Here is a 57,671-nt window from a genome sequence, read left to right as displayed (position 1 = left end):
ATCTGTAACCATGACTCCATTTTGCTGTTTTTGCTCATTTCTACGTTTGTCCAGAGGTTCGATCATTTCCATAAGAATTTGATGAATTTCCTCGGGAACAAGAGGTTTGAGCACATACTGATCGACCTGATACCGTATGGCTTGCTTCGCATAATTAAAATCGGAGTATCCTGTAACGATAACAATTTTAGAGGTATAGGCGAGATCTTCTCTCAAGGTATGAATCAAACCGAGACCATCCATAACAGGCATTTGAATATCCGTGACAACAAGATCCGGCTGAACCGAGTTGAATAAAGCAAGTGCTTCCTCCCCGTCCGTTGCCGTTCCGCAGAGTTCGTATCCACAAGTTTGCCAGTCAATCATCGTTCTCCATCCTTCTAGCATAAACGGCTCATCATCCGCGACAATGACCTTGTACATTAGCTCACCTCTCTTTTGTCCGTGATCAGCTGCATGTATTTTATCTATATCTATAGGTAGATTTCAGTTGTTGCGAAAATGCTAAACAGCAGAACAACAGCAGGAATGTTGTCTGCTCGTACAACTTGGAGAACATATTTTCCATCAGTCTTATTTTCATTGATGATCCATTAAAAAGAAAATAGTTTTATCAGACCGTACTCTTAGAACGCTCCGATTGTAGCGAAACGCCAGATAACAATTCAAGTGTAACGCTTACATTTTGGTACAACAACCTGATAAACTATAGGTTTTCACCCGACAAAGTATAGGTTTAGCTCAGAAGTAATCTATTGTCAGGAAAAAGATTTTTCATTCTCCGCGTACTATACGGAATCCTTGATCGGGACCAAAACCATTTGCATCAAATTTGCCACGGAATGCTATTTCATTGTTATTGACACCACCCATCCAGCCTCCGCCTTTCACAACTCGCCAAGTTTGTTTGGGTCCCTCCGGATCGCTGTACCATTCCCAGCACCATTCTCTCACATTCCCGGACATATCATAGATTCCTAACTCATTTGCCTTCTGAGTTCCGACTTTTTGGGTTTGATTACGATTGCTCTCAATAGCGGGCCAGCTCCAGTCACCCGTCAGAATATTGTTGCCAGCATTTTTCCAGTACCAAGCAACTTCATCAGGATTATCACTTCCAGAGTAGGTGTAATTCAAGCTCTTTTGGCCTCCGCTTGCAGCGTATTCCCATTCTGCCTCTGTGGGTAAACGGTAACCGTTGGCATCCTCGTTAATGGTTACATTCCATTTTATATTGTCGTTTTCATTGTGATTATTCGTGTCCTGGTTGTCTTTGTCTATATTGTAATAAGGTTTCAGGTTTTCTTTTATACTTTTTTGATTACAGTATTCCACTGCGTCATACCAACTGACCATTTCAACGGGAAGGTCATCTCCCTTGAAGCCAGACGGGTTTTCCCCCATAATTTCCATCCATTCTTTTTGAGTCACTTCGTATTTACCAATATAGAAAGAATCCAGCGTTTCATTTGTATCATGCTGACTCGACTTACTGCTCTTGAAGGCTCCCCCTTCGACAAATACCAAGCCATCGTTTAATTCTGAATTACTCGCTGAACAAGCACTTAGACTAACAAGTATTGCGATTAAAGTTAACCATATCAGCTTCCTCATTCCATTATTCTCCTTTGCTAAGCATGAATCCGGCAACGTCGAGGTCCGTTAGTCTGGTGAATAACGATCCTCAACGCTTCCGGAAAATTGAATTCAAATGCAGGTGCAGACATTGAACGTCATTACATCATTTTTACCAAACCGTCACGTTTGCGTTACCGCTGCTTTGATAACCCTCTGTTGCCATCACCTGATAGGACCAACTATTTCCAAGGTACATGCCTTTGCTCGCCCATGCATTCACATGATTGCTGAACGTAATGGTAGAATTGACACCAGTCGGTCTCTTGGTCTGTCTAACGCTCCAATACTGAGGGAAAGTCTGCGTACCATCAATGGAAGGTGCATTGTATCTCATCGTTGTATAGATATCATATGTGCCACCATCACTAGTCATCGAGCCCTTATACGTTCCGGTCGGACGATACGTTCCCCAGCTATCCACCACGTAATATTCAATTAGAGCGTTTCTAGTCCAACCATAGAAAGTCAGGTAGCCGTTACCTGAAGGAGCGAACACACCGGCATTGTAATTGACTACCCGATTAGGTGTGCCATATGTCCACCCTTTCCCGACAACAAAGTTCCCGGTATTTTGCCAACTCACGCTGTAATTTCCGCCTGACCCGTTAACCGCGTTGACCGTTCCTCCACCATCTGTCCAATTCTGCCAATAATCTGTTGCAGCGCTGGATGTAGCTGCGAAAACACCAAAACTCATGGAAGCTGCAAGAACAACCGTCATTAATTTTTTACCGAATTTGAACATAGAATAATACCTCCTGATATTTTAATAGATTTGGTTGATGCTACAATCCAATAAGAATGTTCTTCACCACATTTACTTGAATAAACGTTGCGTGAACAGATACAGATCGTTCTTCCACACGGGCCAATCATGTCCCCCACTTTCTTCATGCCAGATGTGAGGTACTCCCTGTTGCACCAAATATCGGTGAACCCCGAGACTAATCTCAATAAGGTTGTCCTTCTCACCGCAAGAGATCCACAACAGCGAGAGCAATGAATGCGCTTTCGTAACATCGGTGACAAGTAGCTCCGGCTCTCTGGTGTTCGGGGCTGCAGAGAAAGCGCCGATCCATGCGAAATGGTCCAGATTACTTAATCCGATATTTAAGGATTGACCTCCGCCCATGGATAAACCAGCAATCGCCCTTTTATCCCGGCTTGTATGAACAGGATAGTTCGACTCCATGTAAGGGATCAAATCGTGAAGCAGATCGGATTCAAATCGTTCAAATGCTTTGATTTTCTCAGGTTCAAACAAGTCTCCTTCGGCCCGGTCATTCAACATTGCGCGACCATTAGGGAAAACAATAACCATTGGCTCAAGTAAGTTATCGTTGTACAGATTATCCAGAATAATTTGTGGAGAACCATGAGTATGCCATTCAGACTCGTCTCCACCGATACCATGCAATAGAAAAAGTACAGGATACATCGTTGTCGAAGAAAAATCTGGTGGGGTGTACACCATCGCTTTACGGGAATTGCCCACTGTCCTGGAAGGATACTCTACCGTCTCCATGACTCCACGTGGTATATTCTCCCGATATTGGTCATATCCCGTTACTGCTGATGAGATCAATTTCATTCTCTTTTCCTCCGAACATATGAATGACTATCCGTTTTCGGTTAATCCACATAGCCAAACCCCAGAATGGTGAAACATTTATGTTCATGACCTTCCGCCATTTCGATCTCGATGGAGTGCTCCCCAACATGCTCTTCGTTAAGCAGAAGTGTGGCATGGCAATGGGTCCAGTTGATTTTACGCGGATCGACTTTTTGGACGAATACCCCATCTACCTTGATATGTGCGGTTCCGAATTCATCGTTACCAGAATCCTTGAAGATCAGAATGAGGCGACTGCACTGCAAACTTATTTTAAAGCTGCTTTGAGCCTCTATTCCCTCTCCTGTACACATCCAGTTGTTGGGGAACTGGGGTGTACCATAGTCATGAGAATCCATCTCAGCCATCTGCAGATCCGTATCCGTTTTGCAAAACGAGCCTGCATCAATACGGGCAATGGTATTGCCATTTTTTCGATCCAACAGCTTCACATGAACAAATTCATTTCCAATTAGCGGTGCCTTTTCAATATCATGATCTTTCTCATCCCACTCCGAACGATTCGTCACGTCGAACAAATATTCCAAACCATCGGCCATAATCCGATGTCCTGTGTTAGTAGGATGATATATATCATGGAAAAATTGCTCTTTGGAAATAATGTTGCCCTCACTTTTTGTCTTCTTGAACTGATCAACGACAGCATCTTTCACACTTACCATGGGCAGATCATAATGCCAGCCAACCGGGGCGAGACGATCCTGTAGATTCCAGTCATTTTCAAATACACTGAATAACAAGATGACTGCTGGCTTGTTATCGGCAGCAAGTGCTTTGAGCACCAGACTCTCGTAACATTTACCTTGGGTTTCATCATCTGCGTCATTGACTGCGAATTCGATTACGACGATATCCGGCTTAACCGTACCTCCCCTTAATACATCACGATCATAACGTACAATCCCCAATTCCGATGGAGTACCTCCCACACCTGCTTTAATCAGATGAATCGGACTATCTTTTGAAAGCGCAAACATAAATTTAAATGACTCATACGATCGATAAGCGTAACTTTGGTTATGAATAGGTATTGCACCAGCACCTTGAGTAATGGAGCCTCCAATATAAGCAATAACAACTGGTTCGCCGTTTTTTGCCTTCTCAATGGCTCGTTTTAATCTGACATTGTTCCCTTTGTTCAGAAGAGACCGGCCAATCATATCGCGATATCCATGTGATTCAAAGTCAATTGCGGGTTTGACTGCTGACGCTGTCACTCCGACTGGATCGCGCGGTGCAGTGAATTCGGTGTTTTCACCTGCATCTTCTGAATCCTGGAGCATAAATCACCATCACATCCTTTCGGTTAAATTCTGACCATTCTCAAGCAACATTTAAAGAGTAAAGGGTCACAACTTGTATTATTATTAGATCAAGTGTGATCCTTCCCCCAAAGTGTATCCCTTACATAATTTTACAACAACCTGACAAATTATAGGATTTCCACCACTATATCATTTTAATTCGACTACAATCACATGCAAATTAGAACACCTATAATTTTTCATGTAAACGCTTTAATTTGTATACTATTTCCATGTTATAATTTTGAAAAACCGCATTGATGAAGGAGGACACACATGAATATTACGGGTCAAGGCGCGTTGGATACGGGCACTTATCAGAATCTGTTTCTGAAGCTAGGCTACGATGAGAATGAGATTACGACCAGATTGGAAGAAACATGGAACGAACTGTTCTATGGCGATGAAAATACTCGAATATATTACCCCATGGGTGAGGACAAGGGATATATGCTGGACACCGGTAATCACGATGTTCGTTCCGAGGGCATGTCCTATGGCATGATGATGGCTGTTCAGATGGATAAAAAGGAAGAATTTGATCGACTCTGGAATTTCTCCTACACGTTTATGCAGCATACCGAAGGTCGATACAAAGATTACTTCGCTTGGCATTGCAAGCCTGACGGAACCCGACTCTCGCAAGGACCTGCTCCTGACGGTGAAGAGTTTTTTGCCATGGCGCTTTTTTTTGCCTCCAACCGCTGGGGCGATGGCGCTGAACCTTATGATTACAAAGCACAAGCCCGCAAGATCCTTCGTGCATGTATACATCAGGGCGAAGACGGCGAAGGTGATCCCATGTGGGACCCGGAAACAAAACTGATCAAATTCATACCAGAAACACCGTTTAGCGACCCATCCTACCATCTGCCTCATTTTTATGAACTATTCGCAAAATATGCGGATGAAGAAGATCAGAGCTTCTGGAAAGAAGCGGCGGCCGCTAGTCGGGCTTACCTTCATACAGCCTGCCATCCCGTAACCGGACTATCACCTGAATATGCGAACTATGACGGCTCTCCGGCTCCAATACAGCCGCATGGTGATTTCAGACATTTTTACAGTGATGCCTACCGTGTTGCTGCGAATATAGCGCTGGACTGGGAATGGTTCCGCAAGGATCACTGGCAGATCGAACAATCCAATCGGATTCAATCCTTCTTCAGTGATATTGAAATGTCCGATTATCGTCGTTATACCATAGATGGAGAAGCTTTTGACGAATCTGCGCTGCATCCTGTAGGTTTACTGGCTACCAATGCCATGGCTTCACTGGCTGCGGACGGTCCACATGCTGACACATTCGTTCGTAAGTTCTGGAGCACACCTCTGCGTCAGGGAGAGCGACGTTATTACGACAATTGCCTGTATTTTTTCAGTATGCTGGCTCTAAGCGGAAGATATCGCATGTACTAAACTAAGAGAAAATGCACGAGCCGTTGTACCTGTCCAGTGAACGTTTGGCTTGCAGGACAGGTGCAAACATAGCATGAAGCTGATTTTTGGGCATCTGAATTAAAAAAATGTTCCCGGCTCGCATATACTGATTGCGAACCGAGAACATTTGCATGTGCAAATACATTCAACAACATCTAATTTATTTGGTAACTGAAGAAGTATCGTAGGAGGATTGCATAATCTCCAGATAACGATTAATGTTCAGTCCTTCCAGACCTTTTACATATTCATCCCAATCCTTATCCAGACTTTTGGCGCCAGTAATAAATTGCAGGGAGTTCTGATCGATGTAATCTTTGAGATTGGTCTGCATCATACTGGCTTCATCGGCAAGGGATGGATCAACCCACAATGCCCAATGAGGGAAAACGTCTTTTGGTTCCTTGCCTTCCATTAACAATGTCGCCTCATAGAGTCTTCGCTCATACCCATCATTGGCATAGATGTCTGTTCCCTGCACTTCAGCGTCCCGATATGCCCTGTGATGATTGTACTGACTCAGTGCAGCCCAGCTATCGTTACGAGGTTCTTCTCCAGAAGGAAGCGGAATGGCTTTATAGAGCGGCTCTATCTGATCATTGAGCGCCACTTCGCCTTCCTGTGGTTTACGCCAGCTTGTGCCCTCCTCTCCCAGATAAGATGCCATGGTACCTTCCTGGGTGTAGAAATAATCAAGCAACTTTATAGCTGCGATCTGCGTTTCCTCGCTTGCCTTGTTCGTCAGTACAAAAGATGCTCCAGGATCAATCGGATAGTTATACGTAGCATAAGTGGCATTCGGTCCCTTCAGTGGAGGGATGGGATTGTAATCATTCCCGTAAGGCGAACCTTCCGAAGTGGTTACAAATAACGATGGATGCATCGCTGCTCCTGCACCCAGAAGCTGCGCATCAGCGTTATCACCGATTTTTTTGAAAGCACCCACGTTTTGAGTAAAGGCACCCGGATCAATCAGTCCTTCATCATAGAGCGATTTGATATAAGTAAGTCCTTCTTTCCACTCCGGTTTATTCACTACCGTCTCCACTTTCCCCTGATTGACAATTAAGTAATTTCGATCGTCGTCATAGATAAAACCATTCATCAAATACGGGATAATGTGCACGCCGAAATTTTCAGTCGAACCGCTTAGCGGTACTTCGTCGGCTTTACCGTTTCCATTCGGGTCCTTCGTTTTAAATGCGCGAAGCATCTCCTTAAACTCCTCTGTCGTAGCAGGTTCGTTCAATCCGAGTTGTTCCAACCATTTGGTGTTGACCCACATCTTGTTCGGGTATGAACAGTGGAAACATTCATTCAGTCCCGTCAGACCGTAGATATTTCCGTCCGGAGCGGTGTTCATGGCCCGATAATAATCATTGCTTTCAAGCACTTTTTTAATATTGGGAGCATACTGATCAATCAGATCATTCAGTGGTAAAATAACCCCCTGTTGACCAAACTTCAACAAGTCTGTCTGGGAGAAACGGTCTACCCAAGGGATCAGCAGATACAGGTCCGGATAATCACCGGAAGCAAGTGAAATCTGTCTTTTCTCCGCTGCGCCGTCGAATGGAACCGTGGTCCAGTTGAACTTAATATCAAACTTCTCTTCCATTTTCTTCGTGAATTTGTTAGTGGACAGATTGGTATCCGAACCCTGGTGAGCAAACACATTAATGGCTGTCTTGCCTGACGGATCGCTGCCTTCCCCGTTACCCTTATCAGAACTTGAACATCCGGCAAGTACCAACGAAGTAAACAGCATACAGGCAAGAATGATGAATCCCGCTTTTTTCAATACAATCCTCTCCCTCATGAATAATAGAAAAAAATGAACTTATCCTTTGACTGAGCCAATCAACATGCCTTGCACGAAATACCTTTGAACAAAAGGATAAATGATTAGCACCGGCAAGCTGGCCATGACAATTAACGAGTATTTCATGAGTTCAGCCATCTGCTGCTGTTTGATCATTTCCGATGCATCCATGTTCCCCGTACTGCTGTTCAGAATAAGAATACTGCGCAATATCAGCTGCAGCGGATAGAGTGACTGTGATTTCAGGTAGATGAGGGCGTCAAAATATGCATTCCACTGACCCACAGCATACATCAGCGACAGCACGGCAATAATCGGTTTGGCGAGTGGCAGGATAATACTGAAGATAAACCGGATGTCACTGCAGCCATCGATGTCTGCTGCTTCGGACAATTCTTCCGGTATCGAATTCTGAAAAAAGGTGCGGGCAATGATGACTTGCCATACCCAGACGGCATTGGGAATCAGCAACGCCCAGCGGGTATCAATCAGTCCCATGGTTTTGACCACCAGATAGGTAGGAATCAAACCGCCCGAGAACAGCATGGTGAAGGTAATAAACATCATTAACGAGCTGCGACCAACAAACGTTTTTTTGGATAATGGATAAGCAATCATAATGGTCAGTGCCACGCTGATGAAGGTGCCGCAGGCTGTATAGAAAAGGGAATTGGCATAACCGGTAAGGACTTGATCATTCCGCAATACAGACTTGTAACCGTCAAACGTCAGTTCAATGGGCCACAACCAGACTTTTCCCGAGGAGACGGCAGCAGGGCTGCTGAGCGAAGAACTCACAATATATATCAAGGGATACAGCACGGCAATCAGCACCACAGTCAGCATGAAGTAAACAACCGTTATAAATACGCGGTCTCCCCAGGATTCACGGATCGTACTACTGCTCTTGATTCGCGAACGACCTGCATTTGTCTGTGTGTTAGGCATGAATTGGTTCTCCTCCTTTCGCTCCCGTCACCATAAGCTTGTATTGGACAGTCGTTTGGCGACCGCGTTCACGATTAATAGCAGAATCAGGTTAATCACCGAGTTGAACAGGCCAACCGCAGTAGCGAAGCTGTAATTGGCATTCAGCAACCCTATTTTATAGACATACGTGGAGATGATCTCCGAAGCAGACAGGTTGAGCGGATTTTGCAGCAAATATATTTTCTCGAACCCGACAGCCATGATATTCCCTACACTCAGAATCAGAATGATGACGGCTGCCGGAAGCAGTCCGGGCAGATCAACATTGAGGATTTTCTGTATTCGATTGGCTCCATCGACTTTGGCGGCTTCATACAAGGATGGATCAACACCAGCCAGGGCAGCCAGATAGATGACTGCGGAGTACCCCATTCCCTGCCACACATCGGAGAATACGTAGATGGATCGAAATAGTCCGGGCTCACCGAGAAAATTCACCGATTCGAAACCAAGGGCGCCTGCAATCGTGTTGACAATACCCAGCCTAGGTGACAGAAACAGCATAATGATGGAGACCATTACAACGGTAGAGATGAAATATGGAGCATACGTCACCATTTGTACTGTTTTTTTGAATCGGATGTTTTTGATTTCGTTCAGCGCGAGCGCCAGTAATATAGGAATCGGGAAACCAACGATCAGGCTGTAAAACGAAATGTAGAGCGTGTTCTTGATCAGCATGACAAACGCCGGATTTTTAAAAAGTAATTCGAAATACTTGGTTCCGGCCCACGGACTGCCCCAGATCCCCTTGATGACGTTGTAATCTTTAAATGCCAGGACCGCATTCACCATGGGTACATACTTGAAAATAATAAAGTAAGCAATTGGTGGCAAAATCAGCAGGTATAGCTGCCAATGTCGCCTCCAGCTTCTGGCTAAAGCTTCCTTCAAGACAGATGGTTTACTTCTTTTCTCCACGGACTTGGATTCACTGGTCATTGTTGTTCTCAGAATCATCCCCCCATTCTTGGCTCCCAATCGTGCTGAATTTCAGCTCAATTTGGTAGCGCTTACTTTTTGAGTAATCATAAGATTGGGCTGGGGATTGCGTAAAGGTACAGTTACGCCGGGAAAGTACAAAAAGCGAATGTATATCATCAGAAACACCCTACATTAACCGCTATGAACGTCCATTTTCCGAAACACACTCGGGGAAATGCCTCGTACCCGCTTGAATGCTCGACGGAATGAATGTGCACTGTTATACCCGGTGGCCTCCGCTATTTCGTCAATGGTCTGACCGGTGGATTGCAACAGGTTTGAGGCAGCATCAATGCGTACCCGTTCTACATAATCGGAAAGATTCTCTCCTGTATGCTCTTTGAACAGTTGGGATATAAACTTCTCGGACTTGCTCATATGCTCGGCAATCCGATAGATCGTCAAGTTTGCATCCCCATAATTTTGCTGGATAAAACGAATCATTTCACTTACCGTATCTGCATGCGCTCCTGTTCTTCTCCTCTGAAAATCACCGCAGATGTCTTCTGTTAACTGTTTGAATTTTTCACGCAGCGAAGCGATCGTTTCTGTCATCTGAATGGATGTCACCCGAGTTTTATATTCCTCCAGCAGGGCGGAATCCAGCTTGAATTTTGGTTCGTCCAGCTTCAGAAAAGTCCCCTTTAGCTCCATGATGAACTGTTGCGCCATCTCGTAGGAGAGTTCCCGCTCTTCAAAATTACGAAGAAACAATTGCTCCAGAATGCGTATTGCCTCTTCAGGATCGCCGACTTTGATTGTGTTCAGCAGGCGCTGTTCGGACTCAATCGGATAATAGAACATTTCATTTTCCTTCATCGTATCTTCAAATCTCACCAGATGATCTGTTCCCATATGAATGGCATAATCCAGAGCTTGTTTGGCTTCGTCAAAGGAGCGACCTGCATCATTCCAGACCTCGTAAGCTGCACCTGTTCCAATTGTTGTGGATATCCGATGCTCCCGGTAGATCACTTCCATTAGGGTGTTCAGCTCTTTTTCACACCTCCCTATAGCTTCATTCAGTGGGTTATTTTCATCCAATGGACAGGCAAAAGCGATCTGGTCGGTTCCCCAATCCGTGATCAGCAGTTGCGCATTCCACTCTGTAAGCACCTGTTTGATGAGCAACCTTGCGACGCCCAGTTCATGAATGGTTTCTTCACTGTCCGGATTGGCATATCCGTTTACCTTCACTAAGCCTGCCAAGCCCTTGCTGCTATGAAGAGAAATGTGCGCCTGGGATGATATAACCTCCAACTCTAGTGAGGTATAGACTTCCCCGGTTAACAGACGTTTGATAAAACCGTCTCTCAACAATGGAATCTGCCCATTCATGGCGTTTTTAAGTGAGTCATTATTTGCAATTAGATTGTTAATATGGCTTGCCAAAAAATCATATTCATTGCCCCGTTTGCCAGGGAATTCGGTGAGTTGTTCCCGAAAAGAGGCCAACAGTTTGTAAACGGGTGCACTATTTCGATAGGCCAAAACCAGCCCAAACAGCAGGCCCAAGGCAATGGTTGCCAACGTAAAGGCCAGCGTGACTTGCTTGATTTGATCGGCCTTTGTCATGAGTGACTTCTCCGGAATACCTGCCATGTAATTCCATCCATTTTGACTGGACTGTATCGATATCAACAGCCGACCATCGCTTCCAGGCTGTACGTTCTGCCCGTTCCGCTCCGTTTCTGCAGCGTTACTTTCACTCCGACGTTTCTGTGCCATTCGTTCGGCTTCGGATTGTTCAATGCCAAGGGAGAAAATGATCTGCCCTTCCGCATCGGTGACAAGAGTCCAACCACCATATTGATCCACAATATTTTGAGTAAGGCTGGCCATCTGATCCTGATCAATCATGATACCAATCGTCGCTTGCGGCTTATTGAAGCTGTTCAAAGGCAGAGATTGCAAAAACGTAATGGCGGGAACGTCTGCAAGCACTGTGCCGAGTATTTCACGCTTATAGTTCCGAAGCGGTATGATTTCGTTAAAGTGCGGTTGTTTCAGAATTTGGTCATGCCACTGTTCAAACGATATACCCTCCAACTGATTGGCCGCATAATAATGCTCCGGACGATAATACACGGTTCTTGGTGTGATAATGGCATTGTAGTTCGGAATGTGAATGAAGAAATGAGACAAGTAATCATTGGTACTGCTGTACATGGAGAGACTCCGTTGCATGCGGTTCATACCGTAGACGTTGTAGAGATCCTGCGGCTTCGGGCCAGCAATTAAATTTTGCAAATCAGGATTGATAGCAAGCTGCCTGGTAAAGGCTTCGACTTGAAGAAGGTTACGTTCAATGATCTCTTTGCCGAGACTCAGCGACTTCAAGCTGTTCTCAATGGAGCTGGAACGAGCCGCTTCAATGGAAGCTCGGTAAGAGGCATATCCCGCAATTTGAGGAATCATCAGAATGATGAGATACGAAATGAGGAATCGGCGGAACACGGGTGAGAATTTGGACCATAGGAGCTGCATATGTACCCTCCCTTTTTATCAAGCGCTTTCGTTTCTGTATGATAAGGTAGCTGTTCAATGATACACCGGGCATTTCTTCCTGGTGAAGGTACAACTTCTTCCTTATGGTACATTTACTTACTACAGCGTACAATGCTTGTATGAAAATAAATGTCTGTCTGCTGTTTGGTGCACAAATATAGTCGTATCTTACATTGCACGGCCTTCATGGCAAAGTATCAAAAATAAACGCAAAAGAACCTCCCCAAGCAACGAATGGCTTGGGGAGGTTCTTGTTTCACGTTGTATTTTTTAATTGCTTACGGCAACAAATTTCCATTGTTGGTTTGTTGCACCCGTGTAGGTGTTCTGTTGCAACTTCGCACCATCCGAAGTGGAAGCGTTGGCGACTTCAATCGCTTTGTTGCTGTTCACGTTGATGATACTCCAGTATCCGTTTCCAAGGTCATTCACTTTGAAATGCTGAGCGGTTGTGTTCAGATTGCTCATGAGCTGGACCACTTCCCCATTGGTGTTGGTACCGTTGCGAATGTCGATGACTTTGTCCGGTGAGTTCACACTTGTCAACGTATAGTTACCGTTGCCGATCGAGGTCAGAACCCACTTCTGAGGGTTGCCGCCCAGATCACTCCACTGCTGGAGCTGAAGATTGTTTTCGTTTAGACCACCTGGGACATCAATAACCTTGTTGGAATGCCGGGCAACAATTTTATAGGTTGCACCGGATACAAGACCCGTTGTTGGTCCGCCTGATCCACTGCCCGGGTAAGTCAGAGCACGTTCATGGTACCAGTTAAACAGGAATCGTCCCATGGCACTCCGTGAAGCATCCCCGTCCCACTTCAGGCCTGCCGTAGGATCGGCAAAGGAGCTTCGTGGTCCTTCACTTAGAATGAATCCGTTCATATGAGCTGCAATGCTGACATTGCCTGCTGCGTTGAAGATTGTTTTGGTATTCGTGCCGAAACCTTCATTGCTGCCATTAAACAAGTTCCAATAGGCCGAATCACCAGGTTTGTTTTTGAACCAGGTTACCTCGGTAATGTTAATCGGATATTTGTCAGCGGCTGCCTTCACGTTGGTATTCCACTGGTCTTGCAGAATGGAGAAGTTGTCATATGCGCCATAACCAGGGTACCAGTGAACCGCATACCCATAGTTATTGAGCGGGTCAGTCAATGGATGGCTTGCTGTCAAGCTGTAGAATTGGTTGTAGCCCAGCCCTGCAGCCCAGATCACGTTGTCCGCACCTTGGCTGCGAATCGTTGAAATCATGGAATTTTGGAAATTGCGCAAGTCATTCCAGTGATCCACAAAATCATTTTCCCCGTTGTACCCACCCCAATGTCCATTGGCATAGGATTTCACCGGTTCGTTGATCAGTTCGAAGTGAACGTTGTCTGCACTTTTGATCTCCGGGCGTGAAGCGAGATAACCCCAGATTTGATTGAACTTTTGCAGGTTGGCAGGTGTTGTTGCCTGATCATCCTTCAATGTGAAGTCTAGTCCCAGCACAACATAGACACCTTTTGTTTTGGCATATTGAATGTACGGAATAATTACATTTTGCGTAACAGTCTGCACACCGGCAAAGTTATATGTACCAGCAGCCACATCTCCCATGTCCTGACGATCGATGAACAGACGAACCTGATTCATATTCCAGCCATGATTGCTTCCGTATTTCGGGCTGGTGTCCGCAAAGGTATCCGTAATGTCTTTCAGATAAGCCAGTGTAGCTGCATGACGGTTATTGCCGTGCAGATTGAGATAATAATTGCTGTCCTGATATGTCCAGTAGGCGCCTGAAGGTTGATGCCAACCGTTCAGAAGCACAGGCTGGTTGTTGCTGTTCACCAGGTTTTTGCCGTTTACGTGAAGCTTGCCCATCGGCATGCCCACCCATGCTTCGGCGCGGCTGCCTCCCCATGGAGCAATGGTGATCAATAAAGCCAGAATGAGTACAAGTTTACAAGATGTCATGAACTTCTTCACTATAATTCCTCCTGATCTGATATATTGTCTTGCAATATTGTGAGGTAAGCTCCGTCAGAGTATCTCTGATCAAACAGATCGCTCAGGTCGGCGCCCGCTCCCGCAGCCCGTTCCACACCAGCAGGGGGATCCTGCGCAGGTAAGGATCGCGGTTCTGCTGTGAGCAGACGTTCATGAGAGTGTTACATGCCCCCTTTTCACAGATGGAATGTTGCATGAAGTTCCTCCTTCCTCTCACAGTCTGATCCCACTCCACACGTACAGGAAAACTTAACTTAACCGACGATTCCCGTACGCTCTACACTCTCTACGAAATATCGTTGCACAAACAAATAGATGACAATCAAAGGCAGTATGGCAAGAAGAATTCCTGTATCCTGGATCATGCTCAGATAGAACGGATCGGCCTGGGAAGCTGCACCGTCAGTAACCTGCTGGGCCAGATTATACGGAAGGGACGATAACTGGGTCGACATGACTTTACTTGAAGTCAGATAAGTCGTCGTATAGAAGCTGTCGTTCCACTGCCATACGAAGGAAAACAGCATGACTGTTACCATGGACGGAATGGCATTGGGCAGCATGATTCTTGAAAATGTTCGTCCGATGCCCGCGCCGTCCACATAGGCCGCCTCCTCCACTTCCTTCGGAATACCTCTGAAGAATTGCCGGAAAATAAAGATGTACAAGCCGGCCTTAAGTGAATTGGCCGTAATCGCCGTCAGAATAAACGGCCAATAGGTGTTCAGCAAATTAACAGGTTTGCCGGCTATTAGCGTCATAAGCCCCATCAGGTCAAAGCTTTTCAGATTCAGGTATACCGGAATGAGAATGGTCGTTGGCGGTACAAGAATCGTCAGAATGACACCGGCAAACAGCCAGTTGCTCCCCCTGAATTTCAGTCTGGCGAATCCGTATCCTGCAAGTGCACAGGATGCTGTAGTCAGCAGTGTAGTCGTTGCAGACAGGGCAAACGTATTAAACAGTGTTGCCCAGTAATCCATTACGCGTATCGCCTGCTTGAAATTGTCGATGGAGAAGTTCTGTGGAATCCACACCACCACTGCCGAATACAGATCACCTTTTGCTTTGATGGATGTGGAAACCTTCTGAAATATGGGAAACAGGATAACGAAGGAAAGCCCGGTAATCAGAACGAATCGGATCATGGCCCACAGCCAGCCTTTCCAATGCTCCAGCGATAATAATCGTGATGTTGTCACGTGGGACACCCTCCTTTCTAATCTTGATAGAAGACTCGCTTCGAGAAGATGATGGATACGATAACCAGAATGATGGCAATGGCCAGAAAGTAGACCCATGCCATGGCAGAACTTAATCCAAAGTCAAACTTGACGAAGCCGGTATCCCGGATCAGTTCCGTCATGGCGTTATTGGCAAACGAATCAATGATGGTGTAGATCGCATTGACAAAAATAAGCGGGCTGACCATCGGGAATGTAATTTTCCAGAAGGCTTCATACCCCGTCGCGCCCTCCATCTTCGAAGCCTCATACAGTTGAGGAGAGATTGTCTGGATCCCTGCCAAAAAGATCAAAATCTGTACGCCGGATTGACTGACGATCTGATAGATCCGATCTACGGCGCTACTCAGATAGGTGACGATCCAATCGCTCACTCCGGCATTCACCATCAGATTTTCGAGTTCAAATGTCCCGAGTGAACTTCCACCGGTGCTGCTCTGATTAACCGCTTCAATCAGGCTGGTGCTCTCCAGCGTCATAATCACTCCCGATGCCAGAATAACGGGCAGGAAAAAGATCGACCGCGCTACAGCCCGGCCTCTGAACTTCTGATTCAGGATGACGGCAAGGAACAGACTGAATATTACAATAAGCGGTACGTTGATGAGCACATCTGTGATCGCTTCAATTAATGCACGGTTAAAGCTTGTATTAACGGTCAGTGCCTGAATGTAATTGGCGACACCGGTGAACTGAATTGCTATGCCTTCTGCGTTGGCTTGAATTGTACTCATGCTGTATCGCAGAGAGGCTAACAGCGGAATGAAGAAAAACAATACAAAACCAATGAGCCAGGGAAGCACGTAGATTACGCCCCACATGGCTTTCTGCTGAGCATACGTACGACTTCCCCATTTCCATTTCAGGAGCGTCTTCAGAGCTGCTCACCACCAGTCACATAGCTTTGGGCTTCCACTGTATTGTTGTCAACTTTCACAGGGAAGTCGTTATAATTGACGATTACGAACCCGCCACCTTTATATGTTGTCCGGAAGACGCCCTCTTCCAGGGATTCATGTGATATCATGGAACGTCCTCCAAACGGAAGGTTCACCTGGTTCACCTCGTTGTAGATCTCGGCAGCCAGATCGATCCACTGTTCATAATTCGCTGCGTAGAGATCATCATAATCCGTTTCTTTCACAACATGGTTTGGCGCATTGAACCATGCAAAGTAAGGGCTGGCTCCATATTCAATCAACTTCAGCACATATTGCCTTGCGTTCGTATATGTGGAGAGATTGTATGGAGTACCTGTATAGCTGATGCTGCCGTGTACAACGAGCTGATAGAACGGAATCTCTTCATCCTCCAGCTTGAATCGGCTGCTGGTCATCGGCGCATCTGTCAGACCGGTTACATACGGCAGGGCATAAGCGTTCCCACCTTCAGCAACAAGCGAGCCAGCCTGCTCGCGAATCTGTTCAAGTGCCTTTTTTACGGAGTCGAGGGCTTGTGTTCGGTCCACCAGCTTTTTCGGATTCATATCGCTGTTTAACTGCCCTGCCAAGTCATTCAGGCTCAGCGACAGTCCATCCTTTTGCAGGGAACTGAGCTCATCTAACATGTCTTCCGTCACGTCTTCCAGCAAGTTGGGCGATAGCACATAGGAAGGTGAACGATCCCGATCCCGCCGCTGGATGGCCTGATTCATCGGATACATAACCGCCGGTTCCTGAGTTAATGTGCGTGAAGCTTCTTTGGACGGTTTAAACCCTTTCTTGGATTGCACATTCAGCAGAGCGATATCGGGATATAAGCCGATGCCCGCTTCTTGTGTGTATGCGATGAATTCCCGTAATCCCTTTTTCCCGCCTACGGCGCCGTCGACTTGAATGTTATCCGGCAGGCGATGATGAAGTCCGCCGTTAAGCCATCCCGCATAACGAACCTGAATATTGGATACTTTCTTCTCCGTCAAGGCAGCGAGAATGTTTTTGGCTTCATCAAACGTGGTCAAAGCCTCCGTCGAATCATACGGTATGCCCAGCATATGTTTTCTTGTTGTCATGCCACCGAACAGTTGCAGGTAAAAGGGAACGTTGCTCTGCTCCTTGCTGGCATTCAGCTCGGGAAGTCCGCCATTCTGCAACAGATAATCCCGATAGAGAGAGGCGAGCCCCGAGTAAGAGGCCTTATCTTCCCCAACAAAAGCATATCGAACGACAAAATCAGACACGGTTGGTTTCTTCTGGAACTTGGGAAGTGTACGAACCATATCGCTTGCCTGAAGCGTCACATCGCTCTTGTTCACGACATAGAAGCTTGGATATACGTTGTTGTAGCTGTTCAGCTTGCCGCTGATATCGGCATTCACAACTGCAACGGCATCCCCTTCTTCAATAATGCCCAGGAAAGCTCCCTCTTTCCGAATCAGTCCAAATACCGGCAACCTGGCTCTGGCTTCATTCGAACTTGCTTCCCGCAGTTTCATGGTCATATCCGGTCCGTATATGTCTTGTTGATAGGCAGGATACTGCAGCTTGCCATTGTTAAAATGGATCAGCGCTCCCGAACCGTCCGGGACCAGTATGGAGCCCTCTTCATCTGAACCCCCGGCCCCGAAATAATCCAGCACAGATATGCTGTTGATCGGATACTCCTCCGGAAAATGAATGCCTGATGACGGAACACGTACGAGAAGATCCTCTCCATCCAGCTCATATTCCATCGTAAGCATAAACAGCCGTGGTCCACTTCGTTCCTCTTCAATGCCAAACTCGGCATGATCCTGAGCCAGATCCTCCGGTGTGTAACCGGCTGTGTCAAAAGCCTTCAAAGCCCGGGACAGTTGCAATCCTTGCATCGCCTTATCAATCCGGACGTAAGCGCCTTCATCCTTGTCTTCCGCATAGCCGACCTTCAAGGCCCGCTGCCCTGCCTTGTCTAGCTGTGCAAGCAGCTTTTGTTCAAATCGCTCCTTGCTGATCTTCATCGGCAAGTCTTCAATGGATCGCTCAGTGCTTCCAAACTGGTAGTGAACCCGTACGCCAGCTGGCAACACCTCGTAGCTTATCTGCTTGTGTGCAACACTATCCGTGAAGGAATTCACAGTGCTGCTCTGTCCAAGGCTATTAAAGAAGCTGAGCTTCGTTTGTGATGACAAAAGGTCTTTATTTATCCCGGCTGCAACCCCATCCTGCTCACGATCTGCTGGATTACTGCGCCAGATTTGCCCGCTCTGCGTGTGAATCACAGCAGTCTCGGCTGTCTCTTCGTGAATGAACAACTGCAGCGCAGCATTCTGCGCAATGCCTACCATACCCGGAAGGCGGACATCGCTGAACGATGATTTCAGTTTCTCTCCGGGAGGCAGGGAGGGAAAGTCCGTCGGATCTGCGGCAGTCACTGTCTCGTGAGCAAGCGGTGTTGGCGAGAATTGACAACCGCCAAGAAGCAGACTGCTCGCGAGCAGCATTCCTGTTATTTTTTTGGCTACGGCATATTTCATAACAATTTCCTCCTCCCTTAGCCCCGAAGCACTAATTCCTGATAGATAGTTACGACAAACGATACAATCTGCTGTACAAGGCTGAAGAATAACAGGCACAGAAATGCCATAAACGCCATCGCTACAAGTGTCAGCAGCATCGTGAGCACCGTTTTGGCTGGTGAATACTGATGAACTGTCATATTTCCCACAAATAACAGATATACCGTCCATGCGACGGCGAGTGCATTGGAGAAATAATAAAAAGCAGTTTCCTGCGCAGAGATCACAAGACTCAGCCAGATCCATGGGAAATGAATGAGGAACAACGGTACCAGTGCAAAACACGTTGACATGAAAATTTCGGAGAACTTGCCTTCCCCGTCCATCAAGGTGGTTAACGACCAGTTGGCTACACACCAAAACAACACCGGTATAATGACATATACCATCTCAAGCAGACTGTTCAGGTACTTTGGATTACTGAGGTTAATGAGAAAACCGCTGTACTGGGCATGCAAAATTTTGGTGATGACCAGAAGCACCAGAATCATGAAGGCAATCAGCAGTGAGTTTCTCTGGTTCCGTTCATATTTCAATTCCCAGTATCCGTCAAACGGATGAAAAATCAGATGAAGCGGGTACTGGTATAGTTGCTTACTTGATGCCTGCATTCGTAGTCCTCCTTTTCTGCCTGCGAACGATGATGACGGTGACAATCGCAGCGACAGCCAGGAATAGTCCGGACATCATCCATGAAAAATGCTCACGCATCAGCTCTTTGCGGTACAAAAGAAAAGCTTTGGAATAGCCTTTGGGTTCCATGCTGCGCTTGAAATATTTCGCAGACTCGGCGTATTCCTTCTGACGAAGCAATGCTTTGCCAATTCCCGCATACGCATATTCCAGATTAGCGTTCATCTCGGCAGCTTGGGCAAACAGCACAGAAGATTGATCTTCATCACCGTTATAGTAGCTGCGCACCGCTTCATGGAGCGTACGTCCGTATTCAGTTGTTTGAAACACGGTGATTTCACCCAGCGCTTTATCCAGAACCAACATCCGGTCTCCCGCACGTTCCAGGGCAACAGGTGTATTGAATTGGCCCAGTCGGTTCCCAATGCCGCCATAAATATGGAGCAGATATCCGTCTCCATTGTAGGTGAAGATTCGGCCCTTGCTGGAATCCAGTACGGAATACATGTCACTGTCACCCACATCTACATCAATCAGGCGGGATGGCCCGGCTTCCTGGGTATACAGCAAATCCCCCTGCGGAGTCTGATAGCCTTCTCTACGCAAGATGTCTGTCCCCTGGGCATTCAGCTTCTTGACCGGATCTTTGCCGCGATCCCCGCTAGTGGCGTAAATAAAGCCCTCTTCATCCATATCCAGATTGGTAAATTCCGTTGGAGTGAACATCACCATCTGGCTGCGCTGCTCCCGTGTTGCAAACCTTTTCCACAGATATTCCACCGGGTCCACCTGAACTCTGTTCGCTCCAATGAAGGATGAGAACGTACCGTCGGCGCTGAACTCCATGAATCCATCAAATACGCCTTCGGCCATAACATAGATGCGTTCCCCCTTGTCCATAACAATCCGCATCGGTTTAAACTGGAAGTCTGCTTTTAGCAGATCTGATTTCGGTTCAGACACAATCTTGACCAGCTTCCCCTGTTCATCCAGATGCACCACCCGGTGATTATCCGAATCAGCGACCAGCAGATGGCCTTTTTCCGTGACGTACAATCCCTGTGGATTCTTAAAATGATCTTCCTTGCCTTCCTGCACAAACGAATCAATCGTTCTTACCAGCTTGAAGTTGCGATCCATCTCAATGATGCGGCCATTGCCCGAATCGAGCACAAAGACGTGCTGATTGGCGGTAACATGCATGTCACTTGGCTCTTTCATAGGAGTTGTGTTCAGCTTCTTGCCGGTGATAATGGTTGTTGCCTCATATGCCGCAGGTGAAGGAACTGCGTCACCCCAGAAGGAATAATGATACGCTTCCGTTTTACCGTCTGCACTCACGTAGGGCGCCTCTTGAACGAACAACAGGAGGCAGATCATGCCCATGATGATCGATTTACGTTTTTTCCATGTGCTTCTCCGCACCTCGCTGCCTCCTTTCTACTCTTTCATGCCCGAAGTGGCCATCGTCTGCATAACACTGCTCTGAGAGATGATAAACAGGGTGATTGGTACGATCATCAGCAGCAAGGCAACAGCCGCACCTACACCGGCTCTTGCAATCCCTCCCTGCACAATCTGACTGAGCGCATAATGCAGCGTTTTGAGATTTTCACTGTAAATGAAGCTCCCGCCATCCGTTCCCCATAACGCTGGAAACTGCAGGATCATGAGCGTGAGCCATGCCGGCTTCACATTGGGCATCACGATGCTCCAGAATATCCGATATTCATTGGCTCCGTCGATTTTGGCTGCCTCCAGCAAAGCATCGGGAATCTGCTCCATGAACTGTTTCATGAGGAAAAGTCCCAATGAGAACGCGAGTGATGGCACAATAATGGACGCATGAGTGTTAATCCAACCAAGCCAGGACATGACCATGTAGTTCGGAATCGCCGTAACATGCGGCGAGAACATCAGGGATAGAATGACAATGGTGAACAACACTTTGGAACCCGGAAAACGATATTTCGCCAGTGGATAAGCCGCGGCGGATGCAAGAAGGATATGTCCTGCTGTGCCAAGTATCGTTATGAGCAAAGTGTTGGCAATATAGCGGGATAACGGCACCCACGAATTGCCCATGAGGTTGATCAGATCGGCAAAATTCTCCGTTGTCGGATTGTTCACCCAGAAGCGCGGCGGAAAAATAAACAGCTCATCCAGCGGTTTGAATGCATTGTTGACTGCATAGATGAGCGGAAGCACCATAAAGGATCCGAACACAGCCAACAATGCAAATAACATCAGGCTGACGGTAAATGACCGATTAAGCCTTTTTGGCATGCCAAACACGGCACGTACTTTGCTGGTCATCGTCATTCACCTATCTTTCTAAGCATTTTTTGCGTGAAAACGTTTGTGCCCAGCATCAGGGCAAACAGGACCGTTGCGATGGCCGAGGCATACCCCATCTCGAAACGAATCGTTCCGAAGTCCATCAGATGTGTGACAACTGTGTGTGCCGCATAGTTAACGCTCGGGAAGCCTGCCAGCGCGATCGAGATCTCAGCTACGGCGAAGGAAGCGGTAATCTGCATTACCGCACCAAACATCAACTGCGGTCTCATCGAAGGCAAAGTGATGTACCAGAGCTCCTGCCAGCGGTTTTTGATCCCGTCTACGGTTCCTGCTTCAACCAGAGAACGATCAATGGTTTGCAGTCCTGCAATAAAGGCCAGGAAGCTGGTTCCCAAGCTCAGCCACAGCTGTACAATAATGACGATTGCAAGTACATACTTCTCGTCTGCGAGCCATTGGATCGGTTCCAGTACGACGCCAAGGCGCATCAGAAAGCCGTTCATATACCCATAGCTGTCACCCGAGAAGATAATCAGCCAGATGAAGAAAACGTTACCCGATATGGATGGGGCATAGAAAACCAGCGTCATGACCGCCCGAATTTTAGGAGACAGCTCATTGATGATCCACGCAAACAAAAAGCAGGCAATATAACTGACAGGGCCTGTAATTACGGCAAAAAGCAGCGTGTTTTTGAGCGCGATCAGAAATACGTCATCGTTTAGGAACAGCCGGGAATAGTTCTGCCAGCCGACAAATCGCGGCAGCTCCAGCATATTGAAGTGAAAAAAGCTGAGACCGAGTGAAATGCCGACCGGAATGACAGTAAACATGAAAAAAATCAGCATGAACGGTGCCATCAATACATAATAATGCCTGCTGAGATACAGATCCCGCTTCAATAGGGACCACCGGCCGACCTGGCGGGTATGGACGGCAGGAGCGGCGGCTGTCTTGGTAGTTTTAGCTTGCAACCGTTACCCTCCCTTTCCTCTATTTCAGATTAAATTCTTTGCGTTTCAACTCTATTTCATCATCGATGTACAACACATAGTCCGATAAAGCTTCACGCGGATTTTCATTCGCATTGACCACCTTGCGGAAGGCGTTGTCCAGATGTCGTCCCGTGAAATAACCTCCAGGAAGCTGCGGAATTCCCTGCACCCATTCCCATTGTTTCTCGAGATTTTGATAATCCTTCACAGGCCAAGGCAATTGCTTCAAGGCTTCGATATTGGCCGTCGGGTAACGGGCAGCCGCTCCCATAAGGCCTTCCATTTCTCGTCCGTATTCAATCTGGGTCTGCTCATCAGTCCACCACTTCATGAACTTCCACGCCGCTTCCTTGTTGTCGGCATTTTCGAGCATCATCACCGCGCTCGTAGCGCTGGCCACTTCATGCCGTATGGACCCATCCGGAAGCTGTGTACCCGGAACAATCGTAAAGTCCCAGAGATTTCGGATTTCCGGAGCCATAACCGTCAGCATGTTATACGTGGTGTAATCAGCAATCCCGATTGGCATTTCCCCGGTACGGAAGCGGTTCGGAAAGTCGGCTTTGAGCGGAAACTTGTAATTGGTATAAAATTGTGTCCAGCGTTTGAACGCGTCCATTGAAATCTCCGAATCCAGCGCACTTTTCTTCTGGTCTTCGGTATAGAACGTTCCATCATTCTGGTATAACAGCATCGCAAAGGTTGAATTCGGAACCAGGTTGGCATTGTTCAGCGTATCCTCGATCGGCAGATAAAACTCCATGTTATGCTTCTGTAGCACGGCTATGGCGTTATATACGTCCTGCCACGTTTTTGGCGGTTCGAGGCCCAGCTCATTCAGAATATCTTTGCGGTAAAAAAGCATTGGAAAATGCTGCTGCTCCGGCAGGGCATATACCCCGTCGTTGTAGCGGTACGGCGTCAACCCGCTTTCGCGGAACCTGCGGGAAACTTCCTCAAAATCGGGGAACTGGCTCAGATCCGCTGTTGCATTCCTCATCGCATAGTTCACCGGAATGTCTTCGCCCATCTGCATGGCTACATCCGGTCCTTCCCCCGAGAGTGTAGCAGGCAGCAAAATATTAGGCGGTACGAGACGTAACTGCACAGACACATCGGTATCCGGGGTAAACGAATCGTCGATCATGCCCTTCAGTACTTGGGCCTGATCCCGTCCAGTCGTGATCCATACGGTGATGGCATCTTTCTTTTGTTCCACGTTGCCAATGCTGTCGTAATCTTCGGTATACGAGGCAACATATGCGCCCAGTTCGTGCTTCACCTGCTGGACGGTGCTCGCTTCCGCATCTGGCAACGACTCACCTGGCGGAGATACGACAAGGTAGTCCAGCGTAATCGGTTGTTCACGCACCGATAGAATCCATGTGCCGAGACCGCCTACGTTAATTTTGAACGTATCCAGCCGTTTGGGAACGGTCTCCGGTCTGGCCGCCATATCTTCCAGCTGCAAAACCATGGCGTGCAGTACGGCCACTTTATCACTTTGCTCACCCGTCGCTTTTTCCAGGTAATCTGCAACGGAGCGCAAGGTGTCAGCCTGTCGCTCAAACACCTCCGTCATCTCCGGAATACGCTGTTCCAGCTGGTAATCCCGCAGTGGGTCCGGACTGTTGGAGGTGATCATTAATATTTTGCGATACATCTCATTCAGTTCCAGAACGCTGGATTCCACGGTCCGAAGTAGCGGAGCGATATCGCCGAGTGTAACCGTCATTCGGATTCGGTGTTTCCCTTTTTCCAGATGAAACTGATATGGCTGATCTTCCCCTGATCCCAACACCTGAGTTTGCCAGGCCGGGCTGTAGTTAAATCGAATGCGTTTCATTTCCTTAAATGGTACCTCGCCGTTGATCGTCAGACTGCGGGTGGCATAGATGCCACGCAATTGATCCTGCTTCACCTTAAGCGCGATTTGATACAGTCCGTCTTCAGGTACGTCGATCTCCCACTCAATCCATTCGCCCGGCAGCTTCCAGTTAATGCCTCCGATGGCATTCATCCGAATTTTGGATACATTATAAGGCTCCAGTGAAGGGCTTGAGCGGTCAGAGATCGGTGCCAGTGTAGGAGATGACTTGCTGACAGCCTCCTCCCCCTGTACTTTCAGCATGACAGGAGCGGCTTGTTTCAAGCCGAGTGAGGCATAGGTCTGCTCCAGCTCTGCATAGGACAGGACTTCACCTTCCTGGTACAACTCGATGTAATCGATCGCCATGCTCTCTCTTAATGAAGTGAGCGATAACTGCTGATTGCCTTTGTCAAAATAAAACTGAAACGGTTCCTCGAAGTACCCTGCGCTGTCCTTGAACGAAGTCAGTTGCCATTCGGGCTGTTCCACTTGTCTTGGTCTGAGGTCATTGCCACGATCGTCCTGTCGGACGTTATCCTCGCGATTCCCCCATACCCTGTCAAACAGAAGAATATCGGCCCCTCTGAACGGGACCTTACCGTTAAGCTCAAGTCTGCGTTCGATTCCGGAGCTTTTGCCTTCTACGGGATAATAGTGAATGCGAATATTGTACAAACCGCTCACTTGAACGGGAACATCCCAGCGAATGGTTCCGGTTTCCGGCGTAATTACGGCACTTCCGTCTAATCCGGCGTACCCTTGCACAACCTCAAATTCCCCATTCTCTGCCTGAACATATGATTCCCCTTCGATGCGCACCGTTTCATCGGGTTTGGCCGTATTGTCATGAGCAGTCAGATAATGCTCATAACTGAATGAATCCTCGGTTCCCGATACCGCTTCAAAGTCCTCAAGCGCATGTACCGTTCCCGGATTACGATCCCGCGATGGATATAGTGTCCATATGGAGAGCACCAAGGCCAGGACAAGCACCAGGATTAGTCCCTTTTTCTTACGTGACCGCATGTTTGAATGTATCCCCTTTCCTCTAAATGTTGCGAAAACTGGACGATTGACTAACCCGGACAGACCGCACCTTCACTGGTGCGTTCTGCCCGTGTAATGTGATACTTATTTGTATACCTCATCAATCGCAGCCTGGAAAGGAGCCTTGTATTTCTCGATCAGCGTAGATACGGATACCCCTTCTTTAAGCTCCCCATCAAAGTCCCAGAAAGGCAAAGACGGGAATGTGTTATGGTCGAGAACCAGCATACCTTCCGCGACCTCTCTGGCGTTGTTAATATCTGCTTCATCGGTCAGATGTGTCTCCAGTGTGGATTGCCCCGGATACTCATAGATCGAATCAATCTCGTTAATTTTCTCCCAGATGTACATCAGTTGTTCCGGATTCTCTACCGCTTTAGGAATCGTTATAGCCTGGTAACGTGACTCACCGGAGTGATAAGCCGATGCACTTGGACCTTTGGGAAACGGTACAAAACCGATGTCGTAATCCTTCATATCCGTCATAATGCCTTCAACTTCGTACATTGCTCCTGAATACATCAAGGTGTTACCTTGACGGAAGAACGTGGATGGCTCTGTCCAGTCGCCGCCCTCAGAAGCCCTTCCGACCTTCTCGGTAGCCAGTTTGGACAGGAAGTTCAATGCTTCTTTCGTTTTTGGATCTTCCAGGTTCTGCTTATCCTCTTTGGTCAGAGAAGCCTCGTTGGAATACAGAATCGGTTCCAGCAAGCCTGTTTGAGCGAGTCCCCAAGTGTCCAGCTTGCCATCATTGTTTCGATCCTTGTTCGCTTGCTTGGCAACGCTGATGAACGTATCCCAGTTCCATTCATCGGCATCCACATATTCCTGCAGCGGCTTCAAGCCGAGTTCTTGCATGAGTGTGCGATTATAGAAAATTCCGTTGATAAACGAGGACTGGTCCTCGGTAAAGCCGTAACCTTTGCCTTCATACTGCATGTATTCCTTGGTTGTTTTCTGGTTGAATACCTTGTCATTTTTAATATAATCATCCACCGGCCATAACAGATCCTGTTTGGTCAATGCCGGGATGGCGTAGTTTTTGCCCAGTCTCACAAGATCGCCAAGCGGTTCACCGGCCATCAGGGAAGCAACTACTTTTTCCTGATATTCACCAAAATCGATTGAAACGTATTCAATATTAAAGTTGTGTTTTTTCTTCAGCGCTTCGAGATTCTCAAGGCGTTGAATGTTGTCGGGGTTGTTCCCCTGTATTTCCATGTCCCACCAAGCAACAACTTTGATCGTTCTGCCGCCCATGTCAAAATCCATTTCTGGCGTGGAGTTTTCATTCTTTGGCTCGGTTTCCGCGGGTGTTTGTTCCTCCTGTGGTGTTGTCTTTTCCGGCTCGGGTTGAGCGGTAGGTGCAGAACTGCATGCAGCAATCACCAACAAGACCGCAAATACCAGGCTCAGTAGCATGAACTTGTTTTTTCTCATCGTCTTCCCCCCTGATTGTCGTTTGCTATCACAGTGTATCGTCCAAATGAAAGCGCAAACAACCTGCCAGAATACAGATGTTTACCCGGGCTGAATATAGATTCGCGTAATTTTGTGCGAGCAAAGTGCATTATAGGTTTTAATTGGTAAAGAAATGCACTGTCTACAAAAATATGCACATTGTATGCGCTTTCTTTTATTACCATAATGAAATTAAGTCAAAATTCCAGTTAATCTTGCGCATTACAATTCAGCAGAAGGTGAGGTATTGCTTCATGTATGATATTTTACTTGTGGATTTCAGCCGTCGTTTGTGCGGAGAGTTGCAACAGATGTTGCTACGGAGCAAAGCTCAATATACTATCGCATATTGTGTGTTCTCATCGGCCGAGGCTTTGACCGCATTGTCAGAACGAGACTTTTCCCTTGTTATGGTACATACAGAGAGGTTTGATACCGCGGGGCTCTGGTTATGCAACGACATTCGAAAAAAAAGTCAGATACCCATCCTCCTGATGGGTGGAAGAGATCACTTCAGGTTCGTACGCAAAGCCTTGACGTATCAGGTGAATGATTATCTCCCGTATCCTGTTAGTCCCTCTTCCTTACTTAACAGTCTGCATGGACTTAGATCGCACCTTGAAACCGACCCGGCACATAAAACGTCGTCGTTCTTCAAAACGCCAGTTCAAATGAATGGTAAGCCCATGCACTCCAGTCATGTTATTCGAATCGTCAAAGCATATGTGCGGGATCATCTGAGTGATGAAATCACGCTGAAGAAGATCTCTGACATGCTTCATTTTAACTGTGCATACCTTGGACAGAAGTTCAAACTGGAAGAGAAGATGTCTTTCAATGATTATATGCTCCAGCAACGTATGGAAAAAGCCCAGCAGTTGTTGTCTTCCACAAATCTGAGAATATATGAGATTGCTATTGAGGTAGGCTATAAGGATATTGATTGGTTCTATAAAAAGTTCAAAGCATATGCCGGATCGAGTCCCAATGCTTATAGAAGGCAAAAGATCCATACGGCCTAAAGATGGATCGCCCGATCACTTTGTTTTCAATTGAATAATAACCACAAAAAACGTAGGATGTACTCTACTTCCTGCGTTTTTTGTGGTTATTTGGGTTTGGTCAATTTCAAAGGAGGCACCTTTAACGAACCAAAAGGGATTCCCGGTATTCTTGGGGTGTCATTCCCGTTATTTTCTTAAAAAGTCGGGTAAACGAATGTGCTGCCTCGTACCCTACTTGAACTGCGACCTCACGTACCATGAGATTTGTGTTCTGAAGCAATTCTTTGGCTCTTTTTATTCGGCAGTCATCAATGAACTCTGACAGGTTAATTCCCATTTCCTGCTTAAAGAATCGGGACAGATAGGATGGATTAAAATGATGAAGTTCTGCGAGTCTCACCAGAGAAAGGTCTTTCTCAAGGTTCTCCTTGACGTAACTGCATAAGGAATGAATGACAACGTTAGCGCGTTCCTGTTCATTTGATCTTTTGTAGCGGACTAATTCATCGGCAGCACGATATAAAAATTGTACTGCATCCTTCATGCAAGTATACTCCCCTAAATGCAGCAAGTTTCGTTGTTCCGGAATCTTCTGTTGAAGACCCCAACGATTGATTGTTGAATGCAATAATAGAGCCAGATTGTAGTAGGTTTCCATGGCACGTTCCATCGTAATATCCTGTTGCAGCAATTCGCCTGCAAGCTCCTCAAAACTATCGTAAAATGGCTGAATTCGACCTGTTTCCAAATATCCTGACATCATCTCGATCCGGTTTGAGATCCGCATGGATTCTTTGGGTACATCCGATGAGAGATCATTACGATGATCCGTGAGTACCATGGATACACCATCCCCAATTTTCATCCACTGGAGTAATCTCAGACGTTCATATTGTTTGGTTAACTCGGACCAATTGCAGCTTCGACTACTTAATGAAAAAGCAATGGATACGCCAAGTGATACCATGCAAGCCTCTTGTACCAATTCTAGTGTGCCTTCTAGGAATCGTACAAGTTTATCATTGGTCATCTCTTCCTCCTGCTTCGGTTGAAGCAGCCAGATCGTATCCCCGTAATGGTCGGTTACACTTGCGCACACCGTACGCTCATGCATTAAAGAAGAGCCAATAATACGAACGGATTCCTGGACTTGTGTGAGGTCCGAACCTTTTTCTGGCGGATGATTGAACCGACCCAGTATGAGATAAACTGGCGAGTTGATCTGTAATCTGATATCTTTTTTGAACAATTCATCCTGCATATCCATAGTTGAAGCCATAACTGCTGTACAATCTTGAAGCAGCTTCCGCAAATACTCTTTCTGTTGAATCAGTGCAAGCTGCGAGTTGACTTTATGAGAATGCTCCAACAACTCAAGCATGCTGTGACTACGCCGAATCTCTTCCATCACATCTTCGACCACAGACATCACCTTGTCATAGCCTTCCGTTTTGAGCAAGTAACGCACATTGGACATCTGAAAAGCTTGATAAGCATAATCAAAATCGCTATGTCCTGTCAGAAAAATGACGCGGCAATTCGGCCAACTGGCTTGAATCCGCTCTGTCAATTCCAAGCCACTCATGCCCGGCATGCGGATGTCCGTTAGAACAATGTCAATTCTCGAACGTTGCATCCAGGACAATGCTTCTGTTGCAGAGTAGGCCTTACATACGTCAAGCTGGTCGGGTATATGTCTGGCAAACGTTTCATAGAGACTATCTGTAATAATTTCCTCGTCATCTACTATCAAAAGTCGATACATTCGTTTTCTCCCTCTTTCCACTGGATTCGAATTGTGACTTTTAATCCTTGCAGTTCACTTCTGGATAGGAAAAGGCCACTTCCTTCGCCATACGTCAGGATCAGACGTCGATGAATATTTATTAACGCAGTCATTTCGTCTGTACCTCCGTCCTTATGCAAGCGTTGCTGAAGAGTTTGAATGTGTTGCTCTTCCAACTCAGTTCCATTATCCTCTACGGTAATCTCGGCATATGAACTTTCCATATTAAACCCAATAATTAGAAGACCGGAGTCCGTATTCTTTTCAAGGCTGTGTTCGTAGGCATTCTCAATAATGGGTTGAATAATGAGTCTGGGAACATGAATATGTTCCATCTCAGCAGGTAGTGACCCAAAATCGACCTTGATTCGTCTGGAGAATCGTAATTGTTGAATCTCTGTATAGATCCGTGAATGCTCAACTTCCACTTTCAACTTCACATGATCTGTTTCATTCCGGGTAATGAACCTGAAATACTCTCCAAGCATGTTCGTGAATTGCTCAATACGTTCTGTTTCCCCTGTTCTTGCAAGTGAATTCAGAATAAAGAAACTATTGTACAGAAAATGAGGATTAATCTGGGATTGAAGCTGTTTCAACTCGGCCCGCTGCATCATCAGTGTTTTCTTGAAATCTCGGTCAATCAGGGATTGAAGATTTTCAATCATTAGGTTGAAACGGGTGTAAAGGAAGCCAAATTCATCCTTTCGGTTATGCGCAATGGGGACATCAAGCATGCCTCCCTCCATTTTTTTGAATCTTTTCACTAACAACAGTAACGGAATATGAATCAACTTGTAGCTTGAATAGAGATACGCCGTGATGGCAACAAATGATGTAATTGCAAACAGCCAAGCCCAATGATAGAACTTGCTAAGTGGCTTGGTAACAATGGCCTCGGGTAGATATGTGGCTACGGATAAGCCCAGGGAGTCCATGTGCAACTGACTAACATGGTACATGGTGTCCTCCACCTTCATCCGAAAGCCATCAAGTGTACCCTTCACACTGTTCTCACGATAATTTGCGAGAATAACACTAGCTTGATGCTTATCTGTGATGGCATGCCCCGTTTTGTCCTCAATCAGAAAAGTTGAACTCTCCGGGTACAAATTAAGCCTTGTGAGTTCATTCTGAAAATGGTATGTATCCAACTCCACTTGAATGACAAAAAGCGGGGGTTCTCCTCTCGTGCCTGTGAGCCTGACGGCACTTAAGTTCAAGGCGTCCTCTTTCACAGTGAAACGTGTACCTTTTCCTTGCATTCCTGAACTGAAATATAGATATGAACTTTTATCGAAATCATCGATGCCTTGGATCGCGGATATACTCTTGCCAACCGAAGGGATATGTACATGAACGTTTTTGATATAAGCCGTGCTATTCTTGAATGAAGCGAGTCGTTCAGTCAGGTAATTTAATGTATCCCGTCGCTCAACCTGATCCATCATATCCCAGAGAATAGCCAGACGATTGAGTTTTCGATCCTCAACGATATCAAACTGCTGTAATTCCATCCATTCCATCTCTCTGTTCAATTCCACCACGTATTGGTTCAACCGTCTCTCTGTTGACAATGATACTTCCTGGCTTGCATTGTCATAACTCCAATGATACAGATACACGCCAAGGAGAATCAGGGGGAGCACAAATACCAGATAGGTGATTATTAATCGCGCAAATATACTATTAAACCATGATTTAGCAGGGATCTTGATCAATGCATTCACCTCCAATGCCAAAGGCTGAGTGGGTTCCTTGTATGAATAAAGTGAACATTAGTGCTCCTTTGGCTTGCTGGTGCGAAACCACGCGTTAACTTCCGATGTGATCTGATCTCCCCCCAGCTTGCGCCAATTCTCTACGAATTGATCAAACTCTTCTATCGGCCTGCCTAAAATAATGTTCATATAGGCTTCAAGCTGAAGATCTCGAAGAATAATTTGTCGATCAACCATTGTGTCTGTAATGCCGCCAGTGAACTCATCATAGAGAAGTTGACCGTTCTTCTCGTAAGAATCTGCAATGCTAAAAGCACCCGAAGGCCCATAGGTTTGTTTCCATCCCCAGCCGTTCTCTACATGTTCCGTTTCATAGGCCACAATGCGTTTGTGAATGGCGAGGGCTTCATTCTGCAGAGCCGAGAAGTCTCCTGTACTTCTGGCATCACGAATTTGTTTGTATGCATCTATGTTTTTGTTACCGGGAAATGGAGTCACCGGTGAAAGCATCCATACAGCTCGGGAGTCGTCATTATAGTATGTTTCATACTGTGCCTGATCGCCCCAGTTGATGTCCAGATGCAGATTCATGAGCTTTACAACCACCTCAGGGTGAGCGAATCCCTTTTTTACAGCAAAGTATTGCCCGGTATTGGAACGTAGCGGTACGAACAGACTCTGGTCCGACTTGGCAACAATGGGATATGCCTGCCATTCTACATCTGCATCTGTGTCACGGGTGGTCTGGAGCATAAAGGGTGTCCACTGTTCTCCGTAGAGCATCCCTATTTTTTCGTCCTGAATCAGACGGAACGCCTTGCTTCCACTTTTATAGCCGAAATCTGGATCAAGTTGGCCTTCACGATACAATGTTTGCAGTGCTTTCAGAGCGTCGCGAACTTCAGGCTGTATACCTCCATAAGTGAGATTTCCTTCTGCATCTTTAACCCATATATTAGGGTAGGCACCGTAGCCAGACATCAATCCCGCAGCTCCCATAACTGGATCCCATAGATGGTTCGTTAGCGCAATTCCGTACGTATCATGCTCTCCGTTCCCGTCGGGGTCCTCCTCTGTAAACGCTTTCGAAATCTGGAGAAGCTCTTCCATCGTTTCAGGTGGTCGTAGCCCCAGTTGCTCCAACCAATCGGTTCTAATCCATAGATACTGCGCTGTCTCGATGGAGGAAGATGATTCCGGAATAGCCATGAGTTTACCGTCAATGGTTGCCGCATCAAATGCTCCTCTGCCCTCTGCCTCTAATATACTCTTTGTAAGTGGTGAAGCATGCTCTTGGTACACATGGGTTAAATCTTCGATCATTCCAGCGTTGCTCAGTTGTCTAAGTTGATATGGATTTACTTTTACCACATCCGGGAAACGTCCTGCAGCAAGAGATACACCCAGCTTCTGATTGTATACATCTCCATTAGCAATCCAGTCATAGTGAATTTGAATACCTAGCTCTTTCTCGTACAAACGAGTCCAGCGATTATCCAGCATCGTCTCACCAGGCAACTGGTTAATCATGCGCTCGAGGTCATCTCCGGTTTCCCTGACAAAAGAGACCACTATAGGAGGAGAATACTTCTCAAACGTAGCGGGAAGTTGCATCTGCTGCCCATCTGGCTGCGGATGTTGTTGTTTGGAATTTCCTTCGGTATGACCTGCTGGTATCGACACAGCAAGGATCAAAATAAAGGTCCATTTGGTTATGTCCAGACATCTCTTATACATGACGACATGCCCCCAGTTCGGTTTGAACAACTGTCTTCTCTCTGTCCATTATGAATCCATATCATTGTACAACAACTTGTAATCATTGAATACGAAAAGCCGCCGTTGGGCGGCTTTTACCTATTTCATTGTTTCTCATCAGGATTAATCACACGATATTCGAAATTCGAAAAGTCAGCTGTTCCGCCAACCACTTGGGTTGAATATACAAATAACCCCGTTCGACAACCCATAAAATGATCCAGTTTATATACCATTTTATGGATAATACCTATATCTCTCCATTCAATCCCATCGAAATAGGCAAAAGAGCATTCATCCAGATTGTTCTCAAAATTTCCGAATGCTTTTAATTTAACGACTGGATCTGATACCGGGATACGTTCATGTTCAGTGGCTGGCTTCTGGTCAATCAGATTGCCAAATATGGTTGAATCCTCACTATCTCTAGCATGCATGACCAAGTAAAACTTGCTATCCTGCTTCGTAAGAGAGATCATACCGTACGAACCGATCAGAAAGCACAACCCGGCATAATCCCCATCATTCAGACGACTGCCGTCAAGCGTAACCATTGCTTCGCAAGCAGGCCCCATTGAACGCTGGGTTAGTGTATTTACCGCGAACGTCAGATTTGGGCTGATCTGTCCAGTTCGAACACGATAAACTCCCGGTTTCTCTGTGACGGACCAGAGTTCATCATTAGGTGTATGATTCCATTGCCAGAAATCACGGAGGCGTATTCTTCCGCCTTCTTGGGCTGCATATTCGAAATTGTCGCTACCTATTAACGGTTTATAACGGTGCTCAGGTCTAGTGCTCGGGATATCAATCTGTTTCGGGGCTTTACTTGCAAACACGGGTGTATCCTGATCAAAATGTACCGGAACCAAAACAGGAATGCGGCCAACAGCCCCATGATCCTGAAACAGCATTGCGTACCAGTCCCCATCCGGCGTATCCACGATGCCACCCTGAGCAACACCAGAATTAAAATAATCCATATCGTCGTTAAATACTTCTCCACCAGTGAAGACATCTTCCAGAGAGTCGGCCGTATAACACGCCTGTGTTCTCCGTCCAGAAGCTTTCGTTATATGAATCAGGAATACAATATATTTCCCATTGATCTTGTAGAAATGTGCACCTTCATAACCAAGGTGATGAGGTTGCTCGTCTTTTACAATCAAGCGATGCACTCCACCAGGTTTGGGCCCCGACAGATCAGGGCTTAATTCGGTCAGATAGATCTCGGTATTCCCGTATACAAGATATGCTCGTTCATCATCGTCGAAAAATAAGGAGCAATCATGGTAAAACCCTTCAACTACTTGTTTCTTCCACACTCCCGAGATGGTGGGTGACGTGTACAAGTATGTTTTTCGGGTATCATTCGCCACAAAGATCACATAGAACATCCCTTGATGATGGCGGAGGGATGCAGCCCACATGCCCTTGCTATAAATCTGCTGACCATCCACCAGCCGTTGGGCAGGTGTATCGTCCAATGTCTCGTATACATATGTGGCTACTTCCCAATGGATCAGGTCATATGAACGCAGGATGACACATCCTGGCATCATGTGCATGGTCGTACTCACCATATAATATGTGTCCTCTACACGAATAACGTCTGGATCCGGGTAATCAGCCCAAATAATCGGATTCGGATACATGCTTCAATTACACCTCATTTTTTCTGTTAAAATTCCATTCTCTTAAAAGGATGATGGAGCTGTCTGTTGAATTTTTAAGCTTAATATACAAATCTTGCACACCTTTTGCACCCGTAACCTTCGTGGTTAGTTCCATCCATTGAAGAGATCCGGTCGCAGGTGGAACAATGATTTCTCCAATTAACGGTCCGTCTGCACGATTAAGACGAAGTTCCAACGTACCTTCGGTTCCTTGATTTCCAATAGTAGCTGTAAAGGTTGTAGGTCCTTCACTTTCAAAGTCCACCTTGGATATGGCTATCCAGCTGTCATTTTGCAGCTTAGCGGACATGATATTCGAATCGGATGCAGAACTCTCAGCAGAGTCAAGATATTGCTCTGTTGTTACTCTGCTGCTCCATCCAATCGTCGAACCGCTTACCCGCTCATAGGGATTGAAGCACTTGATTTGATCTACGCCCTGATAATCTGCATGTACCTTCTGGATCTTACCCGTGGCCTCATCATGCTCGACTCGATTCAGATGTGTTGAACGGTAACCATCGGGAATATTCATGGCCTGGCTTAATGTCTGAGCATGATAGGCAATGTACCACTGATCGGCCAGTTGGAATATAGCATGATGGTTATTGCCGCCAACATCAAAAAAGTGGCCCGGATTCTGGAGCAACGTTCCCTGATATGTCCATGGCCCCATTGGCTGAACACTGGTCATATATGCAATTTCACCAGGTGGTGGGCTGCCCTCTGGCCGATCACCCTCAACAAAATTGGAACAATACGTAAAGTAGTAACTATTATTATATTTATGTATCCCTGAATCTTCAAACATATAAGGCGCCTGAATAACCTTCGCGATGCCAACCACGCTGGTCATATCATCTCCCAATCGCATCACTCTTGCTGTATCCGGTCTTTCTGGTTTCCCCTGCGGAATACCACCACCGAAGTATATGTAGGCCTGATGATCATCATCTACGATTACAGCCGGATCGAACAACCAAGTTACTTCCTCCACTCCCGGAGTCTCTCTTGTAATAAGTGCTTTTCCTATAGGGTCTATCCATGGACCTACAGGTGTTGGTGCAGACAATACACCAATTCCACTGGCATTGTTGGCGAAATAAAGAAAGAAACAGTCCTTGCCATCCAAGGTTCGATGAGCAGCTGCCGGAGCCCAGGATTGCGAAGCCCATGTTGCTGCGCCTTGAGGTCCAGCAACTCTAATCTCCCCATGATCGGTCCAGTTGACTAGATCATCCGAAGAAATGACCGTAATCCGGTTGATTGAACTGTAGCTGTTTTTCTGAGGAAGACCGTGCTGATCATATTCCAGCTTATCACTAGTCATATATAAGTAGACTCGATTGTTAAATACCAAAGCATAGGGATCGGCTCCGAATTTGTGGGCCACCAGAGGGTTACCATTGGGACGAAGCTTTCCAATCTCCCCTGGAATACTCTCCAGATTGGCGGCTTGGTCTTGCTTTTGCTCACCAGCATGTGGTGTAGAATGATGATTCATCGAAAGAATCCCCCTATAATCGTTTTTAGTTGTGCTTTATAAATAGAAAGCGTTTGCAATACAAAAGGTATCATGATAGGATGATTACATTTTAAGGTAAGCTGAGTACAATTTCATTGCGTTAACCGCTCTATTTATTGCGTGAAATGACGGGAGGTACTTCATGAGTGGATCCTCTGAATGTTTTTATGATCCCATCCAGCCTGAGCTCTTATATCTGCACCGCGTAACAACGTATAAGCTGGAAACGATCTATCATCGCCATAATGCATATGAGATTTACCTGTTTCTTCGTGGCAACGTACACTTTTATATTGAAAATCGATGCTACCATGTACAGCCTGGCGATTTGCTTGTGATGTCACCCGAGGAGATGCACCGCGCCTTTATTCTGGATGAATCTGAGTATGAGCGAATTACAATCAATCTCAAAAAAACTTATCTATTTCAGCTTTCTACACCAACAACCAATCTATCTTCATGTTTTGATCATCGCCCCAAAGGAACAGGCAATATCATACATTTGGATGATCATCGGTTGAACCTGATGATGCAATGGACAAACGAACTGGAAGGATTGCTTGCTTCCGATGCTTATGGTACGGACATCAAAATTAATGCAGCGGTAGCCCAATTGTTGGTCATGATTAACGTCTGGTTTCACAACAATTCTTTTGTCCCCAATGACATCATGCCTGAGCTGGTTCGTGAAACGATGGATTATATTGAATTACATCTAAATCAAGATATTACGCTTCGCAAACTTGCTGAAGCTTTTTATATGAACAGCACTTATATCAGTAGACAATTTAAAAAGCATACCGGATTGACGATCCGTTCCTACATTCTTGGTCGTCGGATTGAACGGGCCAAATTCCACCTTTCTGAAGGAATGAGTATTACGGATGCCTGCTTTCAATCGGGCTTTAGTGACTATGCCAATTTTATTCGCAGTTTTACCAAAAAGGTCGGCATCTCCCCCGGTAAATATATCAAACTAAGACGTGATGCAATTGAAACATGATCATGATAAAGACAAGATCATTCGACGAAGACAAAAAAACATCCAGCCATGCAGGATGGCTCGATGTTTTTCTTGTTCTTTATTTGCTTGGAATGCGTATTTGATCTGTATTTAATCTGTTAACGAGATCAAGTTCAACTGTTATTTGATCTCTTTTCCAGACCACAGACTAACACGTTCTTTAATCCACTTTGTATACTGCTCTTCCATGGCTACAGCGCCCGCAGCATCAAGCTCTGCAATCATATTGTCATATATGTCTTCAAAGGCATCTGGAGAGGACGTAATTGCTTCCGCGATCCGTTTCTGAATAATATCCTGTGTCTTCTGATACACCACGTTATAGTCTCCGCTATCCGTAGGAATCGGCATATTATAAGCTGCGCCCCACTCTTTCACCGGGAACTCATCTCCATTAGGGAATAGCTCCTTCCACGTTGTAATACCGTACCCTTTCAGCGTTTCTTTTTCTATATCAGAATAACCTTCCTGGATCTGCTCAGGATAGTTGGTTGTATAATAGTTGTCCGTTGAATCTTTGACACCATCTCCATAATGAGCGCCAAAAATAGTGTATAAGTTTATACCGGTTTCTTTGCTGAATGTGCTATTGTCTTTGTTTTTACGCTCCTGAATATCTGCCGGTATTTTGCGAACTCCGTCTTCCACAACGTAATGTTCTCCTTCAATACCCCAATTTCTCAACACTTGACCTTCCTCAGAAGAAAGCCAATCCAGGAATTTAATGGCCCGAACAGGGTCTTCAGCATCAACGGTTATGCCGATACCATATCCATCAAAGCCGATATCCTGAAAATCTTTGCGCTGGAAGTTGTCGTTCAGCGTTACCGGATAGAATCCGTAAGTCATATCGTCCTTGCCTGCACTTTTCAAAGCATTTTCCGCATCGCTAAATCCCCAAAGTGGATCAAGCACGGATAGAACACGTCCACTGGCGATTTTGGACTTATACTGATCATCCTTTTGTACAAAACTGTCTTTATCCACTAGACCTTCATTATACATTTTGTTCAACCAACGGAAATATTCCTTCTCCTCAGGACGCTTGTAATGAAGAACAGCTTCATATGTGTCAGGGTTAATGTAATATTCACCATCCCCAGGTCCTCCAGTAGCCATGACTGCCGGATCAGTTACGGTAATCATACGGCGCCATCCATCTGCACTGAGTGTCAGCGGGATTGTCGGTTGGCCATCATCTGTCGTTGGATTTTTCTTATAAAACTCTCGGAGGACATTTTCATAATCTTCCAAGGTTTTGATCTCAGGATACCCAAGCTCTTTGACTACACGATGCTGAATAGCAGCACCATTCGTCGCATCAAAGCTTTCTTGATCGATCGCACCATTCGTTGGAATCCAATATATGGATGGGTCTTCATTGCTATATTTCAAGCGATTAAAATGCTCACCGTATATCTTTTTCAAATTGGGTGCATGTTCTTCGATCAGATCCGTCAGATCAATCATTGCACCAGCATCAACAAGTCGGCTTAAGTTGCCTTTGGGAAAGATCAGATCCGGGTAATCACCGCTGGCGGCCATAAGGGATATACGGTCGTTTCCTCCTCCGCTTGAGATATCGAATTCTGCATTAATGGTTACACCCGTTTCTTCCGTAATTTTCTTCCCTACAGCATCCTGCATATTGTTCCAGTTGGGACTTGCATCCGCACCGAAGAAGGTAAAAGTGATTGGGCTGTTAGGGTCGCTGGTATTCGATTCTGAATTCTCTGAAGCGTTTCCGCAACCGGCGGAAACCAGTACAACACTTGTTACGAGACATGCTCCTAGCATTTTCGAAACGGCTCTCATTATTTTTCTGCCCCCTAAATGGTGTTTGTCGTAATAACCAATCCAGACATTACGATGGTTCGCATTGGAGTGGTATGCGCTTACATATTTAACCGTTAGTGTACGATTACACTCCTGCCTAACCTATTCCTTGCTTAAAGTATATGGAAGTCTAATAAGACTAACCTTGATTATTAAGCCATGACAATAGCATGATCTAGACATGAGTCTCCGTAAAATGTGAAGACCAAAAAAGCGATGGTTGCCCATCGCCTCATAACACCAAACATACTTTTCAGTAATATAATTCCAACGTAAATCCTTGGATCTCCGCTTCCACATCCCGCAACAATTCGATGACTTGGTCAGCGTAATCTCCAAGGATTTCTTTGCTTTTCTCGAATCCAAGCCATTGAACCGTAAGCGGCATGCTTACAGCCCCAGTTAATACATCCCACAGCGCGTCCAAATTGCCTCCGTAGTTCTCGTCTAACTCAAGCTGGTTCTGAAGCACTTGATGCAACTCTTCCTTACTGTGAATGTTGTATCCGTCAATCTGAATATTGCTCATATCATGACCTCCTTTTATTTTAACTGTTCAAATGACTTGTAATGATCTGTCGTCTGGTAGATTAAACCATCATTCGAGTATAGAATTCGGTCGCTTCCGCGCCGTCCTCCTGTGTAATTGATATCAGCTTCATACCATATCCGGCCTTTTTTGTTTGGGAGTAGTCCTTCCCGGTTTCTGAACACGTCGCCGCCGATGCTTTTGCCTGGAGCGACTTCATGCAGATTCCCTTCATTTGGTTCCCAGCCCAATTCCTTGGCCTCTTTCTTGGTAATATAATTCGGTGGGAGTTCATGATGCTCCGAGATATAATTGGCAACCTCATCAAATCCCATATCCTCTGATACTTGAGGTGATCCGATATCAAGCACAGACTCTGATACTTGAGGTGATCCGATATCAAGCACAGACTCTGATGCACAACCCGGGAACAATAATGCAGCGAGGATGATCATTAGCGTGTAAGCAAATTTTCTGAAAAACATAATTTTTCTCCTTTTGATGTTCTTGCTCTTGCTGTCTTCCTTTGCCGCTAAAATAGCGACTTTAATCGTACCACGAATCATTATCATTCGACACTTGTATTAATTATTTTAATTTATCCATCCAGTTCTCCAACGCTTGGACAACCTCTTCCAACTGCTCTTCTTCCGGAATAGCTGGCTGATTGTCTCCTTTTTGCATGCCGTATGAGCCAAATTGACCGTGATTTCCACCTTCAATACTCACATAAGTCGTGTCTTCTGGAAGATTTGCTTTGGCGCTCTCCCAGGATTCCCGGTTAAGCACTCCGTCATCGGAACCTGTAATCTGTAAAGTAGATACATCCGTATTATTCAAGCTACAGCCTTCATCGGCATAGGATGCCAAGAAAAAGATGCCTTTTAACTTTTCATTGTGTTCCGCAGCATATCGTGATGCAAATGATCCTCCCAATGAATGGCCTCCAATAACAAATGATTCATCGGGATGTTCCTCGATAAAGGAATCAGCCTTGTTTTGACCGAAAATCGCCAAGTTCATTGGCATGTTCGCGATATATACGCGGTGCCCCTGTTCTGCCATTTGTCTGGCAAGTGGAGAATAACTTTCAGGTTCAACCAGACCGCCCGGATAAAAAATAATATTCGGTTCGGTTACCTTAGTACCCGCGGGTTCAAACCGGTAACCATCCTTGATCTTGGTGACATTAACCTGAGCATCACTTGTCATTGCTGCTTCAGCTCGTTCAGAAGGACTATACGTAACCGAATTAAGATATACGAAAGCTCCGGCCACGATGATAACGATGGACAAGATTGTCCAAATGATTATCTTTTTCCATTTGTTTGTACGTTGTGCTGTCTTCAACCCTAAAACCACCTTGTCATGAGGATAATGTATTTTATTTAACTCATTATAAATTATACTTACCGGTAAGTATAATTACAAGATGATTTTGCTAACCATCGTTATTTGTCATAAACTATTCATGGAGGGAAGTCCAATGACCAAAAAATCACACAAACGATTGCCTGGAAGACCCAAGCATGGCGATGACGATATCTCAATTCAGCAAACCATCATTCAAACAGCTTCAAAGCTGTTCATGGAGTATGGCTACGAAGCAGTCACACTTCAACAAATTGGCAAAACATGTAACGTGTCAAAACCAACCATTTATTATCATTTCACCAGCAAACCAGAGCTGTTTAAAGTTGCCTTTACAACGATGCTTCAGAATGTGAGCCGGTTAACCTCGCATATGCTCGATCAAGCCGAGAATCTGGAGTCGGGGCTTGTGCGACTGGCAGAGGCCAGACTGGGTAATCCGCATGCGGAGATTGAAACCATGCTCAGAGAAGCTGAGCCTTTTCTTGAACCAGCTCAAATTCAGGATATACGCAACGCGGAGCATCAGATTCACGACGTGTTAGCCACTCATTTTCAGCGAGCAATGGATGAAAACAGACTGCGGATGGACGATCCGTTTTTCCTGGCAGAGACCTTCTCGACGATGATGTTAATGGGTAACCGCGAAGATAACCTGCATAAATATGGTTCTAAATTTTCACTGGGCCAAAGATTAGTAGATATTTTCATTCGCGGAGCGCAGTAAAAATTTGCAACAAGGAGACTTGATATGAATATCCCTAGAGGAACGTATGGGTTTCGCTTCGCCGAAGACAAGGAACTCCAACTGTGTGTACTGTATGCGGCAGGAAGTGATTCAATAACAGATCCGGCTTATCATTGGGATGGACTCGAACGTTCGGACGGCCCTCTCCTTTTATTCCAATATACAATCTCGGGTGAAGGTGTATTTGAGTCGAATAATCGCATTCATCAGGTTACTGCAGGACAAGCTTTTTTAGCGGAAATTCCAGGGCCACATCGCTATTACTATCATTCAGCATCCAAGGAACCTTGGGCGTTTCTGTTCCTGCTGTTCAGGCCCACTCTTATTCTGCCCCATTGGCGAAAATTCCTTCGGGAAGCTGGGGAAGTTCCCTATTTACCCGCTGATTGTACACCCATCCGACTGTTGCGTATGATCGTGACTGATGCGGCGGCAGGCAGAATCACTGATCCTCTGATCGCATCATCGAGCGTATATCAGTTCATGACAGAATTGACTCGATTACAGAAAACAACATTGCGCAACAGGGAAAATTGGTCTGAAAGCATTCAAATAGCCGTTGAATACATAGAAAACAACTACTCCAAGATGATCAGTATGGATCAGCTCGCGGAGCATGTTTCCCTTTCCAAATATCACTTTATACGTCGCTTTTCCTCCAGTACGGGCTTGACGCCAGGTGCTTATCTAACCCGCCTACGCACAGAGAAAGCAATGGAATTGTTGCGCGGAACTACGCTTAGCATAGAAGTCATCGCTGAGCAAGTCGGGTATTCCAGCGGAAGTTATTTTATCAAAGCTTTTCGCGGCATAACTGGGGTTACGCCAGGTGAATTTCGTAGTGGGGGAGAAAGCCTTGTGTACCGTAAATTGTTCTTCGACTAACCGCAATATTTTGCTATTTCACACTCAACATTACTGTAGATATTAATAAAATCCTTTATTATGATGAATTGAGCGAGAGCAATAATTAATCCATAAAGGAGCATTCCCATGAATCATACGCTTGCAGCATCAACTCCACCGCTTGGCTGGAACAGCTGGGATTGTTACGGCGCGGCCGTTACGGAAGACGAAATTCGTGGCAACGCCGAGTACATGGCAGAACATCTTAAAGACTTCGGCTGGAGCTATATTACAGTCGACATTCAATGGTACGAGCCTTTGGCCAATTCTTCGCAATATCGTCCGTTCGTTCCACTAATCATGGATGAATATTCGCGGCTTTTGCCTGCCGAGAATCGGTTTCCCTCCGCTGCGAATGGACTGGGATTTAAGCCTTTAGCGGATTACGTCCATAGTCTTGGGCTGCAATTTGGCATTCACATCATGCGTGGTATTCCACGTCAAGCTGCACATGCGGGTACTCCGATTCTGGGTACAACCGCCACTGCGCGTGATATTGCTCATCCAAACTCCATATGCCCCTGGAATACAGATATGTATGGTGTCGATAGCTCGAAAGAAGGAGCACAGGCGTATTACGATTCGCTTTTTGAACTGTATGCACAATGGGGCGTTGACTTGGTGAAGGTTGACGATATTGCCGCTTCCCGGCTGTATGATACCCATCAGCCCGAGATCGAAATGATATCCAAAGCGATTGAGCGCTCCGGCCGACCGATGGTACTGAGTCTCTCTCCTGGGCCTGCTCCGGTGGAATACTCGGAATTCTTAGCCGAACATGCGAACATGTGGCGTGTCACGGATGATTTCTGGGACCTTTGGCCGCTATTATTGGATATGTTCGACCGCTGCCGGACGTGGCAAGGTGTTCCCCAAGCAGGCTGCTGGCCAGACTGTGATATGTTACCTTTGGGTCATATCGGTATCCGTTCTGTAGACGGTGGTGGAGCAGATCGCTGGACTCGGTTCACGCCTGACGAGCAGTTGACCATGATGTCGCTGTGGAGCATCTTCCGTTCCCCGCTCATTTTTGGTGGTGAACTGCGAGATAACGATGACTGGACGCTGTCCCTGCTAACCAATCGTGAGGTTCTGCGAATGCATCGCGAGAGTTATGGAGCCAGAGAAGCCTTACGCCAAGAAGATCTTATTGTGTGGACTGCCCAACATGCGAATGGTTCCGCTTACGTCGCTGTATTTAACACAGGAGCGAACCCCCTTCCCGTGGATCTGTCTTTTGATAAGATCGGACTGTCCAGTATTACCGAAGGTACTGAATTGTGGAGCGGGGAAGCAGCTGAAATTACACTGAATTCTTTAACTACAACTGTGCCAACACACGGTGTACGTCTCTATCGGTTTTCTTAAGCTTCAATAAGAAAAAGAGAGGTCTGTCATTCATTAGGCAGACCTCCTCCACCTTTGCGTCCGAGAAGTGCAGCTACGAGCGCAGAAGGCAACATAATGACACCTGTCAATGCTGGAGATAGACCATGTACTTCCGAGAGCAATTGTGGCGTAGTAAATGGAATGGCAGGACTGATAGCGACCAGAAGGAATGCAATTCCCATTCCAGCTGAATATGCTTTATTTTGAAAAATGGCGGGTTTCACAAACGGCACTTCCGCATATCGAATGCGCATGATAAACCGTATTAATAAGACCATCCCAATTAATAGGAACCATGCATTAGATTGGGTTAATGAGAGCAACAGTGCAGCAACTGTTCCTGCTAAACTACCTTCATGATGTCCTTCTATTCATAAATCCATTTTCTTGATGGAGACGACGGCTTTTCCTTTCACACGACCTTCTCCAATATCCCGAATGGCTTGAGCCGCTTCGCTTAATGCATATTCCCGATAAACAATCGGCGCGACTTGTCCTGATTCAACAAGTTGTCTCCATACCTCTTGATCCCCATGATTCGGTTTATGGATGAGAAGCATTATTTTCTTATGTTCAAGTCTGGCAATGAACGGTGCACATATCAGATTGAGAAGAATACGCGGCATTGGGCCTCCGATCATCACGTACCTGCCTCCGCTAACTAGTGCACGTTTCAAAGCAAACGCCGAATGCTTTCCGATGACATCCAGAATCAGGTCGTATTGTACACCTACTGCAGTGAAATCCACTTTCCTATAATCCAACACATAGTCAGCTCCCACAGCGAGTAACATATCGAGCTTTTCAGCACTGTCAACGCCAGTCACCTCAGCCCCAAGCAATTTGGCATATTGGATGGCAAATGTTCCGACTCCGCCACCGGCGCCATTAATCAGAACACGATGCCCCTTTTGCAGCTCTCCCCGATCACGTAGACCTTGCAAAGCCAGAACGGCTGCCTGAGGAATAGCTGCTGCCTGCATATAGTTGACACCCGCAGGTTTTAATGTCAAGGCATTCTCAGCCGCACATACATATTCCGCGAATCCACCCCAACCGCAACCGGAAAGATCTCCGAACACCTCGTCACCTGGTTTGAACCTTGTAGCAGAAGCTCCAACCGCAATTACACGGCCTGCCACATCTGCCCCAAGAATTCGATAACGAGGCTGCCTTGCCGCACCGATGCGGTTAACGAATGGCTTCCCACGAAGGAGATCCCAATCCCAGGAGTTTACCGAAGTCGCATGGACCTCAATTAACACTTCATGATCCTCCGGCATAGGGATAGGTACTTTTTCTATTCGCAGGACTTCTGGTGTTCCGTAGGTATCATATACCAATGCATTCATGGAGTTATTTCCCCGTTCTTGAGGTAATCCAGCATCATTCGTTTTTTCGCCCATGATCAGTCTCCATTCGATAGACATATGTGTATGGCTTGAACAGCTAGACGGAATGCTTTTATTCTTCTTTCCAGTAGAGTCTTTTGAGGGCTACCTTCTTTGGACTTGGCATACATGTTCTCAAGGGATGGGAACAATCCAATCAAGACAAGACGGGCTTCTGTCATATCTTCCTTGGTGTATGAATGAGCTTTTTGATTCCAGTGTTTATCCAACAGTGCTAGACCGATGTAAAAAGCTTGGAGGCGTTTCTGTAACAATGTCGTGTTATTACTTTTCTGAGTCATATTCACTAAGGCATTTTCCGATTTGAGGATAGTGGATTGAAAGGCTTTAATGGATTCCAATTGTTCCTCTTGGGAAACGTTTTCCACGGATTACTAACCTCTCTTTCTTCGCTTAGTTGGTTGGTCTTTCAAGAAAGGAGCGCTACCTATTAAATCACCTAATAAATATAACAAAAAAAGCCGCTTAAATAGCGACCTTTTTTGTATTACTTGTATCCATTGTTTGATTCAGTTCTAGAGTACCTTTTCCAAAAAGCTGATCGTCCGTTCATTTTTTGGATTTCCAAATATCTCTTCAGGGGTCCCCTGCTCGACAATGTAACCACCGTCCATGAAGATCACACGATCAGCCACTTCACGCGCAAAACCCATCTCATGAGTAACAATAATCATCGTCATGCCCTCGCTCGCAAGATCTTTCATAACCCCAAGGACTTCTCCTACCATTTCAGGGTCAAGCGCCGAGGTCGGTTCATCAAATAACATCACATCCGGATTCATGGCAAGTGCACGAGCGATAGCAACCCGTTGTTTTTGCCCCCCCGAGAGTTGACTAGGGAAACTATCCGCTTTATCAGACAACCCGACACGATCCAGAAGGCTAAGGCCTGTTTTTCGAGCCTCCTCTGCGTTTAAAACCCCTAACTCTCTTGGCGCAAACATTATATTTTTCAAGACACTAAAATGAGGAAATAAGTTAAAATGTTGAAATACCATGCCGATATTTTCACGCGCTTTGTTAATGTTGGTTTTAGGATCATTGAGATCCTGATCATCTACAATAACTCGACCAGCTGTAATCTCTTCCAGTTGGTTGATGCAACGCAAGAAGGTACTTTTTCCTGAACCGGAAGGCCCGATGACACAAACGACTTCTCCTTCGTTGACCGCCACATCAATGCCCTTCAGGACCTGATTCGTGCCGAAACTCTTCTGCAAACCTTCAACTTTAATTTTAGCCACGACGAACCTTCACCTCCAGATAATCAGCAATTTTGGTCAGTGTGATGATAACAATCAGGTACATAACCGCAACCGTTAACCAAATGTCAAAAGAGGAGAACGTTCTTGCAATAACAATTTTACCCGATTGTGTCAACTCTACGAGACCAATAACGGACAAGATTGACGTATCTTTCAACGTGATAACCATCTGGTTAATGAAGGACGGAATCATAACCCGCACTGCCTGCGGAATGACAATCTTTATCATCGCTTTGCGATAAGGAAGTCCCAATGAACGGGCAGCTTCCATCTGACCACGATCGATCGATTGAATCCCGCCTCGGATAATTTCGGTTACGTACGCCCCTGCATTCAGACTAAGTGTCAGAATAGCCGCCAGGAACAATGGCATCGTGAAGCCCATCGCCTGTGGAATCCCGAAATAGATAAAGAATGCCAGGACAATCAGCGGAATGCCTCGGAAGATATCCACAAATACGGTGGCAACACCACGAAGGAATTTGTTCTGTCCCACCTTCATGAATCCGAATATCAAACCAATGATAAACGCGAAGAACAGGGACACAATCGTATATATAAGTGTGTTCCCCAGACCTTTAAATAAGGCAGGAAGAGATTTCTGAATGAGCTCCCAGCGACTCTGATTAGCAACAGTCGGAGCGTTCTCACCAAGATATGTCTCGGTAATGCGCTTATATTCACCATTAGCTTTGATATTGGCGAGACCTGTATTAAACATCTCCAGAAGCTCCTGGTTTTTCCCTTTGCTTACTGCAAATCCATAAGGAGCCCCTTCTTCTTTTTTTGTAACAATTTTCAATCCGTTATTCTGATTGACGCCATAAGCCAGCACAGGATAATCTTCAAAGCAGGCTACGGAATTACCAGTTTTTACATCTTCATACATTTGATAGGACTCATCAAACGGAACGATCGTAAATCCATACTCCGAAGCAATGGACTCTGCAAAACTATACCCTTCTGTTCCGGTTTTTACAGCTACCTTTTGTCCACGAAGGTCTTCATAACTTTTGATTGTGTCATTGTTGGCACTAACACCCATAACGACACCTGATTCAAAATAAGTATCAGAAAAATCAAATTTTGCTTTTCTTTCATCCGTAATACTCATTCCTGCAATGACACCATCAACCTGATTGGCTTCAAGTGCCTGTACAGCTGCATTGAACCCCAGAGCTTTGATTTGATACTTGAAATTTTGGTCTTTGGCGATGGCATCCAGCAAGTCCATATCGATACCAACAAAATCACCATTCTCATCTTCATATTCGAATGGAGCAAATGTGACATCAGTTCCAATAATATAGGTTTTACCTGAATCGGGTGCTGCAGCAGCGTTCCCAACCCACCCTGATAGACCGCTCACCAGGAGCAGCATCAGTGAAAGTATAAAAAATGAGATCTTCGTTTTTTTCATGTGTCCTCCCCGTCTCGGTTGTCCGAATAATCATTATTTTCTGTAGAATCGGTATTGCTGTTAACCTTTTTGTCGATCTTCTGCCCATTTGATTGTTATTATTTACTGTATATTAACAATCAATGCTTGGCCTTTCCACTTGCAACATTTTCCTCCATCATTTTTTTCCAAACAGTAAAAAGCCCTCTTCATACTTACCCTTTAGGTAAGCTTTACGAAACCCAATATTACATCGCGAATCTGAAAAAGGTACATTTACTTTAAAACGTATTATTTAAAATTTAAAACTCAAAAAAGCCGCGATATCCGCGACTTTTTGTTGTACAGTTTTTTATCATCTATTAATTTTCTTTGGTTGTCAATACAATCTCGAACTTCGAACCAGCCTCACCCGCAAATACGATGGTTCCATTCTCAGGCAATACCATTTCATTTTGTCCACTGACCACCGTATGATTTATGCCTACGCCAGATTGGTCGTATACAGCAAACCCGCTGTTTGAAGACATCTTGACTGACATTATTTTGCCGGCGGCTGATGCCGGAATCGAAAACCATGTGGCACGCCCATTCGCTTGAATCGTTGTCTTCGAATGTCTTCCTGCATAGATCGGTTTAATAATTTCTTGAGCAGCATATACGTTGCCTCCAGCTGTAACGTATTCCACGCCATTTTCCTCATAGAAATTGAACTCCATCGTGTCACGTCCCGCTAATCCAGGAATTTGCAATTGATTCACGGCTTGGTTAGCTCTAATAATTTTATTGGTGTAGATATAACCAGGAAGCTCATTAAAAGTATGGATGGGAATCATCGGCATCGCTGTGTTGTACAGTGTTGATGTGTATTTTTCATTAACCAACACGTATGCTTTGCCTTCCCGTTTTTGCCATGCGGCCTTTGCTTCTGCAGATAATTCATTGGTTTCAAGCTTTTCTGCCTTATATTCCGAAGAAGCAACTTGACCAAGTCCAGGAACCGACTGATACGAGTGAGACCACAAGTATGTGTTTCCGTTGACTTCCCGAACGAATTTCAACTTTTCCGTTCCCGCGTCATTAACAAATGAGCCATCAGCGGTGTACGTATAGGTCTGTTCAGGACTGTTAGGAGACGACAGATTAGATATTGTCAATTGTCCGTCATTCTTCACTTCCAAGTTCAATAACATGTTTGCACCACCGCCATACATACCTGTATGCTGTGAAAGTTCATTTGGCATGATTGCTTTCACTGGTGTACCATGTGACTTCTCCGGCATACGCTCTGGAATAATATTTTTCTCCTCAAGCGCGCCAAGCAACAGTTCCGTTGCCAGCAATTGATCCGTTGAGCTGTGACCGCCCGAAGAGGTTACGGCAGCAGCCATATTGTATTCCGGTAACACAATTAATGAGGAATGATAGGTTATCGTATTGCCGCCTTTGCTTACGGCCTGGATGCCATAATCATTAAAAGGAAACAGGTTCACGCTGTCCCAGCCCAGGCCATAACCAATAGACGAATCGCCCTCTTCCGGCCACATGCCTCTCTTGTATTCTGCTTGCTCCATGGCCTCTACGGATTCCTCCGAAAGAACACCTTCAACCTCACCTGTAAAGATTTTCGAGAACTGAACCAGATCTTCAGCGGTGGAATAAATGCCTCCCGAGGCAATCATATTTGTAGTCTCTAATGGAAGCTGCTCCTCATGCGATGACGAATATGTTGCTGCCATCTGGCTAAGGTCCACAATATCCTGCGGTGTTTTGGTATGCTCCATACCAAGGGGTTCGGTTATATACTGGTGCATGAAAGCGGTGAAGCTCATGCCGCTGACCCGCTCAACCAGAATTTCAGCTAATGTAAAACCGTCATTACTATACACCGAGTATGCGCCAGGATCGGCCTTCAGATGTTGCGTCGCCAATTGTTCCAGTAACGTATCGTGTGCATACGTATCATTATCTCCAAACAGTATTGCACTGTTACTTGACGTTCCGAGAAGTCCGGATGAATGATTCAGTAACATGCGTGGTGTAATCTGTTGGTAACGCTTGTCTTTCATTTTAAAGTCTGAAATATACTTCACGACAGGTTCATCGAGATCGATCTTACATTGGTCAACGAGCTTCATTACGGCGGTTGTGAGCACCATTTTGCTGGTTGACCCAATGCCATACATGGTATCTGAAGAAAGCGGAATGTTGTTTTTCAGATCATTTTTGCCTGCCTGACCGGAGATCACAATCTTGCCCTCATCCATCAGTGCGTACTGCACACTTGTCGTAGCGTATGATTCAGTGAGTACCTCTGCCTTAGCGCTTACTGTCTTTTTAGTCAGATCATAAGTAGAATTACCACCATCACTGGTAGCGGGTGTGGCCATGGCCGACATTGGGGACATCATCGCAAACACCAAGGTTATGGCCGCGATCGTTGTTCGTTTCTTCCTTGTCAATCTCATCTTCTCCTGTCTAGTCTATGAATTGGGAATCTCTGTGGTAGTACACCCGTAGTGTAACCGAAGAAGATGAACTATCTGTGGCTTGAATATGAATCGAGTATGAACCAGACAATAGCGACCGAAATAGTTTCGACACACGGGAATAAAGGCTTTAATTTCGCTTGATATGGTTTGCAGATTGGACTTTTGCCGTGATATTATATCAATCAGTGGATTGCTAATAACACCCAAACTTACATAGGTAGATGCAATCCATAATTCAGCATGAGTAATGGAGTTGAATCAATGCTAAAAGTGAATCGAAATGACCCTCGCCCGATCTGGCAGCAACTTCTGGATCAAGCGATTCATAATATTACATCCGGGAAATGGCAACCAGGTGAATTGTTGCTACCATCACGTGAACTCGCTCAATTAATCGGTGTTTCACGGTCAACCATACAGATTGTGTACGAGGAACTATTCAGCCGGGGGTATACGGTAACTTCACGTCGGGCCGGGACAAGGGTAAGTGATTGGACATATGCACCTCGTTCATCAGAAGAAACCACGATCCAAGGACCAATTCCTCCCGAACTACCTGCACTAACCGAATCGATTGGTCATCTGCATAGTTGGTTCGGCAATAGAGACCGTCGCAAGATCGAGATTGATTTTAATCCCCACGAGCCTTATCTGGATGAACATTTCACAAAATCCTGGAGACAATCTTTTTTACAAGCTTCCACTGAACCCAATCTGGATCTTTGGGCTTACGGTGATGCCAGAGGGTTACTGGCGTTAAGAGAGCAGATTCAGCGTTATTTGTCACTTGAACGAGGCATTCATATCGATGTGGATCAAATCTTGTTAACCTCAGGTGCACAACATAGTATTGATTTAATTGCCCAGGCACTCTTGAGTGAGGGAGATAGAGTTACCGTAGAAGATCCCGGCTTCCCTGCCGCTTGGATGGCGATGAAGTATCGCCGGATGCATGTCGACTCCGTTCCAGTCGATGAGTATGGATTATGTGTAGATCGAATTCACCCACAGACGAAACTCGTATATGTCACACCTTCTCATCAATGTGCAGCTGGTGTTATTATGTCAGAGCCACGCAGGCAACAATTAATGCACATGGCAGCTCATCATCGATATTGGATTGTTGAGGATGACTACGATAGCGAATTTAGGTACCGCGGAGATCCACTGCCGACCATATTCAGTCAGCAACCTCAGAATACGCTTTATATGATGAGTTTTTCCAAAATGGTCGCACCTGGCATTCGCCTATCCGCTATTATCGGCCCCAAAATAGCCATCGATCGCCTTACCCAAGTTCATGAATTAACCTATCGCCATCTGCCGATTATGGAACAATTAACGCTAACTTATTTTATTGAGCGTGGTCATTTTATGCGCCATATGAGAAGAGTTCGGAACATCTATCGACGCAGACACGAAGTCATGACCAAAGCCATTGTTGCTTCTGGGCTAGGCTCACGATTTACATTAAGTGGTGTGGAGACGGGATTACATATGCTTCTGGAATCTGAAACGTCATTTGACGAAGAAGCGCTGACGAATGCTGTTCTTGATCAAGGTGTGCGTGTGTATCCGCTTAGTAGATATTGCTTGGAGAGTCAGCGAAAAGGATGGATATTAGGTTTTGCCAAAGTGGATGAGGATCAGATTGAGGAAGGCATACATCGATTTGCAAAGATTGTACGATGAAGGAGAACATGCTCTCCAATCGTATTGAAAGGATGTTTTTTTGTAATGAAAATTTTAGTGTTAGGAGCCACAGGACGGGTTGGAAGTCATTTCGTCTCTAATGCCCTGCGTTCCAATCATCATGTAACTGCACTGGTTAGAAGCCCGGAAAAGGTACAAATCAACGATGATAATTTTCGTTCTGCATCAAGGAAACGCATTAGCGAAAGAAGATATTCATCATGCCATTCAGGGTGCTGATCTCGTTGTTAGTGCCCTGGGCACAGATGGAACAACTACATTATCGCAATCCACGAGATTGATTGTTGAGGCCATGACTCAGGAGCATATCAAAAGAATCATTACCATCGGTACAGCTGGCATATTGGAAAGTCGTACTGATCCTGGCTTGTTTCGTTTTCAATCCTCCGAATCCAGACGTAAGTCAACACGCGCAGCTGAAGAGCATCTGGAGATGTACAACATTCTCAAGGTCTCAGAGCTAGAATGGACGATCGTGTGCCCTACCTACTTATATGATGGAGAATCTCTTGGTAAGTATCGGGTTGAGCGCGACTACTTGCCTGACGGTGGAACTTCAATTTCTGTAATTGATACGGCGGAGTGTGCTTATCAGCAAGTAATGTCTGATGAGTATGTACACTCTCGTGTTGGGATAGCCTACTAGGGCGTGTCTTAAACCACTAATGGTATATCTCTTCTATTCCAAAAAAATAAGTTTTCAATCTAAGCAAGTAACATTAAAAGCCTGCAATTGTAATCCATCAGGATCAATTGCAGGCTACATATGTGTCTGCTCGTAAACTATTCAAGCCCTTCATATAAAGGGAATTGCGAAGCGATTTCGCGAACACTTCCTAATATTTGTTTTTTGACATCCGAGTTCTTTGGATTCTTGAAGGCAAGCCCGATAAGATGAGCAATCTCTTTCATTTCTCTGGCTCCAAGACCTCTGGTCGTCATAGCCGGTGTTCCAAAACGGATACCACTCGTAACCAAAGGACTTGCCGTATCGTGAGGGATTGCATTTTTATTCGCCGTAATCCCTACTTCATCAAGTAAAGCTTCGGCTTCTTTGCCTGTGAGGCCCATAGTTCGTAAGTCAACCAACACGATATGATTATCTGTCCCACCCGATACAAGGTTGAGTCCTTCATTGCTTAAAGTTTCTGCCAGTACGTTGGCGTTATTCAGAACTCGTTCAATATATGTGGTGAAATCGGATTGCAACGCCTCACCTAAGGCCACCGCCTTTCCTGCTATCACATGCATGAATGGCCCGCCCTGGGTTCCTGGGAATACAGCTTTGTCAATCGCCTGTGCCCACGACTCCCGGCACAAAATGGCTCCCCCTCGGGGTCCTCGCAAAGTCTTGTGCGTGGTGGTTGAGACAAAATGAGCATGCGGTATCGGATTAGGATGTAAACCTGCTGCGACTATTCCGGCTATATGCGCCATATCTACAAAGAAAAGTGCTCCCACTTCGGCGGCAATTTGGGCGAATAATTCAAACTCGATGGTTCTTGGGTAGGCACTTCCACCTGCAACAATCATGCGTGGACGATACTTATAAGCCAGTTTGCGTACTTCATCAAAGTCAATTCGGCCTGTTTGTGCATCAACACCATATGAAACAAAATTATAAAATCTCCCCGAAAAATTAACGAGACTTCCGTGTGTTAGATGACCACCCTGGGATAAATTCATGCCAAGGATCGTGTCACCAATCTCAACCGAGGCAAAATATACAGCCATGTTGGCCTGAGAACCGGAGTGAGGTTGCACATTTGCATGTTCAGCTCCAAAAAGTGCTTTAAGGCGACGATTCGCTATCTCTTCGACGGTATCGACATGCTCACACCCGCCATAATATCTTCTGCCCGGATACCCCTCCGCATATTTATTGGTCAATACGGAACCCGTTGCTTCCATCACAGCTTGACTTACAAAATTCTCTGATGCAATCAGCTCTATCGTATCCTTCTCCCTTGCAAGCTCTTGCTGGACAGCATTTCCTATGACTTGATCTTGCTTCTCCAAATGTTTCATGTACATCTTCCTCTCCATATAGAAATTATCTATTCGTTCCTAATTTTTTTTTGGAAATTCCACTATTCATCACTAGATGGGCCATCATTCCTGCAACTAGTCCCCAAAATGCACCACCGACACCAAGCAATGTCACGTTGGCTGCGGTCGCCAAAAACGTAATCAATGCAGTTTCACGTCCCTTAGGGTCCGTTAATGCATTGGCAAGACTGCCGCCAATGGTTCCAAGTAACGCCAGTCCGGCTAATGTTGCAATAAAGGTAGCAGGAAGAATCAAAAACAGGGCAGCCAATGTTACGCCAAAAATACCGACAAAAATATAAAAGATCCCACAAGCAATACCTGCTATGTACCGTTTTGTTGCATCCTCATGTGCATCTTTTCCTGTACATATCGCTGCGGTAATCGCAGCCACGTTAAAAGCATGCGAGCCGAATGGTGCTGCAAGCAGTGATCCAAAACCGGTTACCGTCAAAATGGGATTGGCACTTGTCTTGAATCCATCGTTACGCAGAACAAGCATTCCGGGCATATACTGCCCTGTCAGGGTGATAATGAATAGCGGCAGTGCAACGCCAAGTAAAGCATTTAACGAAAACGATGGAACAACCAATACAGGCGAAGCGACCGCCAATTGGATCGTACTGAAGTCCGTTTTTCCCATGCAGATCAAATAAATCAAACCTACTGCCAATATGCCAACAATGGCGTAACGGGAAGTAAACCTTCTTAGCACGATGTAGGCTGCAAACAGCACAGTAACAAGCAAAGGATCAAGCTTCGCCCCTCCAAAGGCCGATATTCCAAACTGTAGCAAAATACCTGCCAACAATCCGGAAGCGATGCCTGGGGGAATAAGTCGAACAAAACGTTCAAACATGCCTGACATCCCTAAAATAATAAATCCGACTGCTGAAATCGTGTAAGCGCCGATAGCTTCTGGATAAGGGGTCACCGCTAATGCCGAAACAAGAAATGCCACACCCGGTGTAGACCAGGCTGTAATAATCGGTTCCTTGTATCGATAACTGAGCCAAATCCCCGTTATTCCGACCCCAATCGAGATGGACCAAATCCAGGATGCTGTCATTTCCGGGCTTAAACCAGCCACTTTTGCCGCTTGAAACACAAGAATAAATGTACCCCCGTAATTCACAATGACGGATATTAAAGCCGCGATCACCGGTGAGATCAGATCGCGACCACGTAACGAAGGGGATGCTGTCTTCATATTTAACACGACCTCTCACTTAATCATCGATGCGTGTATTTTCATTCCAGTAATATTCGTCTGGTACATACCGAGGGCCAAATACACTTGTTCCTACACGTATCATTGTAGCTCCTTCTTCAATGGCGACCTGGAAGTCACCGGACATGCCCATCGATAGAATATCCATTTCTACACGCGGAATGTTTTTCTCTTTAATTTGAGTGCGAATACGGTTTAACAAACGAAAACAGTGCCGTGTTTCTTCATTCGTTGCATTCAGTTTTCCAATGGTCATTAAACCTTTCACATTCAACGTTTCGAATTGAGTTAACTGCTCTACAAGCTCGACAGCTGTTTCTGGAGAGGCACCAAACTTACTTTCCTCGTAGGACGTGTTAATTTGCACCAGAATGTCTAGAGTCTTATTCTCTTTAAGAAGCTGGTTATGTAACGCCTGACCCAGTTTCAGACGATCTACGGAATGAATGAGCGTAACATATTTAACAACGTCCTTTACTTTGTTTGTTTGTAGATGTCCGATAAAATGCCATTCTACCTGTTTGTTTTGTTCCATAAGTGGAAATTTGTCCCGAAGTTCTTGAGCTTTGTTCTCTCCGAACAGCACCTCACCTGCTTGAATAGCCATTTGTAATTTCTCTAACGGAACCGTTTTGGTGGCGAGCAGCAATGTAATTTCCGTTATGTCACGCCCTGAAGCCTGACAAGCCAATGCGATTTGCCGTCTTACCGATTGGAGATTTTCTTCAACTAGTTGTTTCATGTCAACTTCCTTCTTTCTATTCCGTACAGGAATGGATAATTGAGATTAGCTCCTCCCTATGTATTGTGAAGATTGTGTAGAACGTCATGCTAGTATATCAATCGATGGATTGGTTATACATATCCAAAAATACTCTTTTGGAGCAATCCAAAGTAATGAAGAAATACCGAAAAAACTACAATTCAGTTGAAGCACCTTTTGTAGGCTTTTAAAAGCCAAAAGTCTGTTGGATGGGTTAGCAACACTTTCAAAATGTAAAAAAGCCGCTATATTAGCGGCTTGGTTTAGTTCTATGTTCATTTCCCAAACGGATACACACGGGATTTGATGATTTACTCGTTCACGTTTTCCTTGGTCACCAGCTTCAATTCAGCCGGGATTGATGGCTCCACTTGTTTGCCACTGAGCACATCCAGAGCAGCTTGCAGCGCCAGTTGGCCAATCAGTACTGGCTGCTGAGCGACTGTTGCCGTCAATTTTCCATCTTTGATGGATTTGATTGCATCATCATTGCCATCGAATCCAATGACCGGGATGTCTTTCCCCGAGCTTTGAATCGCTTCAATCGCACCAAGTGCCATCTCATCATTATGGGCAAATACCGCCTGCACATCAGGATTACCTTGCAACAAGTTCTCCATGACATTTAATCCTTTGGACCGATCGAAATCAGCAGATTGTTTGGAAACCACATCGAGTTGCTTGTCAGCCACTTCATGGAAGCCTTTTCCCCGTTC

Annotated in this window: 45 protein-coding genes and 1 pseudogene (2 of these 46 running past the window's edge); 8 read left to right on the top strand and 38 right to left on the bottom strand. The window is 45.7% G+C overall.

What is annotated here, in order from left to right; genetic code table 11:
- The 5 genes from ABTV53_RS13880 to ABTV53_RS13860 all read right to left on the bottom strand — a co-directional run.
- On the bottom strand, window positions 1-423 hold the 5' end (the start) of the coding sequence (locus tag ABTV53_RS13880) for a response regulator transcription factor (protein ID WP_433753712.1). It extends 693 nt beyond the left edge of the window; only the first 423 of its 1,116 coding nucleotides appear in the window; its start codon is at window positions 421-423; the stop codon falls past the left edge of the window.
- A gap of 351 nt (window positions 424-774) precedes the next feature.
- Entirely contained in the window at window positions 775-1,614 is an 840-nt protein-coding gene (locus ABTV53_RS13875; protein ID WP_433753710.1) for a formylglycine-generating enzyme family protein, read from the bottom strand.
- A 133-nt stretch (window positions 1,615-1,747) separates the two neighbouring features.
- Window positions 1,748-2,383, bottom strand: a complete 636-nt coding sequence (locus ABTV53_RS13870; protein ID WP_433753708.1) for a glycoside hydrolase family 11 protein — start codon at window positions 2,381-2,383, stop codon at window positions 1,748-1,750.
- Window positions 2,384-2,455: 72 nt separating this feature from the next.
- Window positions 2,456-3,229 carry an alpha/beta hydrolase gene (locus ABTV53_RS13865; RefSeq protein ID WP_433753706.1) on the bottom strand — a complete coding sequence of 258 codons (774 nt, stop codon included), beginning with the start codon at window positions 3,227-3,229 and terminating at the stop codon, window positions 2,456-2,458.
- Between the two features lie 41 nt (window positions 3,230-3,270).
- Window positions 3,271-4,554: an SGNH/GDSL hydrolase family protein gene (locus ABTV53_RS13860; protein WP_433753704.1), complete on the bottom strand. Its 1,284-nt coding sequence runs from the start codon at window positions 4,552-4,554 to the stop codon at window positions 3,271-3,273.
- Window positions 4,555-4,851: 297 nt separating this feature from the next.
- Between ABTV53_RS13860 and ABTV53_RS13855 the strand changes: the two genes are divergently transcribed.
- Complete coding sequence (locus ABTV53_RS13855) at window positions 4,852-5,994, top strand: glycosyl hydrolase family 8 (RefSeq protein ID WP_433753703.1); 1,143 nt, start codon at window positions 4,852-4,854, stop codon at window positions 5,992-5,994.
- 181 nt (window positions 5,995-6,175) lie between these two features.
- Here ABTV53_RS13855 and ABTV53_RS13850 read toward each other — a convergent pair whose 3' ends face one another.
- The 14 genes from ABTV53_RS13850 to ABTV53_RS13785 form a co-directional block, all read right to left on the bottom strand.
- Window positions 6,176-7,834 (bottom strand): ABC transporter substrate-binding protein, encoded by a 1,659-nt coding sequence (locus ABTV53_RS13850; protein WP_433753701.1) that lies wholly within the window; start codon window positions 7,832-7,834, stop codon window positions 6,176-6,178.
- A 21-nt stretch (window positions 7,835-7,855) separates the two neighbouring features.
- The gene (locus tag ABTV53_RS13845; protein ID WP_433753700.1) at window positions 7,856-8,785 is read right to left on the bottom strand and encodes a carbohydrate ABC transporter permease; all 930 of its coding nucleotides are present in this window, start codon (window positions 8,783-8,785) and stop codon (window positions 7,856-7,858) included.
- A 27-nt stretch (window positions 8,786-8,812) separates the two neighbouring features.
- The gene (locus ABTV53_RS13840) at window positions 8,813-9,667 is read right to left on the bottom strand and encodes an ABC transporter permease (protein WP_433754197.1); all 855 of its coding nucleotides are present in this window, start codon (window positions 9,665-9,667) and stop codon (window positions 8,813-8,815) included.
- Between the two features lie 276 nt (window positions 9,668-9,943).
- Window positions 9,944-12,298 carry a helix-turn-helix domain-containing protein gene (locus tag ABTV53_RS13835; RefSeq protein WP_433753698.1) on the bottom strand — a complete coding sequence of 785 codons (2,355 nt, stop codon included), beginning with the start codon at window positions 12,296-12,298 and terminating at the stop codon, window positions 9,944-9,946.
- 291 nt (window positions 12,299-12,589) lie between these two features.
- Entirely contained in the window at window positions 12,590-14,293 is a 1,704-nt protein-coding gene (locus tag ABTV53_RS13830) for an RICIN domain-containing protein (protein ID WP_433753696.1), read from the bottom strand.
- Between the two features lie 275 nt (window positions 14,294-14,568).
- Window positions 14,569-15,516, bottom strand: coding sequence for a carbohydrate ABC transporter permease (locus ABTV53_RS13825; protein WP_433753695.1), 948 nt, complete (start codon window positions 15,514-15,516; stop codon window positions 14,569-14,571).
- A 17-nt stretch (window positions 15,517-15,533) separates the two neighbouring features.
- Entirely contained in the window at window positions 15,534-16,379 is an 846-nt protein-coding gene (locus tag ABTV53_RS13820) for a carbohydrate ABC transporter permease (RefSeq protein ID WP_253435651.1), read from the bottom strand.
- Window positions 16,380-16,432: 53 nt separating this feature from the next.
- The gene (locus ABTV53_RS13815; protein WP_433753692.1) at window positions 16,433-19,009 is read right to left on the bottom strand and encodes a DUF5696 domain-containing protein; all 2,577 of its coding nucleotides are present in this window, start codon (window positions 19,007-19,009) and stop codon (window positions 16,433-16,435) included.
- Window positions 19,010-19,026: 17 nt separating this feature from the next.
- The gene (locus ABTV53_RS13810) at window positions 19,027-19,662 is read right to left on the bottom strand and encodes a YIP1 family protein (protein WP_421889580.1); all 636 of its coding nucleotides are present in this window, start codon (window positions 19,660-19,662) and stop codon (window positions 19,027-19,029) included.
- Complete coding sequence (locus ABTV53_RS13805; RefSeq protein ID WP_433753690.1) at window positions 19,646-21,109, bottom strand: hypothetical protein; 1,464 nt, start codon at window positions 21,107-21,109, stop codon at window positions 19,646-19,648. Before ABTV53_RS13805 ends, ABTV53_RS13810 begins: the two co-directional genes overlap by 17 nt.
- A 15-nt stretch (window positions 21,110-21,124) precedes the next feature.
- The gene (locus tag ABTV53_RS13800; protein ID WP_278295182.1) at window positions 21,125-22,000 is read right to left on the bottom strand and encodes a carbohydrate ABC transporter permease; all 876 of its coding nucleotides are present in this window, start codon (window positions 21,998-22,000) and stop codon (window positions 21,125-21,127) included.
- A 2-nt stretch (window positions 22,001-22,002) separates the two neighbouring features.
- Window positions 22,003-22,959, bottom strand: coding sequence for a carbohydrate ABC transporter permease (locus ABTV53_RS13795; protein ID WP_433753688.1), 957 nt, complete (start codon window positions 22,957-22,959; stop codon window positions 22,003-22,005).
- Window positions 22,960-22,978: 19 nt separating this feature from the next.
- A complete protein-coding gene (locus ABTV53_RS13790) occupies window positions 22,979-25,876 on the bottom strand; it encodes an extracellular solute-binding protein (protein ID WP_433753686.1) in 2,898 nt (965 codons plus the stop codon).
- 105 nt (window positions 25,877-25,981) lie between these two features.
- Window positions 25,982-27,337, bottom strand: a complete 1,356-nt coding sequence (locus ABTV53_RS13785; protein ID WP_433753684.1) for an extracellular solute-binding protein — start codon at window positions 27,335-27,337, stop codon at window positions 25,982-25,984.
- A 275-nt stretch (window positions 27,338-27,612) separates the two neighbouring features.
- Here ABTV53_RS13785 and ABTV53_RS13780 point away from each other — a divergent pair, with 275 nt between their 5' ends.
- A complete protein-coding gene (locus tag ABTV53_RS13780; RefSeq protein WP_433753682.1) occupies window positions 27,613-28,380 on the top strand; it encodes a helix-turn-helix domain-containing protein in 768 nt (255 codons plus the stop codon).
- Window positions 28,381-28,501: 121 nt separating this feature from the next.
- Here ABTV53_RS13780 and ABTV53_RS13775 read toward each other — a convergent pair whose 3' ends face one another.
- The 5 genes from ABTV53_RS13775 to ABTV53_RS13755 all read right to left on the bottom strand — a co-directional run bounded on the left by ABTV53_RS13775 (window position 28,502) and on the right by ABTV53_RS13755 (window position 36,807).
- Window positions 28,502-30,127, bottom strand: a complete 1,626-nt coding sequence (locus tag ABTV53_RS13775) for a response regulator transcription factor (RefSeq protein WP_433753680.1) — start codon at window positions 30,125-30,127, stop codon at window positions 28,502-28,504.
- The gene (locus tag ABTV53_RS13770; protein WP_433754195.1) at window positions 30,112-31,878 is read right to left on the bottom strand and encodes a sensor histidine kinase; all 1,767 of its coding nucleotides are present in this window, start codon (window positions 31,876-31,878) and stop codon (window positions 30,112-30,114) included. Before ABTV53_RS13770 ends, ABTV53_RS13775 begins: the two co-directional genes overlap by 16 nt.
- Window positions 31,879-31,926: 48 nt before the next feature.
- Window positions 31,927-33,606: an extracellular solute-binding protein gene (locus ABTV53_RS13765; protein ID WP_433753679.1), complete on the bottom strand. Its 1,680-nt coding sequence runs from the start codon at window positions 33,604-33,606 to the stop codon at window positions 31,927-31,929.
- A 125-nt stretch (window positions 33,607-33,731) separates the two neighbouring features.
- Window positions 33,732-35,282, bottom strand: a complete 1,551-nt coding sequence (locus ABTV53_RS13760; RefSeq protein WP_433753678.1) for a glycoside hydrolase family 43 protein — start codon at window positions 35,280-35,282, stop codon at window positions 33,732-33,734.
- 7 nt (window positions 35,283-35,289) lie between these two features.
- Window positions 35,290-36,807, bottom strand: a complete 1,518-nt coding sequence (locus ABTV53_RS13755) for a glycoside hydrolase family 43 protein (protein ID WP_433753676.1) — start codon at window positions 36,805-36,807, stop codon at window positions 35,290-35,292.
- Between the two features lie 163 nt (window positions 36,808-36,970).
- Between ABTV53_RS13755 and ABTV53_RS13750 the strand changes: the two genes are divergently transcribed.
- Entirely contained in the window at window positions 36,971-37,831 is an 861-nt protein-coding gene (locus ABTV53_RS13750) for an AraC family transcriptional regulator (RefSeq protein ID WP_433753675.1), read from the top strand.
- A gap of 141 nt (window positions 37,832-37,972) precedes the next feature.
- On the opposite strand, the gene ABTV53_RS13745 is transcribed toward ABTV53_RS13750, so the two are convergent.
- The 4 genes from ABTV53_RS13745 to ABTV53_RS13730 form a co-directional block, all read right to left on the bottom strand.
- A complete protein-coding gene (locus tag ABTV53_RS13745; protein WP_433753673.1) occupies window positions 37,973-39,667 on the bottom strand; it encodes an ABC transporter substrate-binding protein in 1,695 nt (564 codons plus the stop codon).
- 274 nt (window positions 39,668-39,941) lie between these two features.
- A complete protein-coding gene (locus tag ABTV53_RS13740) occupies window positions 39,942-40,217 on the bottom strand; it encodes a barstar family protein (protein WP_433753672.1) in 276 nt (91 codons plus the stop codon).
- 14 nt (window positions 40,218-40,231) lie between these two features.
- Window positions 40,232-40,702, bottom strand: coding sequence for a ribonuclease domain-containing protein (locus ABTV53_RS13735; protein ID WP_433753670.1), 471 nt, complete (start codon window positions 40,700-40,702; stop codon window positions 40,232-40,234).
- Window positions 40,703-40,805: 103 nt separating this feature from the next.
- Complete coding sequence (locus ABTV53_RS13730) at window positions 40,806-41,567, bottom strand: alpha/beta fold hydrolase (RefSeq protein WP_433753668.1); 762 nt, start codon at window positions 41,565-41,567, stop codon at window positions 40,806-40,808.
- 136 nt (window positions 41,568-41,703) lie between these two features.
- Here ABTV53_RS13730 and ABTV53_RS13725 point away from each other — a divergent pair, with 136 nt between their 5' ends.
- The 3 genes from ABTV53_RS13725 to ABTV53_RS13715 all read left to right on the top strand — a co-directional run bounded on the left by ABTV53_RS13725 (window position 41,704) and on the right by ABTV53_RS13715 (window position 44,610).
- Window positions 41,704-42,315: a TetR/AcrR family transcriptional regulator gene (locus ABTV53_RS13725; RefSeq protein ID WP_433753666.1), complete on the top strand. Its 612-nt coding sequence runs from the start codon at window positions 41,704-41,706 to the stop codon at window positions 42,313-42,315.
- 24 nt (window positions 42,316-42,339) lie between these two features.
- Window positions 42,340-43,221, top strand: coding sequence for a helix-turn-helix domain-containing protein (locus ABTV53_RS13720; protein WP_433753665.1), 882 nt, complete (start codon window positions 42,340-42,342; stop codon window positions 43,219-43,221).
- Window positions 43,222-43,329: 108 nt separating this feature from the next.
- Window positions 43,330-44,610 (top strand): glycoside hydrolase family 27 protein, encoded by a 1,281-nt coding sequence (locus tag ABTV53_RS13715; RefSeq protein ID WP_433753663.1) that lies wholly within the window; start codon window positions 43,330-43,332, stop codon window positions 44,608-44,610.
- Between the two features lie 26 nt (window positions 44,611-44,636).
- Here ABTV53_RS13715 and ABTV53_RS13710 read toward each other — a convergent pair whose 3' ends face one another.
- The 6 genes from ABTV53_RS13710 to ABTV53_RS13685 all read right to left on the bottom strand — a co-directional run bounded on the left by ABTV53_RS13710 (window position 44,637) and on the right by ABTV53_RS13685 (window position 51,175).
- Complete coding sequence (locus ABTV53_RS13710) at window positions 44,637-44,855, bottom strand: hypothetical protein (protein ID WP_433753661.1); 219 nt, start codon at window positions 44,853-44,855, stop codon at window positions 44,637-44,639.
- A 147-nt stretch (window positions 44,856-45,002) separates the two neighbouring features.
- Window positions 45,003-46,037 (bottom strand): NAD(P)-dependent alcohol dehydrogenase, encoded by a 1,035-nt coding sequence (locus tag ABTV53_RS13705; protein WP_433753660.1) that lies wholly within the window; start codon window positions 46,035-46,037, stop codon window positions 45,003-45,005.
- Between the two features lie 2 nt (window positions 46,038-46,039).
- Entirely contained in the window at window positions 46,040-46,411 is a 372-nt protein-coding gene (locus ABTV53_RS13700; protein WP_433753658.1) for a hypothetical protein, read from the bottom strand.
- A gap of 147 nt (window positions 46,412-46,558) precedes the next feature.
- The gene (locus tag ABTV53_RS13695; RefSeq protein WP_433753656.1) at window positions 46,559-47,287 is read right to left on the bottom strand and encodes an amino acid ABC transporter ATP-binding protein; all 729 of its coding nucleotides are present in this window, start codon (window positions 47,285-47,287) and stop codon (window positions 46,559-46,561) included.
- A complete protein-coding gene (locus ABTV53_RS13690) occupies window positions 47,280-48,728 on the bottom strand; it encodes an amino acid ABC transporter substrate-binding protein/permease (RefSeq protein WP_433753654.1) in 1,449 nt (482 codons plus the stop codon). The genes ABTV53_RS13695 and ABTV53_RS13690 overlap by 8 nt, the downstream gene beginning before the upstream one ends.
- A gap of 341 nt (window positions 48,729-49,069) precedes the next feature.
- Window positions 49,070-51,175 (bottom strand): serine hydrolase domain-containing protein, encoded by a 2,106-nt coding sequence (locus tag ABTV53_RS13685; RefSeq protein ID WP_433753652.1) that lies wholly within the window; start codon window positions 51,173-51,175, stop codon window positions 49,070-49,072.
- Between the two features lie 285 nt (window positions 51,176-51,460).
- On the opposite strand from ABTV53_RS13685, the gene ABTV53_RS13680 reads away from it, so the two are divergent.
- Both ABTV53_RS13680 and ABTV53_RS13675 read left to right on the top strand, forming a co-directional pair.
- Window positions 51,461-52,891: a PLP-dependent aminotransferase family protein gene (locus tag ABTV53_RS13680; RefSeq protein WP_433753650.1), complete on the top strand. Its 1,431-nt coding sequence runs from the start codon at window positions 51,461-51,463 to the stop codon at window positions 52,889-52,891.
- A 45-nt stretch (window positions 52,892-52,936) separates the two neighbouring features.
- Window positions 52,937-53,558 (top strand): annotated as a pseudogene (locus ABTV53_RS13675) (NAD(P)-dependent oxidoreductase).
- Window positions 53,559-53,695: 137 nt separating this feature from the next.
- Here ABTV53_RS13675 and glyA read toward each other — a convergent pair.
- The 4 genes from glyA to rbsB all read right to left on the bottom strand — a co-directional run.
- On the bottom strand, window positions 53,696-54,940 hold the full coding sequence (gene glyA, locus ABTV53_RS13670) for a serine hydroxymethyltransferase (protein WP_433754194.1): 1,245 nt from the start codon (window positions 54,938-54,940) through the stop codon (window positions 53,696-53,698).
- A gap of 25 nt (window positions 54,941-54,965) precedes the next feature.
- The gene (locus ABTV53_RS13665) at window positions 54,966-56,171 is read right to left on the bottom strand and encodes a benzoate/H(+) symporter BenE family transporter (protein ID WP_433753649.1); all 1,206 of its coding nucleotides are present in this window, start codon (window positions 56,169-56,171) and stop codon (window positions 54,966-54,968) included.
- A 19-nt stretch (window positions 56,172-56,190) separates the two neighbouring features.
- Entirely contained in the window at window positions 56,191-56,934 is a 744-nt protein-coding gene (locus tag ABTV53_RS13660) for a YggS family pyridoxal phosphate-dependent enzyme (RefSeq protein ID WP_421889528.1), read from the bottom strand.
- Between the two features lie 332 nt (window positions 56,935-57,266).
- Window positions 57,267-57,671: the final stretch of a ribose ABC transporter substrate-binding protein RbsB gene (rbsB, locus tag ABTV53_RS13655; protein ID WP_433753648.1), read on the bottom strand. It continues 528 nt past the right edge of the window; 405 of the gene's 933 nt are visible here — the last part of the coding sequence; its start codon lies off the right edge, out of view — the gene reads right to left on this strand; the stop codon is at window positions 57,267-57,269.

This window comes from Paenibacillus amylolyticus (assembly GCF_050990605.1).
GTDB lineage: Bacteria > Bacillota > Bacilli > Paenibacillales > Paenibacillaceae > Paenibacillus > Paenibacillus amylolyticus_H.
The sequence above is the reverse complement of the archived record's forward strand: the minus strand, read 5'-3'. Positions and strand labels throughout refer to the sequence as shown.

Bases quoted from the DNA above. Each gene is read 5' to 3' on its own strand.
- glyA (WP_433754194.1), bottom strand. From the start codon at position 54,940: ATGAAACATTTGGAGAAGCAAGATCAAGTCATAGGAAATGCTGTCCAG.
- ABTV53_RS13875 (WP_433753710.1), bottom strand. From the start codon at position 1,614: ATGAGGAAGCTGATATGGTTAACTTTAATCGCAATACTTGTTAGTCTA.
- ABTV53_RS13725 (WP_433753666.1), top strand. From the start codon at position 41,704: ATGACCAAAAAATCACACAAACGATTGCCTGGAAGACCCAAGCATGGC.
- ABTV53_RS13860 (WP_433753704.1), bottom strand. From the start codon at position 4,554: ATGCTCCAGGATTCAGAAGATGCAGGTGAAAACACCGAATTCACTGCA.
- ABTV53_RS13850 (WP_433753701.1), bottom strand. From the start codon at position 7,834: ATGAGGGAGAGGATTGTATTGAAAAAAGCGGGATTCATCATTCTTGCC.
- ABTV53_RS13790 (WP_433753686.1), bottom strand. From the start codon at position 25,876: ATGCGGTCACGTAAGAAAAAGGGACTAATCCTGGTGCTTGTCCTGGCC.
- ABTV53_RS13705 (WP_433753660.1), bottom strand. From the start codon at position 46,037: ATGGGCGAAAAAACGAATGATGCTGGATTACCTCAAGAACGGGGAAAT.
- ABTV53_RS13735 (WP_433753670.1), bottom strand. From the start codon at position 40,702: ATGTTTTTCAGAAAATTTGCTTACACGCTAATGATCATCCTCGCTGCA.
- ABTV53_RS13810 (WP_421889580.1), bottom strand. From the start codon at position 19,662: ATGCAGGCATCAAGTAAGCAACTATACCAGTACCCGCTTCATCTGATT.
- ABTV53_RS13680 (WP_433753650.1), top strand. From the start codon at position 51,461: ATGCTAAAAGTGAATCGAAATGACCCTCGCCCGATCTGGCAGCAACTT.
- ABTV53_RS13775 (WP_433753680.1), bottom strand. From the start codon at position 30,127: ATGTATCGACTTTTGATAGTAGATGACGAGGAAATTATTACAGATAGT.
- ABTV53_RS13745 (WP_433753673.1), bottom strand. From the start codon at position 39,667: ATGAGAGCCGTTTCGAAAATGCTAGGAGCATGTCTCGTAACAAGTGTT.
- ABTV53_RS13765 (WP_433753679.1), bottom strand. From the start codon at position 33,606: ATGTATAAGAGATGTCTGGACATAACCAAATGGACCTTTATTTTGATC.
- ABTV53_RS13865 (WP_433753706.1), bottom strand. From the start codon at position 3,229: ATGAAATTGATCTCATCAGCAGTAACGGGATATGACCAATATCGGGAG.
- ABTV53_RS13785 (WP_433753684.1), bottom strand. From the start codon at position 27,337: ATGAGAAAAAACAAGTTCATGCTACTGAGCCTGGTATTTGCGGTCTTG.
- ABTV53_RS13845 (WP_433753700.1), bottom strand. From the start codon at position 8,785: ATGCCTAACACACAGACAAATGCAGGTCGTTCGCGAATCAAGAGCAGT.
- ABTV53_RS13750 (WP_433753675.1), top strand. From the start codon at position 36,971: ATGAGTGGATCCTCTGAATGTTTTTATGATCCCATCCAGCCTGAGCTC.
- ABTV53_RS13870 (WP_433753708.1), bottom strand. From the start codon at position 2,383: ATGTTCAAATTCGGTAAAAAATTAATGACGGTTGTTCTTGCAGCTTCC.
- ABTV53_RS13690 (WP_433753654.1), bottom strand. From the start codon at position 48,728: ATGAAAAAAACGAAGATCTCATTTTTTATACTTTCACTGATGCTGCTC.
- ABTV53_RS13715 (WP_433753663.1), top strand. From the start codon at position 43,330: ATGAATCATACGCTTGCAGCATCAACTCCACCGCTTGGCTGGAACAGC.
- ABTV53_RS13800 (WP_278295182.1), bottom strand. From the start codon at position 22,000: ATGACCAGCAAAGTACGTGCCGTGTTTGGCATGCCAAAAAGGCTTAAT.
- ABTV53_RS13685 (WP_433753652.1), bottom strand. From the start codon at position 51,175: ATGAGATTGACAAGGAAGAAACGAACAACGATCGCGGCCATAACCTTG.
- ABTV53_RS13665 (WP_433753649.1), bottom strand. From the start codon at position 56,171: ATGAAGACAGCATCCCCTTCGTTACGTGGTCGCGATCTGATCTCACCG.
- ABTV53_RS13660 (WP_421889528.1), bottom strand. From the start codon at position 56,934: ATGAAACAACTAGTTGAAGAAAATCTCCAATCGGTAAGACGGCAAATC.
- ABTV53_RS13780 (WP_433753682.1), top strand. From the start codon at position 27,613: ATGTATGATATTTTACTTGTGGATTTCAGCCGTCGTTTGTGCGGAGAG.
- ABTV53_RS13820 (WP_253435651.1), bottom strand. From the start codon at position 16,379: ATGTGGGGCGTAATCTACGTGCTTCCCTGGCTCATTGGTTTTGTATTG.
- ABTV53_RS13720 (WP_433753665.1), top strand. From the start codon at position 42,340: ATGAATATCCCTAGAGGAACGTATGGGTTTCGCTTCGCCGAAGACAAG.
- ABTV53_RS13760 (WP_433753678.1), bottom strand. From the start codon at position 35,282: ATGTATCCGAATCCGATTATTTGGGCTGATTACCCGGATCCAGACGTT.
- ABTV53_RS13835 (WP_433753698.1), bottom strand. From the start codon at position 12,298: ATGCAGCTCCTATGGTCCAAATTCTCACCCGTGTTCCGCCGATTCCTC.
- ABTV53_RS13740 (WP_433753672.1), bottom strand. From the start codon at position 40,217: ATGAGCAATATTCAGATTGACGGATACAACATTCACAGTAAGGAAGAG.
- ABTV53_RS13855 (WP_433753703.1), top strand. From the start codon at position 4,852: ATGAATATTACGGGTCAAGGCGCGTTGGATACGGGCACTTATCAGAAT.
- ABTV53_RS13815 (WP_433753692.1), bottom strand. From the start codon at position 19,009: ATGAAATATGCCGTAGCCAAAAAAATAACAGGAATGCTGCTCGCGAGC.
- ABTV53_RS13755 (WP_433753676.1), bottom strand. From the start codon at position 36,807: ATGAATCATCATTCTACACCACATGCTGGTGAGCAAAAGCAAGACCAA.